Origin of the sequence: Hymenobacter sp. UYCo722, assembly GCF_040547115.1 — a bacterium.
Lineage (GTDB): Bacteria > Bacteroidota > Bacteroidia > Cytophagales > Hymenobacteraceae > Hymenobacter.
This window is the reverse complement of sequence record NZ_JBEPPC010000002.1, coordinates 1-57,671: the sequence shown is the minus strand read 5'-3', so window position 1 is coordinate 57,671 and position 57,671 is coordinate 1. Positions and strand designations below refer to the sequence as shown.

The following is a 57,671-nucleotide window of genomic DNA, read 5'->3' as shown; positions in this document are numbered from 1 at the left end:
GCGGGCCTTTTTGCTTCGTGCGGCACTGTGGCGTCATAGAATCACAGTGCGCAAGAGGCGCTGATAAACCATTTGGCCATAACAATGCTTACGGCCTTATTCTCTAAGCGCACGCTATTAAATTTATGCAGATAGGCATGAGCTCATTCGGTGAAGTTGCCCCCGCCCATGTTGCCGGCCAGGACCACGCCGCCGCCCAGCGCATGCAGGAGCTGCTGGCCATGGGCCAGTTGGCTGATGCCGTAGGACTCGACGTGCTGGCCCTCGGCGAGCATCACCGCTCCGACTTTGTCATTTCGGCTCCCGAAGTTATTCTGGCCGCTGTGGCTGCTACCACCAAGCGCATTCGGCTGAGCAGCGCTGTCACCGTGCTCAGCTCCGTCGACCCGGTGCGCACCTTCCAGAACTTCGCCACCGTTGACCTTATCTCTAATGGCCGGGCCGAGATTATTGCCGGGCGGGGCTCTTTTATTGAGTCGTTCCCGCTCTTTGGGCAGGATTTGCAGGACTATGATTCCCTGTATCTCGAAAAGCTGCAGCTGCTGCTTAAAATCAATGAAAATGAGGTGGTGACGTGGCAGGGGAAGCACCGCGCTGCTATCGAGGCGAGAGGCGTATACCCGCGCCCCGCGCAGCCCAAAATTCCGGTTTGGATTGGCGTAGGCGGCACGCCAGCCTCGGTCATCCGGGCCGGGCAGCTGGGGCTGCCGCTCACCATTGCCATTCTGGGCGGTGCGCCCGCGCAGTACGTACCATTTGCCGAGCTCTACCGCGAATCGGCCCAAAAGGCCGGCCACGATGTGGCCGCACTACAGTTGGCTATCAATTGTCACCTGCACCTGGCCGATACTGCCGAACAGGCCCGCGATGAATTCTTCCCGCCCTACTCGCAGCTCATGAACCGCATCGGCCGCGAGCGCGGCTGGTCGCCGATGGACCGTCGCCACTTCGACTACCTCTGCGGCCCGCAAGGCCCGCTGCTGGTAGGCTCGCCGCAGGATATCATTGCCAAGCTACGCTACCAGCACGAACTGTTCAGCAACACCCGGTTCCTGGCCCAACTCGTTATCGAAGGCATTTCGCATCAGCATGTGCTACGCTCGATTGAGCTGCTGGGCACGCAGGTAGCGCCGGCCGTACGGGCTGCAGTGGCCCAGCCTCAGAATTCGCTTACTATCTTGGAGGCCTGAAAAGAACAAATCTGGCTTATGCTGAATCTGCTGTGGTCTGCGTTGAATCTGCTGCTTTTTGTCAGCCTACTCTACATTCTGTTTCGCGCCGCAAGGCTGGTTCGACAGCACATGGGCTGGGGCTCGCTATTGTTCTTTTTGGTCGCCCTGCTCACCCTGAGCGGCCGGAGCCCTGACACCGCCTCGGCTACGTCCAGAAACCTGCTTTCGCACGAGCCCAAGGAAGCCGGGGCCAATGCCAGCAGCCAACAGGAAATAGCTCTCGGTGGTACTAACAAACTTGTTTTATTGGCCGAGTACCGAATCAATAACGGCATTATTGAGCCGCTCGGTTTGTTCCCGAGCGTATCGGGCATCGTATTGGGGCACACTTGGAAGCCCATTGGTGGCTTCTTACGCCCCACCGGCCCGCAGGTGCAGTACGATGTGGTTGTTCAGCATAAATGGCTTCTGCTGGGTATGGGGGTGTTCGGTCAGATAGAGCAATTCCGCGGCGTCATGCCCTCATCCTTTTAACCCTAAGTCCCCTTTTATCCACAAAAAACGCCTGGCACAATGCCAGGCGTTTTTTTGTGGATAAAAGGAGGCTTGTTTCTAGTAACGGTACAGGTCCGACTTGAACGGACCGTCCACCGTTACCTTAATGTAGTCGGCCTGATGCGTGGTCAATTCGTCCAGCTCCACGCCAATTTTGGCGAGGTGCAGGCGGGCCACTTTCTCATCGAGGTGCTTGGGCAAGGTATACACCTGGTTGGTGTACTGGTCGTTGCGCTCCCACAGCTCGAGCTGGGCCAGCACCTGGTTGGTGAACGAAGCCGACATCACGAACGAGGGGTGGCCGGTGGCGCAACCCAGGTTTACGAGGCGGCCTTCGGCGAGGATAATCACCTCTTTGCCTTCAATTGTATAGATGTCGACCTGCGGCTTCACCGTGTCCTTGGTGTGGCCGTAGTTGCCGTTCAGCCAAGCCATGTCAATCTCATCGTCGAAGTGACCGATGTTGCAGACAATCGCCTTGTCCTTCAGCGAGCGGAAATGCTCTTCGGTAAGGATGTCGCAGTTGCCGGTAGCCGTCACCACGATGTCGGCTTCCTTCACGGCATTGGCCAGTTTTTTCACGGCGTAGCCGTCCATGGCCGCTTGCAGCGCGCAGATAGGGTCAATTTCGGTTACGATAACGCGGGCACCCGCGCCGCTCAACGAGGCAGCGGTACCTTTTCCTACGTCGCCGTAACCGGCCACTACGGCCACTTTGCCGGCCATCATCACGTCGGTTGCCCGGCGGATTGCATCCACGGCCGACTCTTTGCAGCCGTATTTGTTGTCGAATTTCGACTTGGTTACCGAGTCGTTCACGTTGATGGCGGGGAAAGCCAGCGTGCCGTTTTTCACGCGCTCGTACAGGCGCAGCACGCCGGTCGTCGTCTCCTCGCTCACGCCTTTGATGCCGGCGGCCAATTCGGGGTAGCGGTTCAGTACCATGTTGGTGAGGTCACCGCCATCGTCCAGAATCATGTTCAGGGGCTTGCGGTCCTCGCCGAAGAACAGCGTCTGCTCAATGCACCAATCGAACGACTCCTCGTCCATGCCTTTCCAGGCATATACCGGAATGCCGGCGGCGGCAATAGCAGCGGCGGCGTGGTCCTGCGTCGAGAAGATGTTGCACGACGACCACGTTACCTCGGCACCCAGCGCCGTGAGGGTTTCGATGAGTACCGCCGTCTGGATAGTCATGTGCAGGCAACCGGCAATGCGGGCGCCTTTAAAAGGCTGGCTGGCACCGAATTCCTCGCGCAGGCTCATCAGGCCGGGCATTTCGGCTTCGGCGAGGCGGATTTCCTTCCGGCCCCAAGTGGCCAGGTCCATGTCCTTTACTTTGTAAGGAACGTAGGTTTTCGTCGTGGTTTCCAACGTTATGCGGGTTAGTTGATTATATCGCGTTGCAACCACAAAGATACGCGGTTTGTTCGCCTGCGGGCACAAAAAAGCCCACGCGGTCAGGCGTGGGCTTTCGAAACCGGAAAATTGCGTAACTGCGCAGGCAGTGCAGCTTAGTTGTTTGGGATGATAACCGCCTGCGGCTGCTGGGCAATGGGAACGCCGCTACCCGCAATGCCACGAACTACAATGGTATAGGCTTTTCCTTCCAGGTATTTATAGACGCCGGTTCCGGTGCCCGTGCCATCTCCAACGCCTACTACCTGAGGACGAGGGCTTCCGTTGCTCGTAATGCTGAGGTTGAAGACGCCGGCGGTGAGTTTAACAAAGGGGGAAGATGTGCCAAAGGCAACGTCTGGCGTAAGGTCGATGGCCGGCGTGGTGGGCGATGGCGAAGGTGCTGTCAGCCTGATGGGGCTAACGCCTCCGGCAATTAGGTAAACCACTCGTACCTGGGCTTCGCCGGCATTCAAAGGAACCGGAGTATCTGCGACTGAAAGGATACCCAGACTCCCGATGGCAGTTGTGGGCGAATATTCAAACACAGAATAACTCTGGTCTTTGGCGACAGTCAGGGCCTGCGATGGAATCGCCACCTGCGCTCCGTTATTAATGCGAAGCATGGGTGTGCCCGCATTTACCGAAGCGTAGCTGCTACTTTGCCCATAGTTGAGCTGGCTCACCTGTTGGTCATTTATAAATGCCGTGAGGGGGGTGTTGGATGCCGCTGCGGCATGAATGAAGGTAACCCTGCCCATATCGGCTACGGGCGGAGCAGGGGTGTCGGTTTTGCTGCAGGCGGCCAGTGCCAGCACAGAGGCTGCCATTGCAAGGGCCGGGCGACGGAACAAAAAGGAAGTTTTCATGACCAGAATTGGAATGAGGAAAAACAAAGATTGGCCAAAAATAGGCAATAGATAAGGCCTGAACGAGTGGCCAGTACGGTTGGTTGGCCAGAACTGCCAGAATATTCGCTTCAGGGTGGTGGTGGGCCCTCTCGGGGGTAGTTATATTTGTGAATATGCACCACTCCTGTTTGCTGGCTGGCGTGCCGGCTCGAACGCGCGCGACGTTAAGCGCTGCCTTGTTTTTTGCCTCTCTGCTCGGTGCCCGTGCTCAAGAGGCCCCTTCCACCATTCGTCTGCTGCCCGAAGATGCCCAGCGGGGCCTGAACGGCCATCAGCAGAATTTCTATTTCCTGCCGCCCGGCGTAGTGGGCGAAAACTACGTGAACGCTGGTTTCTTTGGTCAGAAGCTGCGCCCACTACTGGCCGGCAACCAGGAAGCCCTCGACCAGCTTGACCTTTATAAGCAGCAGAAAACGAAGTTTCTGATTGACCGCATAGTGGCGGTGGCCTCGTTTGGGGTGTATGGCCAACAAATTTTTGCCCATGGCGACCGGCGATACTTTGACGGTGCCACCCAGCAGGTAGCCATCAGTGTCTTTGCGGCAAGTATTCTCGGTACGCTCTTCATCAATCGTAATACCAACAGCTACTTTCAGCGCGCCGTGGGGGCCTACAACGGTACCAACCACATGGGCCACGGGGCCGTTTGGCCGCGCCTGCGTCCCGCTGGTATCGAAATAGGCCAGGTTAGTACGGGCCAACCTACGCTGGGCCTGCGCTGGGCGGTGCGCTAAGCGCCGCGTTTTTCCGTATACCCTTCGCAATGGACTACCCCTTGCCCGAAGCGGCCCGGCGGTACGTGGCCGCCCACCTGCACGACGACCCCGCCCACCTGGCCCTCCAAGCCCGCCGCCACCCCGGCCTGCCCGTACCTGAGCTCGTGCGCCAGATTCAGGCCCGCCAGAAAGCCCGCGCCAAGCTGCCCGCCTGGGCCGATAACCCCGAGCTTATTTTTCCGCCCGCGCTGTCGGTCGAGCAAGCCTCTTCGGCCCGCACCGCGGCCTTTAAAGCCGCGCTGGTAGGCGGCACACGCCTGGCCGACCTCACCGGCGGCTTCGGGGCCGATTCGGCCGCCTTCGCCGCGTGCGTGGCCCAGGTCGACTATGTGGAGCGCAATGTTGCGCTGGCCGAGGTGGTCCGCTACAATTTCGGCCAGCTCGGTATCGGTAACGTAGCCGTGCATAATGCTGACGCGATGGCTTTTCTGAAGGAAAGCCCGCATCACTACGACTGGTTGTATCTGGACCCCGCCCGCCGCGATACCGCCGCCCGCAAGATTTTTTTGCTGCGCGATTGTGAGCCCGACGTGGTGAAGCTGTTGCCCTTGTTGCTGCACAAGGCCGACAAGGTGCTGCTGAAAACCTCGCCCATGCTCGACATTGAGCATGCCGTGCAGGGCCTGGGTCACGTGCGCCGCCTCTGGGTGGTAGCCGTGGACAACGAAGTGAAGGAGGTTCTTTATGAGTTGGGCCAGGAGCCCGCCGTCGACCCCGAGCGCTACGCCCTGAACCTGCGCCGCGACGGCACCCAGCAGGAATTTCGCCTCAATCGTGCCCGCGAAGCCCGCGCCACCCCGCGCTACGCCGAGGCGCAGCAATTTCTGTATGAGCCCAATGCGGCCGTGCTCAAAGCCGGTGCTTTTCGGAGCATCGGTACCGCTTTCGAGTTGCTAAAATTACATCAGCACAGTCATTTATACACCTCCGTTGTGCTGCGGGAGGATTTTCCGGGGCGCGTCTTCAGAATTCTGGCTGTGGAAAAAGCCGACGGCGCGGCCCTGAAAATTCACCTCGGGCCCGAAGCCCGGGCGCACGTCACTACCCGCAACTTCCCCGATTCGGTGGCCGATTTTCGGCGGCGTACCGGCATCCGCGAGGGGGGCGAGGTGTACCTGTTTGCCACCACCGACCTGCGCGGCCGGCCCGTGGTGCTGGTATGCGAAAAACTAACCCCCTCGGTGCAAACGACCGAATAATTGGTGGCGTGTTCGCACAAATCCAGCTGCCAGCGGTTGAGGCAGGGATGGGCAGGCCTGATACTGGGCGTGCCATTTACCATATTTCATTGCTGTTGATGCGTTTTACCGATAAAATATGCGTTGTTACGGGCGGCACTTCCGGCATTGGCCGGGCCACCTGCGTGCGGCTGGCGGCCGAGGGTGGCACCATCGTCGCCCTGGGGCGCGACCGCGCCGACGGGGCCGAAACCGTACGCCTCATCACGAAAGCGGGCGGCCAGGCGGTGTTCATGGCCTGCGATTTGGTTAAGTCCCGCGCTATTACTGCTACCGTGAATAAGGTGCTGGCCAAATACCAACGCGTCGACGTGCTGGTGTGTGACGCGGCCATGATGACCTTCGACCCGCTCATCGACCTGCCCCTGCCGAAGTGGGATGAGCTGATGCTCGTAAACCTGCGCTCGCTGGTGCAACTCACGCAGCTGTGTCTGCCGCACATGCCCGAAGGCAGCGCCATCGTGGCCATCAGTTCGGTGCACGCATTCCAAACCACCGCCAACGTGGTGCCCTACGCCACCAGCAAAGGCGGCCTCGAAGCCTTTGTGCGCGGCCTCAGCATTGAGCTCGACCGCAAGCAAACCCGCATCAACGCAGTGGCCCCTGGGGCCGTGGACACGCCCATGCTCTGGAGCAATCCCAACGTAGAAAACGGCACCGAGAAAATCGATAAAGCCACCGTGGGCACGCCTGAGGAGCTCGCCGCCGCCATTGCTTTTATGGCCTCGGCCGAAGCTAGCTTCGTGCACGGCACCACGCTGGTCGTAGATGGCGGGCGGCTGGCCCAATTGTAGCGCGGCTGCCAGCAGAACACCCGCTGTGCCGGGCATCTTACCTGGCTACTCCGTTGCGAACGCGGCAATAGCGGTGTTGCCCGACTGCTAATAGCCCGAATTTCCGTAGTTTTGTGCCGCGCCCGCCCGCCGGATTCGGCCCGGCGGGCGCTTGTTTTTTCTATATTCCGCCCTTTTCGCGCTTTTCATGCCCTATCTGTTCACTTCCGAATCGGTTTCGGAAGGCCATCCCGATAAAGTTGCCGACCAGATTTCCGATGCTATCCTCGACGAGTACCTGCGGCAGGACCCCACCAGCAAAGTAGCCTGCGAAACCCTCGTTACCACCGATTTTGCCCTCGTAGCCGGCGAAATCAAGTCCAAGGCCCACGTCGATGCCGAGCCCATCGTGCGCGAAACCATTCGCCGCATCGGCTACGACAAGCCCGAGTACTTGTTCAATGCCGACACCTGCGAGGTGATGAACCGCCTGCACGAGCAGTCGCCCGATATCAACCAGGGAGTAGAGCGCGCCAAGGACGAAGACCAGGGGGCCGGCGACCAGGGCATGATGTTCGGCTACGCCAGCCACGAAACGGCTAACTACATGCCGCTAGCGCTAGACCTCTCGCACCGCTTGTTGCAGGAGCTGGCTGCCATCCGCCGCGAAAAAAGCGACATGCCCTACCTGCGCCCCGATGCGAAAAGCCAGGTAACCATCCGCTACTCCGACGACCACAAGCCGGAGGCTATCGATACCATCGTCATCAGCACCCAGCACGACGAATTTGATGCGTCGGAGAGTGTGATGCTTGACAAAATCAAAGCCGATGTGCTGGCCGTCCTCATCCCGCGCGTGAAAGCTGGCCTGAGCGCCGACGTGCAGGCCCTGTTCACCGACCAGATTACCTACCACATTAACCCTACGGGCAAATTCGTGATTGGTGGCCCGCACGGCGACTCCGGCCTCACCGGCCGCAAAATTATCGTCGACACCTATGGCGGTAAGGGTGCCCACGGGGGCGGTGCCTTCTCTGGCAAAGACTCCTCGAAAGTAGACCGCTCGGCGGCTTACGCGGCCCGCCACATCGCCAAAAACCTAGTGGCCGCCGGCGTGGCCGACCAAGCGTTGGTGCAGGTCGCCTACGCCATCGGCGTGGCCCAGCCCGTAGGCGTGTTCGTGACGACTTATGGCACCATCAAGGCTAAAAATGCCAGCGGTCAGTTGTTGAGCGACGGTGAAGTGGCCGAGAAGGTGAACAAGCTGTTCGACCTGCGCCCCTATGCTATCGTGAAACGCTTCGGCCTGCAAAACCCCATCTTTGCCCAAAGCGCGGCTTACGGCCACATGGGCCGCCAGCCCGGCACCGTGAACGTGGTGATGCCCAACGGCGAAACCAAAACCTTCGAAACCTTTACTTGGGAAAAGCTCGATTACGTGCCCCAGATTAAGGCCGAGTTTGGCTTGAATTAGCAGCTTGCGCTACGTTGCAGGCCGCGAGCATTTTATTGCACGGTGCTAAAAATGAAAGCCCCGGCTGGTATTCCAGTCGGGGCTTTGCTGTTAAGAATGGAGTTAAAAAGAATTGCAGCTTGCAGCTAAGACTAGTGCGTCAGCGCCTTCTCTTTGTGCTTGGTAATCTGGCGGCGTAGGCTTTCGGTGGCGGCGTCGGCGGCGGCTTCGAACGAAGCGGCATCTTCCTGGCTGAAGAGGATGTTGCCAGGTACCAGCAGCTTTATTTCGACGGTTTTGTTCTCGATGCCATCTTTATTGTTGAGACGCATGATGACCTCACCTTCGGTCACCTTGTCGTAAAAAGTTTCCAGCTTATTCAAACGTTGCTGCACAAAATCCAGCAGTTTTTGGTCGGCGTCGAAATGCACCGAATGCATCTGTACTTTCATAAGGTAGGTGATTTTAAGGGTGAACGGTAAATAAAACTCAGGCCCTGGGATGGGCTTGTTTAAATACGGATTTCAGGCGGTCGACGGACAAGTGCGTATACACTTGCGTAGCCGCCAGGCTGGCGTGGCCCAGTAATTCCTTGATGGAATTGAGGTCGGCACCTTTGCCCAGCAGATGGGTAGCAAACGCGTGCCGGAGCGCATGCGGATGCTGCTGCGCCCGCGAAGTGGTAATCTGGCTCAGGTAGCGCTGTACGGTACGGTACACGAATTTCTCGTACATGGCCTCGCCCTTGTCGGTGAGGAGCAGCGGGCCACTCGCGCCAAATTCGCGGGCCCGGCTGGCCTGATATTCTTCAAGCACGCGCAGCAACGTAGGGTTTAGGGGCACGAGGCGCTGCTTGTTCCCCTTGCCGGTAACGCGCACGGTAGCAGCCCCCAGGCTCACATCGTGCGCGTGGATGCCGATGAGTTCCGACAGGCGAATACCGGTGCCGTAAAGCATCTCCAGCACCAGTTGGTCGCGCCGCCCGGCAAAGTCGTCCCCAAAATCAAAGGAATTCAGCAGGCCGTTCAGGGCTTCTTCGGGCACGAACTCGGGCAGTTTCTTGGCCATTTTGGGGGCCGTGATGCGCAGCATGGGATTGGCCGCAATGGCCCCGGTGCGCAACAGAAATTTGTAGTAGGAGCGCAGGCAGGCTACTTTGCGATTCACGGTACGCGGGTCGAGGTTGTCCTGCATTAGCTCGACTACCCAGCCGCGAATGAGTGGGTGCGTCGCCTGCGCGGGGTCGGCCAGCTCGTAGGCCGACTTGAGGTAGGCTGCAAACTGGCCCAGGTCGGTCTGGTACGATACCAGCGTGTGCGGACTGTAGCGCCGCTCAAAGCGCAAAAAATCGAGAAAAGCCTGCATACCGGTCAACAAAATTGCCCGGCGGTTGGGCCGGGCATTCAAGGTAACATTTTTTTAGTTTTCTGCAACCGATTCGCTAGGGTAAGGACGCGAAAAAACCGGCCAGCTAGCTCAGGTGAGCAAGCTGGCCGGTTTTCAGTTCAGAAAACGCGGTGCGAAACCGAAAGGCTATTCGTTATTGTCCTGGCCGTAGGTAGCCAGTTTGTAAACAGCTTTCTGCTTCATCTTACGCTGGGTGATGCTGGGCTTCTGGAAGAAGGTGCGACGACGCAGCTCTTTCAGCACGCCGGTGCGCTCAAATTTCTTCTTGAAACGCTTCAGAGCGCGGTCAACCGATTCGTTGTCTTTGATTTGAACGATAATCATATCAGGGAGTGAGGGAGTTTTCTGAGGAGTGCGGTATAAACCGGGCCGCAAAGATAATCACGGATTCGTCGGATTCAAACAGATTTCACGGATTTTGTAGTCGATTCCCTTTTAGTCCTAATCCGAAAGTATCGCTACGCGGTGTGCAACCCATTGGTGCTCACCTACAAAATCCGTGAAATCTGCTAAAATCCGATAAATCAGTGATTTATTTGAGGAGGGCGCGGGCAATTACCAGTTTTTGAATTTCGCTGGTGCCTTCACCGATGGTGCAAAGCTTGGCATCGCGGTAGTACTTCTCGGCCGGGTAATCCTTGGTGTAGCCGTAGCCGCCGAAGATTTGGACGCCTTCGTTGGCGGTGCGTACGGCAACTTCCGAGGCGTAGAGTTTGGCCATGGCCGACTCCAGGTTTACGTTCTGGCCGCGGTCCTTCATATCGGCGGCGCGGTAGGTGAGCAGGCTGGCAGCTTCCACTTCCGTTGCCATATCGGCCAGCTTGAAGCTGATGCCCTGGAAATTGCTGATGGGCTGGTTGAACTGATAGCGCTCCTTACTGTACTTGGTAGCGGCTTCCAGTGCGCCCATTGCGATGCCCAGGCTGAGGGCTGCGATGCTGATGCGGCCGCCGTCGAGCACTTTCAGGCTCTGGACGAAGCCGTCGCCCACCTTGCCGATAACATTCTCCTTGGGCACTATGCAGTCGGTGAAAATCAGTTCGGTGGTTTCGGAGGCGCGCATGCCCAGCTTGTCTTCCTTGCGGCCGGCTTCGAAGCCCGGCGTGCCACGCTCGACGATGAAAGCTGTCATGCCGTGCGAGTCGCCCACTTCGCCGGTACGCACAATCACCACGGCCACGTTGCCGCTTTTGCCGTGGGTAATGAAATTTTTCGCGCCGTTGATAATGTAGTTCTCGCCGCTCTCATCGAGCACGGCGGTGGTGCGCATGTTGCCGGCATCGGACCCGGTGTTGGGCTCGGTGAGGCCCCAGGCCCCAATCCACTCACCGGAGGCCAGCTTAGGCAGGTATTTCTGCTTCTGCTCCTCTGAAGCGTGCTGGAGAATGTGGCCGGTGCAAAGCGAATTGTGGGCTGCCATGCTCAGGCCAATGCTGCCGTCAATTTTCGAAAGCTCAACAATGGCCGTCACGTACTCGCTGTAGCCGAAGCCGGAGCCGCCGTACTGTACGGGTACTAGCACGCCCATAAGGCCAAGCTCGCCGAGTTTATGAAACACGTCGATGGGAAATTCCTGGCTCTCATCCCATTTCATCATGTTGGGCTTGATGTGCTGGGCACCAAAGTCGCGCACCATCTGCGCAATCATGGTCTGGTTTTCGGTCGCTACGGCTTCCATTTGGGATTTGGGAACAAAGGGTGGGATTTTGATATGACCAACATGCTTACTGCCAAGTAACAGCATTGGGGACACGAAAGTACGATTCCGGCCGTTGGGAACTGGCAAGGGAAAGCGCCATCGGGCGACAATTGTTGAACGGGCGCGGCAAAAGCGTTACTTTTGAGGCTTTTTGGGGGAAATCTGGCCGGTTGCCAACTGAAAGTAGCCGGGGTTTTCATTTGCTACCGTAAATAATAAGGGCTGATGCCGAACTCCTTTTTTCGTTTTTGCCGGGTATTCCTACTGCTGGCACTACCGCTCGGGCTGCTGCTCTCATCGTGCGCTTCCAACCGCTACTACAATCAACGCACGTTGTTCCGGCTCACAGACAGCCAAGGTCGGCAACTCGATAGTACCAAGATGCGAATTGCAGTTAACCGCACGGAGCGTAATTATCGTATTCAACCAAACGACTATCTGGAGGTTCGTGTGAATACCAACAAAGGCGAGCGAATACTCGACCCTAATGGCGAGTTGCAGTTTGGGCAACCAAGTGGTGCGCTGCCCAGCCGCAGCAGCTTACCCAGCACCAGTAGCGGCTCGCAGGGGGGCGGGCGCGGGGCCACAGGAGGCCGGTCGGTGGGGCAGAATGCCGGTAGTGCTACCGCCGGCTCCGAGTTTTTGGTCCAGGCCGATGGCACGGTGGTATTGCCACTCATCAACCGTATAAAGATAAGTGGCTACTCGCTTCTACAGGCCGACAGCGTGCTACAGGTACGCTACGGCGAATATTATAAAGATGCCTTCGTAACTACACGGGTAACGAATAACCGCGTATTTGTGTTGGGGGCGCCGGGCGGGCAGGTAATCACTCTCAACAATGACAATATGAACCTGATTGAGGTGCTGGCCCTAGCGGGTGGGCTCGACGGCGGCGGCGGTGGCCAAGGTGGTGGCGGCGGCGGCGGTTTCTACCGATACGGAGGTAAGGCCAGTAACATCCGCGTCATCCGGGGGGACTTGAAAAACCCTCGCGTGCAACAGGTAGACCTAACTACTCTAGATGGAATGCGGCGAGCCAGCCTGCAGATAGAGCCGAATGATATCATCTATATTGAGCCGGTACACCGCCCGGTACTGGAATCCTTAACGGATGCCGCGCCGATTATCAGCCTTGCCTCACTAACTCTCACGACGACGCTGTTCCTTATTAACCTGTTTAAGTAATAAATGCCGGCTGACGCGATAGTCTTATTCGGTTGCATCGTTCGCCCGGCTTTGGCCGGCACTTTCAATACATATGGCCAACAATGAGAATGCTGAGCTGGAAGAGCTTATCCGAAACGCCACCGGCGGCGTTCCGGGGGGAGGCGTACCTGCGCTAAATCCGGCTGCAACCGAAGGTGATAACGAGGAGGCTAGCTTTGATATTGCGACCCTGGTGCTGGTGGCCCGGCGTAGCTTGCTATGGATACTGCTATTGCTCATATTGGGCGGCACGGCTTCGTGGCTTTACCTGCGCTACACCAAGCCGGTATACAAGTCGTCATCGCTGCTCAAGATTGATGAGCGCAACGAAGGCAGTGCCTTGGGCCTAGCCGGACAAATGGTGCCAGCCGTGGCCGACAAAACGCATAATACCAAGCTGGCTGGGGAAGTTGAGCTTATAAAATCCAATATTATCTACCGTCGCCTGAAGGATTCGTTGGCCCTGGATGTGAACTACTATGTGCAGGGTACAGTATTGGAGTCGGAAATGTATGGAAACTCGCCGTTCAAAATATTATACAAGGTGCGGGACAATAGTGCCTACAACCGGCGGTTCGAGCTAAAATTCGTGGATGCCAAACGGGTAAAGATTGACTATAACGAGCAAAGCCGCCCACAGAGCGTCGAGGTCGCGCTGGGCACCGAAGTAAAGCTTCCGGGCGTTACGCTACAGGTCGTGCCTACAGCGTCTCTCACACCAGAGTCGTTGGAAGATAGCTACCACTTCACCATCCAAGACGATATTTCAGTTAATCGATACTTGAATCAGAATCTGACCGTGGAGATTGTGAATCCGGAGGCCAACACCATCGGTATTTCGTTCAGCGATTTCAACGCGACAAAGGCCCAGGACATCGTGAATAAAATCGACTCGGTGTATTTGGAGGAGAAACTCGCCAGCAAGTCGGAAGCTACCCGGAAGCAACTGCGTTTCCTGGATATGATTTCGGAGGAAAACCGCAACAACCTGCAGAATGCGGAAAATAATTTGCAAAAATTCGTGCAACGCTCGGGCTCTTATGATGTGAAAGCGGAGGTAACGATGCTCGGTACAAAGCTGGAGAAGCTGGAAACCGAACGACTGGAGCTTAATAAGAAGATTGTGTTGCTGGACGAGGTATCGCGCATGGCTAACCAGGACCAGCTCACCCGCGATGAGGGACAGTCGGTGCAGCAGAGCATTCCGGCCTTAGCGACCATTGAGGACCCTTTGCTTGATGGCCAACTGAGCGACCTAAATAACCTGCAGTGGAACCTGCGCCGCTTGAGCCGTTCCTACACTGATAAAACGGAGGCAGTACAAGCCGAGCAGGCCAAGGTGGCATTTGCGCGCAACAGCATTAGGCGCTTGCTAAAGCAAAACCAGCGCCTATTACGCAGCGGCTTGGATGAGTTGAACGCCCAGCAGGCAAAGCTCACCGATGCCATGCAAAAGCTACCGGCCCAAGGAACGGAGCAGGCACGCCTACAGCGTCCGCTGGAGCTGTTTGAAAAGTCTTACCTGATGCTGCTGGATAAAAAGCTGGAATTTAACATCGAAAAGGCCGGAGCCACGCCCGATTTCGATATTCTTTCACCGGCATCGCCGCCATCCGCTCCCATTTCGCCCAACCGGTTGATGGTGTACGCTATTGGCTTGGTCGGAGGCTTGGTACTGGGGCTAGGCCTCGTTGCGGTGCGCTACTTTATGCACAACACCGTGACAAACGTGCGCGAGTTGGAGCGTAGCACCAAAGCATCGGTGCTGGGTATTATCCCGACCTACGACAAGGAAAAGATGGAGGTGTCGCGCCTGGTGGTGGATAAAAACCCGAAGTCGGCCATTTCCGAGTCTATCCGCTCGATTCGAACGAACCTGGATTTTATCAGCTCTTCGAAGAAAAAGCGGTTGATTTCGGTCACGTCGACCATCTCGGGCGAAGGCAAAACGTTCGTGACGGTTAACCTGGGCGGTATCATCGCCCTGTCGGGACAAAAGGTAATTATCCTCGATTTGGACATGCGCAAGCCCAAGGTGAATTTGGCCTTCGGCGCTGAAAATACCAAGGGCATTAGTACCATTCTCATCGAACGGCACGGGGTGCAGGAATGCATCCAGCCGACGAGCATCGATTCGATGCAGTTCATTTCGGCCGGCCCAACGCCGCCTAACCCGTCGGAGCTGATTCTAAGCGCGCAGTTTGATAAGATGATTGAGGAACTGTTTCTGACCTACGACGTGGTTCTGATTGACACGCCACCCGTTGGTCTGGTAACCGATGGTATCCTGATTATGCGCAAGGCGGATATTCCGCTCTACATCGTGCGGGCCGGCTACTCAAACAAATCATTCCTGAAAAACATCAATCGCCTTATCCGGAGTAATAACTTCACCCGGATGTGCACCATTCTCAATGATGCCCAAAGCGGCGGCAGCTACGGCTACGGCTACGGCTACGGCTATGGCTATGGCTACGGGGCTTACGGCCAAGGCTACTACGAAGAGCCGGCGACCAAAACGCTGACGTTTGGCCAAAAAGTGAAAAAGCTCTTTACCTAACGGCTATTCGGATAATGGCTTCGTTTTGGCAACGGCTTTTTGGCGGGGACGCGACTCCGGCCGGCCCGGCGAGTGCACCGGCAGTGCTGGCTATGCTCGGAGCCGACATGCATTCGCACTTGCTGCCCGGCCTTGACGACGGGGCCGAAACCATCGCGCACTCGCTCGACCTGTTGCGGGCACTGCGGGCGCTGGGCTACCGCAAGCTGGTGATGACACCCCATATCATGGGCGACTTCTACAAAAATACACCCGAAGGTATTCGGGCAGCGCTGGCACTGCTGCGCACCGAGGCTACCGAGGCCGGGCTGGGCGATGTGGCGCTTGATTGCGCGGCCGAGTACTACCTCGACGAGTTTCTGGGCCGTAAGCTGGCCGATGGCACCGAAATGCTCACATTCGGCGGTGAGAAGCGCTACCTGCTTTTCGAGACTTCGTACATGAACGAGCCGCTCAACTTCTACGAAATCGTGTTTGAGATGAAGGCCCAGGGCTACCGCCCGGTGCTGGCCCATCCTGAGCGCTATACCTATCTGTACGGGCGCTTTGCCGAGATTGAAAAGATGCGTCGTGAGTATGGTATTCTGCTACAGGTAAACCTGAACTCACTGGCCGGCTACTACTCGCCGGCCGCCAAAAAAATGGCCGAACAGCTGGTCGATAATGGCTTAGTCGATTTCGTGGGCACCGACGCCCACCACCTGCGCCACACCGATACGCTGCTGAAACGCACCTTGCCCCAACCGCACCTGGAAAAGCTGTTGAAGTTGCCGCTGCTGAATAACACGCTTTAAGTAATGGTGAATGGTTGGTGCTAAATGGCCAGGGCAAATCGCATCGGCCATTGACTGCCTTATCAACCATCAACCGTTCATCGTTCATCACTTACTACATGGTTTTCGTTACGGGTGGCACTGGCCTCATTGGTTCTTTTCTGCTGCGGGCGTTGCGGGCCCGGGGGGTGGCCGTGCGGGCGCTGCAACGGGGGGCTATACCGGCCGATGCCGCGCCGGGCGTGGAATGGCTGGCCGGCGACCTGCTTGATACCGAGCAGCTGCGCGTGGCACTCACGTCCGACGTAACGCACGTATTCCACTGTGCGGGGCTGGTGTCGTACGCGCCGCAGGATGAGGACCTGCTGCTGGACGTGAACGTGCAGGGCACTGCCGCCATGGTCGATGCCTGCCTGGAGCGGCCTGGCATCCGGCTGGTGCACGTGTCGTCGGTGGCCGCACTGGGTGGGCCGGCGGCGGGCGTACTGCCCGGTCCCGATGGTCGCACCGCAGTAACGGAAACCGCCACCTGGGACTTAGGGGCCGCGCACCCAGCCTACGCCACTTCCAAATACCTGGGCGAGTTGGAAGTGTGGCGCGGTGTGGCCGAGGGCCTGGATGCCGTGATGGTGAACCCCTCGGTGGTGCTGGGGCCCGGCGACTGGCACCGCAGCAGCACCCGGCTGCTACGCTACGCCTACCAGCAGCACCGTTTTTACACGCGGGGCCTGTTGAATTTTGTGGACGTGCGCGACGTGGTGGCCCAACTGCTGGCGCTGGGCTTCGACCAGCCCGAGTTGCGCGGCGAGCGGTACATTCTCAGCGCGGAAGCGGTACCGCTGGGCGATTTCTTTCGAGCGGCGGCGGTGGCCATGCAGCGGCGCGCACCGTCAATGGCCATACCCGACTGGGCGGCCGAGGCCATCTGGCGGCTCGAGCATGCCCGGGCCGTGCTCACGGGGGCGCGGCCGCTAATTACCCGCGATACAGCCCGGGCCGGCCGGCAACCAGTGGTGTACAGCCACGCCAAAGTGCAAAGCGCTACCGGGCTGGCATTCCGGCCGTTAGCCGATACGCTGGCGTGGTGTGCGGCCGGGTTGGCCGAAAAAGCCCCCGCTTCCGGGGCGGTTGTCGTATCTTAGCTAGAACCGGATTGCACGGTTTTGCCCAATAATTGTTATCATTGATATAAGAGTGAAGCGGAGTACTGCCAGGCGTGAATTCGTCGGGCAACCGCTCGATGCCGAGGCATTGGTTTCATTCTTCGATTACTCCTCTTAACCGCGGAATTATGCGCATGAACGAACATTTTGAGAACCCCCGCGCCGTGCTGGACACCGTACGCCGTTTCGAGCGCATGCTAGCCCAGCAGGAGTCCGTTTTCTTCGACCTTGAAGACTTCGAAAACATCATCGACCATTACGTTACCGGAGCTGAGTTCGATAAGGCCCTGCAGGCCTGCGAAGCGGCTTTGGGCCAGTATCCTTTCTCGACGGAGCTGCTGATTGACCGTGCCCAAGTAATGGCCATGCGTGGCGATTACACCGAAGCTGAGCGCCAGATTGACGCCGTAGCGGCTCTTGACCCCACCAACGCCGATGTGGCCGTGACGCGCGGCATTATCAGCACGCAGCGGGGTGAATTTGCCGAGGCGGTGGCCTTTTTCCGGGCCGGTTTGGAGAAGGAGCCCGAGCGCGAAGACATTCACTTTAACCTGGGCCTGGCTTTCCAGAGCTGGCAAAAGTTCAAGAGCGCGGCGAAGCACTACAAGCAAAGCCTGCGCCTGAACCCTGACAATGAAACCGGCGTGCAGGAGCTACTGCACTGCCTCGATATTACGGCCCGGCTGGAAGAGCACGAAGACTTCTTCAAGCAGTTTACCGACGACGACCCGTACTCGGCCACGGCCTGGTACAACCTAGGCCAGTATTGGTACCGCCGCGAGGATTTTGCGAAGGCCGTGGAGTCCTTCGATTTCGCCGTCACCATTCAGGCCGACTTCTATGATGCTCACCACTGGCTGGCCGATGCCTTCGTCTGCCAGCAGGAGTACCGCAAGGCCATTCCGGAGTTTGAGTTGGCCTATCCCACTGGTGAGCCTACCGATGAGGCCCTGTGCAACATTGGCGAGTGCTACGAAAAGCTGCGCGAGTGGGAACCCGCCCGCAAGTACTATCGCCAGGCCCTGGAGTTGAACCCTAATATGGATGAGGCCTGGTTTGGCCAAGGCGTGCTGTTGCAGGAGCAGGAACGCTGGTTCGAAGCTATTCACTTCTTCCGCAAGGCCACCGAGCTTTATGACCAGAGCGGCGAGTATTGGTCGGCGCTGGGAGCGGCCGAAAACCAGGTGGGCAACGTGGTGAGCGCCCTCGAAGCGTACGAGAAAGCAACCGAAGTAGCTCCCGACGACGTACAGGCCTGGGTTAGCTGGAGCGCCATTCTCTACGACCAGGGCCACTTTGGCGAGGCCGTGGACTTGGTGCGCCACGCGGTGGAATTACACCCGCACGAAGCTCATTTCCACTACATGCTGTGCGCTTATCTGCTTGCCGATGGCCGCATGCGTGAAGCCTATGAAACCCTCGAAACGGCCCTCACGCTCAACTATGAGCAGCATGTGCTGCTGTTCGACTACTTCCCCCAGCTGCGCGAGCAGCCCGGTTTGAAGCGCCTGATTGAGCAGTTTCGGAAGTAACGTATTGGGAAAACCCGCTGCTGTGAGCATGTGAAAATGGATTGTGGGCTTCCTTCTCGAGGTGCCACAGCATGGTAAGCACTACTTTTGTAACCGCCTGCGCCTGCGCAGGCGGTTTTTTTGTGGCCTGGTCAACCCCGCTAAAATCGGAGCTCTCCTTTTCACATTTTTACATCAGCCCACATTTTACAGTACAACCAGATGAATTACGACCTCTCCCAACTGCCCGAACGCACGGCCAAGCCCCGCGAGCAGGGCTACACCATGATGATGGACAAAGGCCTGAGCCTGCGCGAAGTAGAAGACTTCCTGGAAGTGGGCGGTGCCTATACCGATATCGTGAAGCTGGGCTGGGCCACCTCGTACGTCGTGCCCAATCTCAAGCGCAAGCTTGAAATTTATAAGGAGGCAGGTATCCCGGTCTATTTTGGCGGCACGCTGTTCGAAGCCTTCATTATTCGCAACCAGTTCGACGACTACCGCCGCCTGCTGGACCAGTACGGCATGGAATACGCCGAAGTATCCGATGGCAGCATCGACCTCGACCACGACCGTAAGTGCGAGTACATCCGCGAGTTGAGCAAACACGTGCAGGTGCTGAGCGAAGTGGGCTCAAAGGATGCCGAGAAAATCATTCCGCCCTATAAGTGGATTGCGCAAATGGAAACCGAGCTGGCGGCCGGGGCCATTAAAGTTATCGGCGAGGCCCGCGAGGGCGGCAACGTCGGGTTGTTCCGCAGCACCGGCGAGGTACGTTCAGGCCTAGTGGAGGAAATCCTGACCAAGATTCCGGGTGAGAAAATTCTGTGGGAAGCCCCACAAAAAGCTCAGCAGGTATGGTTCATCAAGCTGCTCGGGGCCAACGTGAACCTGGGCAACATTGCTCCCAACGAAGTGGTGAGCCTCGAAACCATTCGCCTGGGCCTGCGCGGCGACACGTTCTCGCACTTCCTTGATATGGATGCCGTGGACCCCATGTTCCAGCCCGCCGCCAAAACCGGCAAGCCCGGAACTTCGATGCCACGCGGCTAGCATATGGCATAGCTATGTGAAGTCTACGAGTGCGTACGTAACAAACATCGTTTCTACCGTGCGTGGACTTGTAGTGTCCTCGCTACAACAAAAAACGCCGGCCTCCTCGCGGAAGCCGGCGTTTTTTGTTGCCCGATGGGCGAAGCAGCTTACTGCTTCACCACCTTCATCGTCTTGATTTCGCCCGAAGGCAAAGTCAGGTTCAAGAGATACATGCCATTCTTTAAACCATTCATGTTGTCTAAGAGCAAGTCGTTGCTACCGATGGTAACCGGCAGAACCTGCTGGCTAACTACGCGGCCAGTCATATCAGTTATGCGAACAAAACCATTGCCGCTCACAGCCGAATTTAAGCCAACACGCAACTCACTTGTGTATGGGTTAGGGTACGCTACGATACCAGCCTCAGTGGCGCGGCCTTCAAACGTGACAGCGCGAGGAGAGAAGAAAGTGGATTTACCATCTGTATCGACCTGCTGTAGGCGATAGTACCGTACACCAACCTTGTTCTTTTCGGTGTCGATGAAGCTGTAGCTTCTGCTGCTAGTGCTGTTTGGTGTTTCGCTGGCAACAAAACCGATGTTGCGGTAATTCTTAGCATCAGTCGATACCTGAACATTAAACCCTTTGTTGTTAATTTCTTGAGCTGTGGCCCAAGTCACTACAGCATCATTGCCAGTTCGCTTGACATCAAATTCCGAAACTGTAACGGGCAAGGGGTTGCGCTCATAGTCAGCCAAAGTAATTGTGTTGATGTTGTTGACACCAAATACCTCAACCGTGCCGCCATTCCCAGGATATGTAGTAGGGTCAGGCTTATTAACACCACCGAGATTCGAAAAAGTCGAGCCCGAAGTAGTACGGTACATATTTAGGAAGCCGTCACGATTGGTATTCAACTCCTCAGCATTGTTGTTGTAGTGAAACACAACATCAGCATTAAAGCCCTGCTGCAATCCACTGAAGCTAACACCAAAGGACCGTTTGATGCTTACGGGACGAGTTGCCCCAGAAAAAACAATAGGGCTAAAAGTAGCGCCCGTTGCACGAGTAATCTGGCCAACACCTGGGGTAGCACTTCCAAGAATAGTGATGTCAACGCCTACTCCACCAAATGTCTCTTTGACACCAGGAGTAACATTGCGTTGCACTTTCAAAATACCTAAAACAAAGGCAGTATTTGTTTCGCCTGTAACAACCCCGGTGTTCTTAAGGTCAACGTTTTCATTTCCACCAGTATCGAGCAACAGGTTGCCATTAATGTCTGATACGGTACAACGTAATATTGCAGAGGTGTTGCTAGCAAATTGTAGGCTACCAGGAACTTCAAGTAAACCAAAAAGAGACTTTGTTGCCTGCACTGGATTAACAGTAATGGCACCGGTGGCTTGGTCGACATTATTGTTCTGAATAATCAAGTTAGCGAAGCGTCCTTGGTCAATTTTCTGGTCGCTACCAGCGAATACAATGATGGCGGAAGCCGATAGAGGGTCAGCCACAGTGCCAGGAGCATCGGTAGTAGCCAAGATGCCATTACCGCCATTAGCCACATCACCGTATATTTTGAGCGTGGCAGTAGTAACCCGCACAATACCACGCGTAGTAAAGGCGTTAGCAGGGTCCTGGATTTGAAGGGTAAGGTTCTTAACTGAGTAATCGGCCAGCTTATCGTTCAGAATAGGCGGGTTCGGACGAGGAGGAGAAGGTATGATAGCACTGGAACGGGCTGAAGGCACGCCATTACTCCAATTCTCAGGGAGAAGCCAATTGTTAGGGCCAGCGGGGGCACCACCAATCCAAGTAGTAGAACTGCCAGGAGGAGCTACAGCAGGCTTAGTTACGTCGAATGTAGCAGTATAAGGATTCCCAACCGCAGTCAGGGTAGTTCCATTTGAGTAATCAACTTCGAAGTTGGCTTCTAAAGTGTAATTGCCTCCGCTTGGCAGATTACTCAATAAATTGACACCAGTGGTCGCATTAAATAAAGTAGAGGAAGGAAAAGTAGGAAAGGGACCGGCATTATTCAAAGCAAGAATACCGGATAAAGTTGTGGTATTAGTCGGAACACCATTGAGGTAGACTCGGTAGCGAAGGCGCGCAGCAATAGGGTTAGCAGGTACGCCACGTACACTGATAGGCTCAGCTACTAACGAACTGCCGCTGAGGGTAAGACTGCTATTGCTACTTGGGTCGGCATCATAAGTGCCTAAAGGAGGCGCAGGGGTTGCGGGAGTAGGACTTGCAGAACCGAGTTTGGTATAACCTGTGTAAGGAGCATCAAGGGCTCCACTGCCAGCGTAATGGACGGTAGTAACCGAGCTTGCAGAAACTGGCCGTTGGCTTAAAATCAGTTCAACATCATCTATTGCAGGACCTTGCGCAAATGCCGACTGCGAAGAGCCCAGCCCGATGAAAAGGGCAAAGAGGGGGAGCAAAAAGCTGAGGAAGCGACGCTGTCGGAGCAGCTTAGGAGTAAAATTTAAGTTTTGCATGGAATGGGGTATTTTTTGTAAAAAGGTTGGAATACGCTGAAGGGGGGAGGCGCGTTCAGGGCGCATATACGCAAGGGTTGGAAAAAAGTCGAAGGGTTAGGAAAAAAAATTAAAATGTGGTAAGACAGTGCAAATGAGGACCTTTTAGAGGTGAAAAAAATCCTGTTTTGAGAAATAATGACGGGTTAGGCTAGCCGACTAGTGAACGATGCTATAAGGCGCGGTAGCCAAAGCCTTTTTCTCCGCTGGCAGTTCCACACCGAGCAAATCATGGACACTTACCCGGATTTTATTGGAGAGTTGGGTGATGGGCAAATCGTTGCTATCGTAGCCGAAAGGATTCTCAATTTCATTGCCAATCATCTCCAGCCCTAGCATGGCGTAGGCCCCAATCATGGTCACGGGCACCATCCACCACCCGCACGAGTCGACGAGTACCAGGGGCATGACCATAATAAAAACCGTGATGTAGCATTTGATAAAAAAGCTGTAGGAGTAAGGGATAGGTGTGGATTTAATACGTTCGCAGGTGCCGCTCACGCTCATCATGGCCAGGTAGTGCTGCTTGATATTGATAAGATAGATGGGGTCAAAAATCTGCACCTGTCGTAGTTGCTCCACGCTTTCCATGAGGACGGCGATGATGGTAGAGGCCACGCTCTCGGCCTTTTGCAGGCGCTCGATAATGTCAGGAGTCGCCTCCATCTTATCAAAACGGACCTTGTTGCGCAGGCTGCCTTCGAGGGCGATAGGGAAGTTGGAGATAAGGGCAGCAAAATAGCGGCGGCTCGATTTAGCCTCGCGTGGTAACAGGGCATTCATTTCCATGGCCAGCCCCCTGCACTGCGATACCAACACTCCCCACACCTTACGGCCTTCGTAGTAGCGGTCGTAGGCGGTGTTGGTGCGAAACACCAGCAGCAAGCTGAGCAGAATGCCCAGGATAGAAAGGTATTCGCGCCCGATGCGAACGTTGAGGGTATGAAAGTCGAGGCTAATAACTGCAATGGCTGAGCCGTAGAGACCTACCAGCGCCACACGCTTCAATAGCAGACGAATAATCGCGGAGGTGTGGAAGTGCCAAAGGGCCCGCCACCAGTCTCCGCCCTGATAGACAATCATCGGGGTTACAAAAACGTATGTAATACAAGAACATGGACGGGTTGCGACCGGGGCAGGCAGTCGATGGGCCGTATACGGAAGGAAAAGTGAGAGGATATAAAACTGGCCTGCAAGCACCTGCCTCGCCAGCTTGTGCGGTGCCAGGGCGCTGATGTTACCCAGTTATCGAAAGAGGGTGGCTATAAAGAGGTAGATTTTGATGGGAAAAACAATGTGCGTTTCCGGGTAAATGCAATTACTACAAAATGGGGTACAAAGATAATGCCGGATTGGGTTAAGCCCCTATATCTTACTGAAAAGACTGATGGCGCAGCTACTTCGGCGGCGGGCCGTTTTCTTTGCAGCTCACTTTTCGTTCGGCATGGAACTCCTTAAGCACTTCTTCGACCTGTTGCTGCACCTCGATAAAACCCTCGTGAACGTGGTGCACGACTATGGCAACCTTACCTACCTCATTCTGTTTCTCATCATTTTCACTGAAACCGGGGTCATTGTGTTTCCCTTTTTGCCCGGCGATTCGCTGCTATTTGTGGCCGGCACGCTGGCGGCCCAGCCCAATCCCGAAACCGGCCACCCGCTGCTCAACATCTGGCTGCTGGTACCGCTGCTAATGGCCGCCGCCTTTATCGGGGATAACCTGAACTACCTGGTGGGCGACTACCTGGGGCCACGGGTGTTTCGGGAAAACTATAAGTTCCTGAACCGCAAGTACCTCGACCAGACCCAGGCTTTCTATGCCAAGCACGGCGGCAAAACCATCATTATGGCGCGCTTCGTGCCCATCGTGCGCACGTTCGCGCCGTTTGTGGCAGGCGTGGGCACGATGACGTACCGCCACTTTGCGTCGTATAGCATTGCGGGGGCGGCGCTGTGGGTGGTGTCGCTTTCGCTGGCGGGCTACTTCTTCGGTAATATTGAATGGGTGCAGAAAAACTTCACCCTGGTCATTTACGCCATCATTCTGGTGTCGGTGCTACCGCCGCTGTTCTCGTTTCTGAAAGACAGGTTCGGGAACAAGGCGGCAGCCTGATAAATTATACAGGCAGGACGTTCTATCGGCTCACAATCAGTCTGCGTTATTATTATGCGTCAATTCGGGCTTATTGGCCGCACCCTGCAACACTCGTTTTCGCAGACCTACTTCACCCAGAAGTTTTACTCGCAGGGGCTGGCCGATGACCACCGCTACGACCTGTTCGAGCTGGCCGACATTCACGAGCTGCCGGCGCTGCTGCGCGCCAACCCCGACCTAGTGGGGCTGAACGTAACGGTACCCTACAAGGAAACGGTGGTGCCCTACCTCGACGAGCTGGCCACGTCGGCCGCCCGCGTGGGAGCCGTGAATGTGATTGAGCGCCGGCCCGATGGTTCGTTGTGCGGGCACAATACCGACGTGGTAGGCTTTCGCGATTCGCTGCGGCAGTTTTTTCCGGGCGGGGCCGGTAGCCGGGCGCTGGTGTTGGGAGCCGGTGGGGCCGCCAAGGCCGTGGTAGTAGCCCTCAACGACTTGGGCATTGCGCACTGGAGCGTGACCCGCAACCCGCTGGGCGCGGGCCTGAACTACAACGAGCTGACCCCGGCGGTGCTGGCGGTGCATTCGCTCATCATCAATGCCACCCCGCTGGGCACCTACCCGCAGGTAGATGCGTGCCCGCCTCTGCCCTACGAGCTGCTGGGGCCGCAGCACTACCTCTACGACCTGGTGTACAACCCCAGCGAAACCTTGTTCATGGCCAAGGGGCAGGCAGCCGGGGCGCACACCAAAAACGGCTTCGAGATGCTGGAGCGGCAGGCTGAGGCCGCCTGGGATATCTGGAGCGGACGGTAGCAGGTATTCAGCGCAAAGAATAAAACCAGCCCGTCATGCCGAGCTGGTCGAAGCATGACGGGCCGGTTTATAGCACTATGGATTGTATGATGCGCTTGCGGCTATTCTACGCGGGGCGCAGTCTGGCGCTGGCCGCCCTGCAGCAGATAGAGCTGGGCAACTTCGCCCTTCTCGTTTTTGCCAAATTCGACCTGGGCCGGTAGACCGCGCAGCGTGAACAGCACCGCCGAAGCGGCATCGGTGGCCAACTCGGACTGCCCGGTGGCCTGCACGAAGAGGTGGTTGTCGCGCTGCCGCACCGTAATGCGAAACGCCGGATTCAGCTCATATACCCCCACATAGGTGTTCAGCACGGCAGCGGCGATGGCTACGGGCGCAGCTGTACTGGCAGCTGCGGCGGCCGGTGGCGCGGCAGCTACGCTGGGCGGCGTGGCCGGCTGGTGGTTGATGAGGCGGAGCAGACCCCGGCGCAGGTCGGCGAGGGCGCGGCTGCTGTGGTTATCGAGCAGTACGATGCACTGCCGGCGCTCCGGCACCCGCACCAGGTAGGACGCGAAGCCATTGACCGCCCCGTTGTGCTCCTGCATCAGCACGGTATCGGGGGCCGCGCCGATGCGGGCCTTAAACACCATCCAGCCATAGGCGTAGTTTTCTTTCACGGGTGTGAAGAGCAGGCGCTGGCTGGCATCCGACAGCACATTGGTGCCCAGCAGCACTTCGTTCCAGCGGTAGAGGTCGGTGACAGTGGAGGTAATGGCCCCGGCCGCGAAGGGTACGCTCAGGTGGATGGGTGGCGCGGGAGCGAGGCCGTTGGGCGTGGTGGTGTAGCCAGCGGCGCGGCGCGCATCGGCGGGTTCGGTGGGGGCGTAGGCGGTGGCGCGCAGGCCGGCGGGGCGGGCAATTTGAGTATCAAATACCTGGGCGTAGGATTTGCCCGTTACCTTTTCGATGATGGCCCCGAGCAGGATGTAGTTTGAGTTGCTGTAGTGGTGCTGACTGCCGGGCGCAAATTCCAGCGGCTGGTTGGCGAAGATGGCCACGAGCTGCGAGGGCGTTTGGGGCGTGGTGGAAATGGCCGCTAAAGCGGGCAAGGCCAGGTACTCGGGCAAGCCGGTGGTGTGGCTCAGGAGCTGGTGTAGGGTTAGGGCGCGGCCGGCAGCCGTGGGGTAATCGGGCAGGTAGTCGCCCACCCGGCCGTCGAGTTTCAGCTTGCCCTGCTCCACGAGCCGCAACACCAGCGCGGCGGTGAACTGCTTGGTGAGCGAACCAATGCGGAATTTGGTATCGGGCGTGTTGGGCGTACTGGTGGCGCGGTCGGCCAGGCCGTAGCCCTTTTGCAGCACGATGCGGCCCTGGTCGGCCACCATCACGCTGCCATTAAATAAGCCGGCCTGCTCGTACAGCTTCACGTAGTCGTCGAGCTGCTGGGACAGCGAAACGGTGGGTTTGGTGGCGGCAGTTGTAGTGGCAGCGGGCGCGGTGGCCGCCAGCAGCCCCAGCAGGGCAACGCGGAACAAGGAAGGGGCGGGCAGCAGGAGGTTTTTCATGGCGGCAAGCAGGAAAAGGTGAGAAGGCAAGTGGGTGGCTCTCTGAGTTGGAAGCCGAGGCAAACCTAGGCAGACTCAAATAGCCTTTTTCAAGTATTCAACCAACCGGGTTTTTCCGGCCAGCAACGCCACGTTTCGACTGACAAACGCCTCTGCTGGCGGTGCCGCCGCCCGCCTGGCCGCCGCCTGGGGCGTTGGGGGCCGCCGGGCGGGCGTTGGCGGCGGGCAACGAGGAGTTGGTTGAAAACGTGGGCTAGCCGGGCAGCCAGCGGCTACCTTTCGGCGTGGAAAACCTGCTGATTTCGCCCCCCGCCCCTGCTTCCTCTGTTCCGGCCACCGCGTCGGGAGCCGCGTCGCGGCCGGCCGGCTGGTGGGCGGCGCGCCCGCGCTGGTGGCCCCGCCCGGCCGACCACACGCCCGTGCCGTGGTGGGTGCACCTGGTGCTGATGCTGGTGCTGCTGAGCATCGACGACATGCTCTACTACGCCATTCGCATCACGCCGAAGTCGCCGGTGCGCCTTGATAAGGTGTGGTTTGTCCGCAACGCCGTGCTCGATGCCCTCACGGCGGCCATGTTCTACTGGAACTGGGCGGGGCTGTTCCCGCGCACGCTGGCATTGGGGCGCGTGCGGGGCTACCTGGCGGGCGTGCTGGGGTCGGCGGTAGGCTTCACGCTGCTGCGATTGGCCACCTCAAACTTGGTGTACCACTTGATGCAGGGCTTCGACCCCGATTTGCGGGAGAAGTTTTGGGAGCTGTTTGCGGGCCTGCTGCTGGCCGGGGTGGCCACTATGCTGGCCAGCTCGGGCGTGCGCATCACGCTCGACTACCTGCGGGGGCAGCGCACCCGCCACGAGCTCGAGCGCCAGCACTTGCTCACGGAATTGGCCATGCTCAAAACCCAAATCAACCCGCACTTTCTGTTTAATACGCTCAACAACATTTATTCGCTCACAAGCCGTAAGTCGGACCGCGCCCCCGAAGCCGTGCTGCGCCTGGCCGAAAGCATGCGCTACCTGCTCTACGACAGCAGCGCCGACACCGTGCCGCTGAGCCAGGAGCTGGCCCACTTGCGCAGCTTTCTGGACCTGCAGCGCCTGCGCCTGCCCGAAGCGGAGGCCGCCACTGCCATCGTGCTGCACGTCGATGGCCCGGTGGCCCCGGAGGCTTTCCCCATCGCGCCGCTGCTGCTGCTGCCGCTGGTCGAAAACGCCTTCAAACACGGCGACCTGGCTGCCCGGCCCGAAGCCATTCGCATCGAAATCGAGCTGCCCGATGCCGCCACGCTGCACGTGACGGTGCACAACTACGTGGTGGCCCGCGATGCCGCGCTGCCCGCCCAGCCCGGCGGCCTGGGCCTGCACAACCTGCGCCGCCGGCTGCAACTGCTGTACCCTGGCCGCCACGCCCTCACGGTGCGCACGCTGCCGGGGGAGTACGCCGTGACGCTGGAATTGGGGAATGAGGTGATGGGGGAATGAGGTGATGGGGGAATGAGGTGATGGGGGAATGAGGTGATGGGGTAATGGGGTAATGGGGTAAAAAGGCGGTCATGCTGAGCTTGTCGAAGCATCTCTACCGCTTCGCAAGGGCCTTGCAACGAAGCAGTAGAGATGCTTCGACAAGCTCAGCATGACCGCCTTTTTTGCTGCGGTTATTTTTGCGCGACTACTTATTGCTGCGGTAGAGATGCTTCGACAAGCTCAGCATGACGTTCTACTTATCCGCTGTTCCCACTCCTAACCCCAACGGCTAACTTGCCGGGCCTTTCCTTCTTTCTTGCCCGCTATGCACCGCCTTACCTGCGCTATTCTCGACGACGAACCCCTGGCCCTCGACCTGCTGGCCGACTACTGCGCCCAGGTGCCGTTTCTGGAGTTGCGGGGGCGGTTTCATGATGCGCTGGCCGGTCTGGCATTTTTGCAGGATAACCCGGTCGATATCGTATTTCTCGATATCAACATGCCGCGCCTCACGGGCCTGCAGCTGGTACAGCTGCTGCCCGCGCCCGCGCCGCGCGTCATCTTCACCACGGCCTTCGACCAGTACGCCGTGCAGAGCTACACGCTGAACGCGGCCGATTACCTGCTTAAACCCATTGCCTTCGACCGGTTTTTGCAGGCCGTGGGCAAGGTGCGGCCACTGGCTGGGGCCGCTGCTCCGGTAAGTAGCGCAGCCGCCAGCGCCCAGCCAGTAGCAGTCGAAACCACGGCCGTTCCGGTACCGCCCGCTACCCCCGCCGATGCCATGTTCGTGAAGAACGAGCACCGCCTGCAACGAGTGGCCTTTGATGATATTCTGTACGTGGAAGGCATGAAGGAATACCTGATGCTGCACACCACGGCCGGCAATATTCTCACCCTGCAATCCTTCCGGCGGGTAGAGGAAGTGCTGCCGGCCGAGCGGTTTGCCCGCATCCATAAGTCGTTTCTGGTGGCCCTCAGCCGCATCGAGCACGTCGAGCGGGGCAAGGTGCAGGTAGCGGGCCGCCTGCTGCCGGTGGGCGACACCTACCGCGACGCCTTCGCCGAGCTGATTCGGGCCCACCAGCAGCTATAAAAATGCCCCACCTCTTCACAGAAGCGGGGCATTTTATTACAGGGCAACGGACTCCTCAAATGCCGGAAAACCTTATTTCGCCGCCAGTTTCTGGGCAATTTCGGCGGTGTGCCGGCCTTGGAACCGGGCACCCTCGAGCTCGTTGGCGCTGGGCTGGCGCTCGCCCTTGCCGCCGGCCACGGTGCTGGCCCCGTAGGGCGTGCCGCCGGTTACTTCCTCGTGCCCCATCTGGCCCTGCCAGGCATAGGGCAGGCCCACCAAAATGAAGCCGTGGTGCAGCAGCGCAGTATGAACCGCGCGAATGGTGGTTTCCTGGCCGCCGTGCTGGGTGGCGGTGCTCACGAAAGCGCCGCCTACTTTGCCCACCAGCGCGCCCTTGGCCCACAGGCCCCCGGTGCTGTCGAGGTAGGCCTGCATTTGGCCGCACATATTGCCGTAGCGCGTGGGCGTGCCGAAAATGATGGCGTCGTATTGAGTCAGCTCGTCGGGGGTGGCTACGGGTACGTGGGCAAAGGCCTGCTGCGCGCCGGTGGCCCCCGTTTGGTCGAGAACGGCCTGGGGCAGCGTTTCGGGCACCCGCTTCACCACCACTTCGTTGCCGGCTACCTCGCGGGCCCCTTCGGCAATGGCCTCGGCCATTTTCCAGATGTGGCCATAAGTCGAATAAAAGAGCACAAGCGTCTTCATGGGAAAGAGGAAAAAGGTTGAAATGAAAAAATGAACAGTGTTGGGGAAACCGGTAATACGCAGGTAGCCGCAAAAAGCTCGGCTGCCTGCTACCGAATGCGGTGCGGAATCCGGGCGCGTCAGCAGCGATAGCCGGGCGGGTTATCTTGCAGGATGAAGGAGGCTTGGGAAGAGTTTCGGCGCGGGCTGGCCACGATTGTGGCCGGGGCTTGCAACCCTTTGGCGCGGGTGGGCATCCCCCTTCCGTCGGCGGTCCACGCGCCGGCGATTTGTGCTACCAACCTGCCTTCTTATGCTGCAAAACTCGACTCTCTCAACTGCTTCCCTGGCCGGCACGGGTACCGCCCGCCGGGCGTGAGCGCGGCCACCTGGTTTGCGTTTGGGGCTGATGACGTACTACCTGACCAATCGGCCGTGGCCCCGCGCCTGACTGCCAGCCGCTCGTCGGCCATTGCCAGCCCGCCCACCGAGGCCGAACTGATTGACGGTTGCCTGCGCGGCCGTCAGCTGGCTCAGAAGCTGCTTTACGACAAGTACGCCGGCAAGATGATGGCCGTGTGCCTGCGCTACGCCCAAACCACGTTCGAGGCCGAGGACGTGCTGCAGGAAGGTTTCGTGACGGTGTTTCGCACGCTGGGCAGCTTTCGGCGCGAGTGCCCGCTGGAATTCTGGATTCGCCGTATCATGATTAACGCGGCCCTGCGCCAGCATCGGCGCAACGCCTCGCTAGTGGCGGTGAGCGACGGCGACTACCCCGAAACCCTATCCAGTGAAGAGTTTACGCTCAGCAACTTCAACTTTCAAGAGCTGCTGGCAATGGTGCAGGAGCTGGCTCCGCGCTACCGCATGGTGTTCAACCTCTACGCCATCGAAGGCTATACGCATAAAGAAATCGGCGAATTACTAACTATCAGCGAGGGTACCAGCAAGTCGCAGTACTCCCGCGCCCGTGTTATCCTCCAAACCAAACTGGAGCGCCTCAACGCCCCAACCCGTCATGTCCGCTAATCCTATCGAAAATAACACTACGCCTAAAAATACCGGCAGCCTGGAGGAATTATTCCGCCACCACCTGGGCGAGGAGGCTGCCGTGCCCCCGCGCCCCGTGCTGTGGGACCAGATTGACAACTCGCTGCTGATTCGGCAGAATGAGCAGTACCGCCGTCGCCTCGTGGCCACGCGCTGGGTGGCGGCGGCCAGCCTGCTGCTGGCCACGCTGGCCGGTACCGGCTGGTGGGCCGGTCGCACCGGCTTGGTGGGCAGACCCGAAATGGCTACCACCACGCCGGGCCGCCCGCCGGCAGGCACCACCACTCGCCCTGGCTTCGGTCCGGCGGCCAGCTCGGTAGATGCGGCTGCCGCCGTGAGGGGCGCAGTGGCCTCTGCTGCCGCAGTGCAGGGGGCGGATAACGAGCTAATAAATGACAAAAGCCGCCGCGCAGCGGCTGGCCGCGATGGGCTGGGCAACTCGTCAGCCGCTTTGCAGGGCTTGGCTTCAACGCGGCCGGCCAGCCCGCGTAGCGAACTGAGTAGCGCCAACGGAACGGTGCCGGCCACTTATAGCCGCTCGGCGGCAGCTGGCTACGACGCCAGCACGCTAGCGACTGGTAACGGGTCTGCAACCATTGCCGCAAATGCTGCCAACGAAGCTGCCGTAACGAATGCGGCGGCTGCAATGCAGGCCGGTTTGGTGGCTGCACAAAGCACCCAGGCACCCGGCTCTACTTCGGGGGAGGCGAATAATTCGACCGTAGCTACCAGCGCGGTTGCTGTTGGCAGCACGACTACGGCCGCTGGTGCCGGGGCCACGCTGGCTACGGGCAGCACGGGCGCGGTTGCCACGGCGGTTCCGGCCACCGCTTCGGTATCGGCGGCGTCGTTGTTGGCAGCGGTTGCAATAGCCCCGACTGCCACGCTGGGTGCTGAAGAAGCTGGCCTGCTGGCCAGCCGCACGGTCGCGCTAGGTGTCGTTGAGGCCCCCGCCCCGGCGCTGCCCGCTGCCCTGGCCGCCGGCCCCGCGCCGACGGAGCTGGCCCTGGGTATGCACCGCTGGCAGTATGGTGCGAGCTACACGGCCAGCGCCTTCAACCCAAACATCAATTTTTCGCGCGAGGGCGTCGAGCCCGAATTCGGCTATAACCCCGTGCTCGGCCCAGCCGAGTTGAGCGAGCAGGCCGCCTTGGAATACCGCCAGAACCTGCGCGCCGGTCTCAGCCAGCGCCTGGCCCTCACGGTGGCCCGCCACCTGCGCGGGCACTGGTCGGTGGGCACCGGCGTCGAGCTCACCAAAGCCAACGCCCGCTCGGCCAGCACGGTCGCCTTCGTGGGCGAGCAGGTTGCCGACGGCGGCCAGACCGTGGGCAGCGGCCAGCGCCGCACCACCGATTTCAGCTACACGCTGGCCAGCCTGCCGCTAGAGCTGCGCTACAGCAATCCCGCCAAACGTGGCTGGAGCCTCTACGGCCGCTTCGGTGGCGTGGTGAGTGCCCTGCTGGGTAGCCGCAGCGAAGTGGCCGGCCGCCCGGAGGTAACACAAACGTATAGCTTCACCTCGGCCAGCACGCCCTACCGCCGCATTACCAGCAGCTTGCGTGGCGCGGCGGGAGCTCGGTTTAGCCCGGGCGCGGGCCGCTGGGCCTTCAGCATGGGCCCGGTGGCCGAGCTGGGCCTGGTATCGCTGAATGCCCACCCGGTACAGAGCTACTTCGCCCAAAGCCACCCCTACAGCGTGGGTTTGGAAGCGGCGGTGGAATTTGGGCGGTAGGTTTTGAGCGGTAAGGAATAATAGAAATTAACAGAACGTCATGCTGAGCTTGTCGAAGCATCGCTACCGCGCGGCTAATTAATTTTAGTATTGCGGTAGTGATGCTTCGACAAGCTCAGCATGACGTTCTGTTTTAAGGCAAGCCTTACACTCTTTTCTGATTCCCGCGAAACCCATTGCGGGCCGTTTGGGTTAAGGTAGGCTGACCAATTCGGCCTACCTTTCGCGTTGCATGGAGTACAAACTAACCTCTGAATTCAAGCCCACCGGCGACCAGCCCACCGCCATCGCCAAGCTCGTGGAGGGCGTGAACAACGGCGAGCACGCCCAGGTGCTGCTCGGGGCCACCGGCACCGGCAAAACCTTCACCATGGCCAACGTGATTGCCGAAACCGGCAAACCGGCCCTGGTGCTGTGCCACAACAAAACGCTGGCCGCCCAGCTCTACGGCGAGTTTAAGGCGTTTTTTCCGCAGAATGCGGTCGAGTACTACATCAGCTACTACGACTACTACCAGCCGGAGGCTTACATCGCCAGCACCGATGTGTTTATCGAGAAAGACCTGGCCATCAACGCTGAAATCGAGAAGCTGCGGCTGCATACCACCTCCACGCTGCTAAGCGGGCGGCGCGACGTGATTGTGATTGCCTCGGTGTCATGCATCTACGGCATCGGCAACCCCGAGGAATTTGCCAAAAACGTCATATTCCTCAAGCCGGGCATGAAATATACCCGCAATAACCTGCTCTATCAGTTCGTGCAGATTCTGTACTCGCGCACCGAGGTGGAATTCACGCGGGGCTCGTTCCGGGTGAAGGGTGATACCGTGGACGTATTTCCGGCCTACGCCGACTACGCCATCCGCCTCTATTTTTTCGGCGATGAGATTGAGTCGGTGCACAAGATTGACCCGGTGAGCGGCAAGAAGCTAAGCGACGAGCCCAGCGGGCTGGCTTTGTACCCGGCCAACCTGTTCGTGACCGGCAAGGAAACCCTGAACTCGGCCATCAAGCAGATTCAGGATGATATGGTGCAGCAGCACGCCTACTTCGAGAAGGAAGGCCGTGACTCCGAAGCCAAGCGCATTATGGAGCGCACCGAGTTCGATTTGGAGATGATTCGGGAGCTGGGCTACTGCTCGGGCATCGAGAACTACTCGCGCTACTTCGACGGCCGCTCGCCGGGCTCGCGCCCCTTCTGCCTGCTCGACTACTTCCCCGACGACTACCTGCTGGTAGTGGACGAAAGCCACGCTACCATGCCCCAGATTCGGGCCATGTGGGGCGGCGACCGCAGCCGCAAAACCGCCCTCATCGAGTACGGCTTTCGTTTGCCCTCGGCCCTGGACAACCGGCCGCTGACCTTCAACGAGTTTGAGAGCATGTACCGGCAGGCGGTGTTCGTGTCGGCCACACCTTCGGACTACGAGCTGGCCCAGGCCGACGGTGTGGTGGTGGAGCAGATTATCCGCCCCACCGGCCTGCTCGACCCCGAAATCGACATCCGCCCCAGCATCAACCAGATTGACGACCTGCTGGACGAGGTGGACAACCGCGTGAAAATGGGCGACCGCGTGCTCGTCACCACCCTCACCAAACGAATGGCCGAAGAGCTGAGCAAGTACATGGACCGCCTTGGCATCAAGGTCGAATACGTGCACTCCGACGTGAAAACCCTCGACCGGGTGGAGATTCTGCGCAAGCTGCGCCTGGGTGACATCGACGTGCTGATTGGTGTGAACCTGCTGCGCGAAGGACTCGACTTACCCGAGGTGAGCCTGGTGGCTATTCTGGATGCCGACAAGGAGGGCTTCCTGCGCGACCAGCGCAGCCTGATTCAGACCATGGGCCGGGCCGCCCGAAACGACAAAGGCAAGGTGATTATGTACGCCGACCGCATCACCGGCTCCATGCAGCGCGCCATCGACGAGACCAACCGCCGCCGCGCCACCCAGGCCGCCTACAACGAGACCCACGGCATTACACCGCGCACGGTGCGTAAGAGCCACGCCGAAATCATGGGCCAGACCGACCTAGCCGACTACCGCACCATCGAAGCCGCCGGCTACGGGAACCTCGAAGCCGATGGCGTAGCCCTGGCCATGGCCGCTGAGCCCGTGGTAGCCATGATGAACAAAGTTGAGTTGGAAAAGCTCATCAAAACTACCGAAAAGCAAATGGAGGCCGCCGCCAAGGACCTCGACTTCCTGACCGCCGCCCGGCTACGCGACGAGTTGGCCGCCCTGAAAGGCATGCTGAAGAACAAGCGGGAGTAGATAAGTACTCCTCTGGCGCATCCGTCATGCTGAACGCAGTGAAGCACCCTGTCACCGCAAAACGATTCGTTCCGGAGTGACGGGAGGTTTCACTGCATTCAGTATGACGGATAAAAGCAGTGACGAGCTTTTTATAATTGCCGTTCTACGGCTGCCGGTAGAGCACGCCGCCCTTCATCACCAGCCGGATTTGGCGTACGGCGGCCACATCCTGCGTGGGGTCGCCGGCCACGGCCACGATGTCGGCCAGCAGGCCGGGGGCTAAGCGGCCCCGGTCGGCGAGGTGGAAGATGCGGGCGTTGCCGCTGGTGGCCTGGCGCAACACTACCAGCGGCGTGAGGCCGTAGTCGCGCACCAGCTGCTCCATTTCGCGGGCGTTGTCGCCGTGGGTAAAAACCCCCACGTCGCCGCCCATGGCCAGCGTTACGCCGGCCTTCACGGCGGCGGCCATGCTCACGTGCTTCTGCGCGATGCGGGCCGGCATGGGGTCGGTGCCCTTGCGCCAGCCCTTGTACTGGGCCGTAGCGTCGCCGGCAGCTACGGTGGGGCACAGCGCCACGCCACGCTTGCGCATCAACTCGAAGACTTCGGGGGTGCCGCCGTCGCCGTGCTCAATGGTTTCGACACCGGCCAGCGTGGCGCGGCGCATGCCCTCGGGCGTGCTGGCGTGGGCCACCACGCCGCGCCCGGCCGAGCGGGCAGTCTGCACAATCAGGTTCAGCTCGTCCTGCGAAAACGTGGTTTGGGTCGTGCCGTTGGGGCCCCAGCGGTAGTCGGCGTACACTTTGATGAGGTCGGCTCCCTTGCCCATCTGCTCGCGCACGGCCCGGATAATGCCGTCGACACCGTCGGCTTCCTGCGCGCCCTGGGGCACATTCTCATCTACCGAGAGCTTGGGGCCGTAGCTGCCCGTGGCCACCAGCGCCCGGGTGGCCACCAGCAGGCGCGGCCCAGGAATAATGCCCTGGTCGATGGCCTCTTTCAGGCCCACGTCGGCGTAGCCCGCGCCTTCGGTACCAAGGTCGCGGCTGGTGGTGAAACCGGCCAGCAGGGTGCGCTGGGCATGGGCCGTGGCGCGGGCCACCCGCAGGGCCAGGCTTTCGAGGAGCACCTGGTCGTTCCAGCTGGTTTCGTTGTAAGGGTGCAGCAGCAGGTGCGAATGGCCTTCAATCAGGCCGGGCAGCAAGGTGAGGCCGGGTAGGTCGAGGGTGCGCGCGCCGGCCGGCGCGGTTACCTGCGCGGCCGGGCCGACGGCCGTGATTTTATCGTTCTCAACCAGCACGGCCCAGCCCTCGTGGCGGTCCTGGCCGTCGAACACGGCGGCGGGGCGCAGCAGGGTGGCGGTGGGGGCGGGCGCGGTTGACTGCGCGTGGCTCGCCAGAATACTGGCTCCTACCAGCAGCATGCTGCCCAACGTGCGGCGCAGGATGGACCGACAAGCCAGCGGGTGGGGTAGCGAAGAGAGTTTTTTCATAAACAGAAAGCGCCATCGGTGAGTCGTTTGCCTGGCGACGCCCGAAGCTACTACGCCGGCGCAGTACTGGCGAGCTGCGCGGGTGCTCGTGGGCTACTCGGCCAGCCATTGCGAAGCACGGTACTCGCCCGGTCCGAAGAACAGGCGCAACAGGTCGTCGGTCATTTTGGCGCCATTGGCGCTGTTGGTGAGGAAAACCAGGCTTTCCTGGCGGCCGGGCAGCGTCATGTAAAAGCCTTTGAAATTGCCGTTGTCGCCCCACTGCCACTGGGCCAGGCCGCGGCTGGTGGTGGCCAGCCCCACACCGCAGGCCCAGGCAATGAACGGGTCGGCGGTCGTGGCCGGCTGGCCGTAGCGCCGAGCTTCGTTGGCGGGGGTGAGCAGCAATTGCGCGGTGGCCGGTTTTAGCCCCCGGCCCGTCATCACCGCCTGCAAAATCCGGCTGTAGTCGGCGGCGTTACTAAACAGGCTATAAGCCCCGTAACCAGTGGGGTAGTGCGCGATGGGCATGGGCTTGCTTTGCTCATCGTGGCCCGCGGCGGCATTGGCGGCGAATTGCTTCTGCCACACAAAGCTGCTGTGCACCATCCCGAGCGGCTTGAAGACTTCCTCCCGGGCCAGCACTTCGAAGGACTTGCCAGTGAGGTGCTCCAGGGTTTTTTGCAAAAACACGTAGCCTTCGCCCGAGTAGTTCCAGCAACTGTCGGGCGCGTATTTCAGACGCAGCGGGGTGGTGGCCCACTCCGGAGTGGTCGGGTTGACCGCCCAGTTGGGTAAGCCGGAGGTGTGGCCCAGCACCATGCGGGCCGTGATTTTGTCGGCATGCGGGGTGCCCTGCAAGCGCGGGTAGGGATAGTAAGTCAGCAGCGGCTTGTCGAGCGTCAGCACGCCCCGGTCGACCAAGCGCAGCGCTAAATAGGCCAGCACCGCCTTGCCCAGCGAGGCGGCTTCGAAGGTCGTAGTGGCATTCACGGGGGCCGGCTGGCCGGCGGTGCGCTGGCCCAGCGCATAGGTCTGCACCCGGCCGCCATGGGTATACACCAGCTGCATGCCGGGTACGCCAGCCTTCTGCATCAGCGCGGTAAGTGCGGCGGCGGGGGGGACGGTTTGTGCGTAGCTGGCCGGACCGGAAACCAGCGTTAGAAACAGCAGAAACAAATTTTTCATGGCGAACAAGGGGAAGCGGCCAGCCAGCAGCGGCCTCCGCATCACCGTTGCCACAGATGCGCGCAATGCCATTGCGGTTGCCCCGCCGGAAGCAACTGGCTTACTCCCAGGCGTGCAGCAGACGGCGCAACAGAATGATTTCGCCGGTGTGGTACGCGGCGTGGTCTGCAATCAGGAACGCCTCGCGCAGAATGGTTTGGCCGGTACCATGCGGAATGGGGGCCAGCAGGTCGGTGCCAGGCGCGTGCAGCAGATGCAAAAACCGCTGTCGGGTTTGCCGAATCTGGTCCAGGGCTTCCTGCCACTGCTCTTCGTCGGCGGTGGCATCGGGGGCCGGCCAGTAGCCCGCTGGGAATTCTGGCGATTGGTGTTCGGCGTCGATGGAGAATTCCACAATATCCCACTGCGCGATGCGGATATGCTCGACCAGCTGCCAGATGGTGTAGGGCGCGTTCGGCACGCGCTGGTTCCAGGTTTTAGGCGTGAGGTCGGCGGTCGCTTCTTCGAAGGTGGCGTGGGCGTTGCCTTTGGTGAGCAGGCTGGTTAGTTCCGCCAGCAGGGCTTTCTGATTAGGTCTGTCCATTGAATGCCAGGGGCTATTGCTGCTTCTTCAATACCTGCAATGCCCCCGTCGAGTACAGCGCCGCGCCCATCAGCACGGGCTGGAAGAACAGCCTCCCCAGCCGCTTGGCATCGGTATCGAGGCCAAAGGCGGAAAGGTGATGCGTGTACTGGTGGATATTGCCGGGAAATACGGCCGCGTAAAATGCCGCCAGCCCCAGGCCCAGCCGCACCCGGTTTTTGCCCTTGAGCAGCAGCAGCGCCAGCCCTAACCCAATTTCCACTACGCCCGACAGCAGCACTACCGTGTCCTTATTCAGCGGCAAGAAATCGGGCACCTGCGCCTGGAAATCCTGCCGTGCGAAAGTGAGGTGGCCCGTGCCAGCCACGACCATAAAAGTGCCCAATAGCCCGCGGGCGATGTTTTGCAGGGTGGTGGTGTGGGGTTGCTGGGGCATGATTGGCTTTTGGATTGGTTGATTGCCTGGCTATACGTCCCGTCCGGTGCTTGGGGTATTCAGGCTAATGCGCCTGCAGCCAGTTCTTGCCCGAGCCCACCTCCACTTCCAGCGGCACGCCGCGGGGCAGCAACAGCGCCGTGGTCATCAGCTCCTTGATTTTGGGCGTGATGTAAGCCACTTCCTCCGCTACGGCGTCGAAGACGAGTTCGTCGTGCACCTGCAGTATCATTTTGGTGCCCAGCTTCTCCTCGCGCAGCCAGTGGTGGATGTTAATCATGGCCATTTTGATGATGTCGGCGGCCGTACCCTGGATGGGGGCGTTGATGGCGTTGCGCTCGGTATAGCCGCGCAGCGTGGCGTTGCGCGAATTGATGTCGCGCAGGTAGCGGCGGCGCTTGAGCAGGGTTTCGGCGTATTCCAGCTCGCGGGCGCGGTTGATGCTGTCGTCCATAAACGCCTTCACAGAGGGGAATTCCTGGAAATAGGTCTCAATAATCTCGGTGGCTTCTTTGCGGCTGATGCCGATGCGCTGGGCCAGCCCAAACGCGGAAATGCCGTAGATGATGCCGAAGTTGACCGTTTTGGCCTTGCGGCGCATCTCTGAATCCACGGCTTCGATGGGCACGTGGAAGACTTTGCTGGCCGTGCTGGCGTGCACATCGATGCCCAGGCGGAAGGCCTCAATCATGGTGGCGTCGCCCGAGAAGTCGGCCATGATGCGCAGTTCCACCTGCGAGTAGTCGGCCGCCAGCAGCACGTGCTGGTCGTCGCGCGGCACGAAGGCTTTGCGGATTTCGCGCCCCCGCTCGGTGCGAATGGGGATGTTCTGCAGGTTCGGGTTGGTGCTGGAAAGCCGGCCGGTGGCGGCCACGGCCTGGTTGAAGCTGGTGTGCACGCGGCCATCCACCACGCTCACCAGCTGGGGTAGGGCTTCCACGTAGGTGCTGCGCAGCTTGGTGAGCTGGCGGTATTCGAGGATGAGGGCGGCGATGGGGTTTTCGGCGGCTAGCTGGCTCAGGATTTCCTCGCCGGTGGCGTACTGGCCGGTTTTGGTCTTCTTGACTTTGCCCTTGCCGATGTCCATTTTATCGAACAGCACCTCGCCCAATTGCTTCGGCGAGCCGATGTTGAACTCCTGCCCGGCCTCCCGGAAAATCTGGGTTTCCAGCTCCGTGATGTAGCCCTGCAGCTCGGCCGAATACTCGTTCATGGCCCCGGAATCAATCCGAATGCCCTCGTACTCGATGTCGGCCAGCACGGGCACCAGCGGGTTTTCCACGTCATTCAGCAGGCCCAGCAGGCCCAACTCTTCCAGCATGGGCTCGAAGACGTGCTTGAGCTGCAGGGTCACGTCGGCATCCTCGCAGGCGTAATCTTTAACGGCGGCGGGCTCCAGGTCGGCCATCGTAATCTGCTTCTTGCCCTTGGGGCCGATGAGGTCCGTGATGGGTACCGGCGAATAGTGCAGATAGGTTTCGGCCAGCACGTCCATGTTGTGGCGCATGTCGGGCTCGATGAGGTAGTGGGCCAGCATCGTATCAAACAGCGGCCCCGAAATCTGCACGTTGTAGTGCTTCAGAATGGTGAGGTCGTACTTGATGTTCTGGCCGATTTTCACAATCGTTTTCGACTCGAAAAACGGGCAGAACTCGTCCACAATGGCTTGGGTAGCTTCTTGGTCGTCGGTCGGCACGGGCACGTAGTAGGCCTCGCCCGGCAGCCAGGCAAAGCTCATGCCCACCAGCCGCGCCGTCATGGTATCAAGCCCGGTGGTTTCGGTATCGAAGCTGACCTCGGCCTGCTGCAACAGGAAGCTGAGCAGCGACTGGCGCAGCTCCGGCGTGTCCATCAAGTGGTACTGGTAGGGCACGTCCTCCATCCGCTTGCGCGGGCCGCCGGGCGCGCCGAAGCCGCCGGTTTCGCCTTCTTCCGCGCCAATGGCCACGGCCGCGTCCTCGCTGCTGCCGAACAGTGATGCCTGGCCGCCGGGCACCAGCTTGGGCCGGCGCACGGGCTTGCTGCCCGGCGCGGCCACCCCGGCCGGCGCACGCTCGGGACCACCGCCCAGGATGCGGGCCGCCAGCTGCCGGAACTCCAGCTCCTCAAACAGCCCGCGCAACGTGGTTTCGTCGGGCGCGTCAAGCACTAGCTTGTCGGCCTCGAAATCGAGCGGGACATTCACGTGGATGGTGGCCAGCTCCTTGCTCATCAGGCCCTGCTCGGCGAAGTTGCGCACGTTCTCCTGCTGCTTGCCCTTGAGCTCGTCCACGTTGGCCAGCAGGTTTTCGACCGAGCCGTACTTCTGAATGAGCGTCTTGGCCGTTTTCTCGCCGATGCCGGGGATGCCGGGAATATTGTCGCTGGCATCGCCCTGCAGGCCCAGAATGTCAATGACCTGCTCCACGCGCTCAATCTCGAAGCGAGCCAGCACGTGGGCCACGTCCAGAATCTCGGCCGCGTTGCCCATGAAGGCGGGGCGGTAGATTTTGATGTTCTCCGTCACCAGCTGGCAGTAGTCCTTATCGGGCGTCATCATAAACACCTCGAAACCTTCCTTTTCAGCTTTCTGGGCCAGCGTGCCAATCACGTCATCAGCCTCAAAGCCGTCCATCATCAAGATGGGAATGTGGAAGCCCGCGATGATTTTCTTGATGTAGGGCAGCGCAATGCCGATGTCCTCGGGCATGGCCTGGCGCTGGGCCTTGTACTCCGGAAACTGCTCGTGCCGGAACGTCTTCTTCGGCCCGTCGAAGCACACGCCGATGTGGGTGGGCTTTTCCTTTTGCAGCACTTCCACCAGCGTGTTGGTGAAGCCGAGCACGGCCCCCGTGTTCATGCCCTTGGAGTTGATGCGCGGGTTTTTGCTGAACGCGAAGTGCGAGCGGTAGATGAGGGCAAAGGCGTCGAGCAGGAAGAGCTTTTTGGCGGGAGCGGCGGTGGTGTCGGACATGGGGCGAAGGTACGGCCGGGGCGGAAAGCGGCGTGCCCGGTGGCGTTCATTAGCCCTTTTCCGTACATGCAGCCCATGCGCTACGTTTCCCTCGACCTCGAAACTTCCGGCTCGAACCCGGCCCGCCACCAGATATTAGAGTTAGCCGCCGTTATCGAAGACAGCCGCCACCCGCTGCCGCTGGCCGAATTGCCGGCCTTTCGCCGCGTGGTGCGCCACCCCGAGTACGCGGGCACGGCCGGGGCCATTGCCCTCAATGCCCGCCTGTTTGCCGAGCTGGCCCGCAAGGAGCCCAACCCCGAGCTATGCACGCCCGCCGAGCTGCTGCCCCAGCTGCGCGCGTTTCTGCTGGCCCACGGCTGCAAAACCGACAAGCACGACTGCGTGGCCGTGACCATGGCCGGCAAGAATATCGCCGTATTCGACCTCGGCTTCCTGAAAGAGTTGCCCGGCTACGGCACCCTCGTGCGCGCCGAGCCCGCCATGCTCGACCCGGCCGCGTTCTACCTCAACTGGCACAAAGACTCGCGCCTGCCCAGCATGAGCATCTGCAAGGCCCGCGCCGGGCTGGGGCGCGACGTGGCGCACGAGGCCCTGGCCGATGCCCTCGACGTGGTGCAGCTATTGCGCCCGTTCTACGAGCTACCATTTTATAAGCAAGTGGAGCCTGCCCTTCCGGCCGACCAAGCCTGAGAAGCTATTTGAATTAATAAAAACGGTCATGCTGAGCTTGTCGAAGCATCCCTACCGCTTCGTTTAGGCGGTTCAACGAAGCGGTAGAGATGCTTCGACAAGCTCAGCATGACCGTTTCAGAATGCTTTTTGGCTAACCCAAACAGCTTCCAAGCGTTTACAGCGCCGGTTTGACCTCCAGCACAAAGCGGTAGCTGCCCGCCAGCCCGTTGGCTGCCAGGCCCTGCACCACCACGAGGTAGCGTCCGGCCTGGTCGCCGGTGTAGAACTCGAGCGGGGCGGGGCCGGCGGCCGTGGTGCGAATTGCGGGGTTCCAGTACAGCAGGTTGCGCAGGTCGGGCAGGCGGCTTTGGGTGGCTTGGGGCGTGTCGTAGCGCGGCGCGTAAAATTCGCGCTGGCGCTGCACGCCCTCATACTGCTGCACCAGCACCCGCGGGTCGAGCTCGAACCCTTCGAGGTCGTTCTTGTAGGTGGTCAGGTTCACGATGCCGTCGTACATGGCGCTGCCGTGGAAATAGCGACTGTCGACCACTTCCAGCTTACGAATTTTGAGCGGATTCATGGCCATGATTTTATTCATGTTGAACACCGGCACTCCATCGAGCAGCACCAACGGGTTGTTTTCGAGCACGGTCTTGTTGACCTTATCGATTACCAGCAGGTGAAAACCGTCTTTGCGAATACGCACCACCACGCCCGGCACGTACTCCCGCAGCACTTCCTCCATCGTTTTGAAGCGGGTGTATTTGTCGAGCAGGTACGATTCGCTGGGCCGCCCGAAAAAGGGCACGCTATCCACGGGCTCAACGGCGAAGCGGCTCCGGTACCGGCCCGAGAAAGCCTGTTGCACCTGGGCTTGCAGGTGGCGGCGGGCGTAGTCGCGCTCGAAGCGCGGCAGCACGCCCACGGCCGGGCCCGCCGTGCTAGCGTAGCGCGCCGAGAACGGGTCGAGCAGCGTCAGGCGGCTGGTGCTGTCCTGCGCGGGGTCGGCTTGCAGCACCAAGTCGCGCGGGCCGCTAAAGTCGCTGAGTTCGAATTGCACCAGGCCTTCGGCATTGCTCTCCGCATTGCTCAGCCGGGTGAGGCGGCTGGGCGAAGCCAGGAAGGTGGTTACGTTGGCGTGGGGTTTACCATTGGGCTGCATCAGCTGGGCGCGGGCCACCAGGCCATGCGGCTCGGGCCGAAACTCCGGGGGCTTGGCGGCCAATACATCTTCCCAGCGGAAACGGCTCCAGCCCTGCGTCAGCAGCAGGTTGTCGGTGGCTTCGCGGGCTGTGGGCCCGGCGGCGGTAAAGTAATAATCGGGGTCCTCGACCGCGCCCGCCAGCTCCGAAGTCAGCCAGAGCGAGCGGTCGATGCCCGGCTGGGGTGTCGTATTCAGCGAGTCGAGCCGGTACACGGCCATCGACAGGTTGGCGGCCAGTGGGGTTTGCTGGTCGGCGGCGCTCAGCTGCACCTGCACTTTTTCGCGGGCCGCGTACTGCGGCTTATCGGCCCGGGCTGCGATGGCCAGCGTGCGCGGTGGGGCGCGGAAGTACAGCCGCTCGCACACCGGCTGCGGCGCCCCGTTGAAAAGCGTGAAGTGCGACACGCCATCGAGCAGGGTAGTGGCATCGACAGTGAGCACACCCTGCCCGTTCACCAGGGGCAGGCGGGTAGCCAGCGCCACCTGCTGGCGCGAGTGGCCCAGCAGGTACACCGTTTCGGTGCGGGCCGGGATGGCCGTTACCGTAAGGGTCAGATGGGCGGCATCGGGTTGCTCCAGGTGTAGCACGTAGCCCTGGTCGAAGGCCCGGGGCAGGGGCCGCGTCAGGGGTTGGCCGTTGGGCAGCGTTACCACGGCCGTGTACGAGTCGGTGCCCGGGGCCGGGGTGAAGGCAAACGAGCCCATGCCCCGGTGCAGGGTCTGGAACGTGGCCACTACGGTGCCGCTCTGGTTCAGGACCTTGCCCGTGGCTGCCACGCCGCGCCCGGCCTTATCGGTTACGTTGAAGGCCACCCTGCTGCGCAGGCCGCGCACGAGGTTGCCGCCTTCGGGGAAAAACTGCACGTCGGCCGTGGCCGAATCCTTAGCCGCCGTGCCCGAGGCCGTGAAGGTGTTAATAACCGTGACGGAAGTATGAAAATACGTGTCAGGGCTGAAATTGCGCATCCAGCTGGTGTAGCCCCGCACCGTGTAGCGCCCGGCCGGCAGCGATGCCGGCAGCACAAACGACCCCTGCCCGGTGGCTTCCCGCAACGCCACTTTGCCCTGGAGCACGGGCTGTTTTCGGGCATCCAGCACCTCCACGTAGGCCACGCTGCTCAGGGGCAGGGGCCGGGCGGTGGTGCCATCGGCGGCATACACGCTGAACCACATGGTTTCGCCGCTCAGGTAAACGGGGCGGTCGAGGTGCAGGAAGAGCTTTTCGTGGGGGTCGCGCTGTTCGTGCCGCCGTAGCTGGCGGCCCAGGCGGTCGAGCGAGTCGGCGGCCGGGGCTTGGGCGGCGGCGGGCCCAGCCAGGCCCAGCCAACCTGATACCAGGAGCAGTCCGATGCGGCCAGTTGACTTGGCGAGAGCAGTGCGAAAGAAGGTTAAGTGCAGCATGGAAGGAAAGGAATTAGGGCCAGAAACTCGGCTTAACGGCCGTGCCGCGGGTGCGGCAATCAATGCAGTCGCGCGATTTAGCGGTGTAGCCGACGTCATTTTTGATGGAAACCTGCTCAATCGGCACATTGCTGCCGTTGCCAAAGTATGACTGCACCGATGAGAGCGGATTCTTCGGTTCAAGCCAAAGTGTATCGGGTGGGTAGCAGGCCTCGTAGCCGCTGGGCGCGGGCCAGGTGCGGGGCAGTTCGCGCCGGGCCACAAACAGGCGCTTTTCGGTCACGGAGTGCGCCCCCACAAAGCCCAGTACCGGCTCGGTCGGTGCGCTCAGGCAGTGCACGTTGCCGGTGAGCTGCACCGGCTGCGGGTCGAAGAGTGAGCCAATGCTTTCCGTATTCTTGCGTTGCAAATCCCAGTACTCAAATTCCTCCTTGGTTAGGGCCTGCTGCTGGGCCAGCAGGCTGTAGCCGTTGTGCAGGCGCTCGGAAGTGGGCGGTACCTGGTGCAGTAGCCGGTCGGCCACCACATCCTGTCCCAGCGGGGTGGTATTGCTCAGCACCACGGTGGTGGACAGGGCCGTACCCCAGCACTTGGTCGGGAACAGCACGGTGATTAGGGGCAGGGGCAGCGTGTTGGGTCGGTACTCGACCTGGGGCCGGTATATCGGGTCAATTTGCCAGGTTTCGACATAGTCCCAACGATAGAAGTGGGTGGCGTTGGCCGGGTCGTGGGTGCTGAGGCGAATGCGCAGCCCGGTGGTGTCGACCTGCCAACTGAGTTTGTCGATGGGCGGCGTGATTTTGACGGGTACGAAGTCTGACGCGTACTCTTTGCCGCCGAGCGCGGTCAGGTGCAGGCGGTAGCGATGGGCCGCGTTGAGCGTGAGCACGGGGGAGGAATAGGTACCGGCGGCGGCTTCGCGCAACTGTGTGGCCGGGCCGCCCTCCTCCTCCAAGTACACGCGGGCGCGCGCTTCAACGGGTGGGGTTGTTTTGGACCCGACGGCGTAAGTGCGCGAGAGCTTAATGGTGCTGATGCCTTGCGCGTTCAGGAAGCCATCGACTACCAGGTAGCCGGGTGGCGACTGCAATGCCTCGGGTAGGTAAGGGTCGGTGCAGGCGGTGGCGGCCAGCAGCAGCCCGCCCAGTAGCCCAGCGTTCCAGCGAAATAAAGGATAGGTCAACATAGGCTGATAAGGTTAGGGCCAGAAGCTGGGCTTCACGGCCGAGCCCCGTTTACGGCAGTCGATGCAGTCCGGCGTTTGTCCAGTATAGCCCTCGATTCCTCCGTTATAGATAGTAGCAATGGGGATGAGGACGCCGGTAGGACCAAAATAAGACGCTAAGGCCTGTAACGGAAACTTGAGTGGAGGCTTGGTAATCCACACTGTATCGGGCGGGTAGCAGGCCTCATAGCCAGTGGGCGTAGGCCAGGCTTGGGGTAGGTCGCGTCGGTCCACAAACAGGCGCTTCTCGACCACCGAGTGCGCGCCCACAAAGCCCAGGGCCAGCTCGGCCGGTGCGTTCAGGCAATGCACGTTGCCGGTGAGCTGCACCGGCTGCGCGTCGAAAAGTGAGCCGATGCTTTCCGTGTTCTTGCGCAGCAGCTCCCAGTAGGCAAACTCCTCCTTGGTCAGGGCATATTGCTGTATCAGCATGCTGTAGCGGGTGTTGATGCGGTCGGAAGTAGGCGGCAGCACCCGCAGCACGCGGTCGGCCACCACATCCTGGCTCAGCGGGGTGGTGTTGGTCAGCAGCACGGTAGTAGAGGGCGCGTTGCCCCAGCACTTATTGGGAAACGGCACCTTGAGGTCGGGAAAGTCAAGGGTGCCGGCCTTGTACTCGACCTGGGGCCTGTATATCGGGTTTATCTCCCAGGTTTCGACGTAGTCCCAGCGGTAGAAGCGGGTGGCATTGGCCGGGTCGTGGGTGCTGAGGCGAATATTAACGCCACTGTCTTCGGCACGCCAGCCGAAGTCATCGATGGGCGGGGTGTTCTTCACCGGCACAAAATCGGAGGCATATTCCTGGCCGGACAGCGTGTTGAGATGTAGGCGGTAGCGCTTGGCCGGGTTCAGGGGCAGGGCCGTGGGCGAGGTATAGGTGCCGGTAGGGGCCTCGCGCAGCAGCGTGCGGGGTCCGGCTTCTTCTTCGATGTACACCGTGGCCCGGGGCTCTACTGGCGGCGCAGTTCTGGACCCCACGGCGTAGGTGCGCGAAAGCCGGATGGTGGTGACCCCCTTGCTATTGATAAAGCCATCAACGACCAGGTAGCTGGGCGGAGACTGGATGGCCTCCGGCAAATAAGGGTCGGTGCAGGCTGGCAGCAGCAGTAGCAGGCCCCAGCGCAGCCGGTGTGCCCATAACAGAAGCGAATTCATCAGCTAGAAATTAGAAAAGGAGGAGGGTGTCAGATGGGAAAACGCGCAGCCCACCGCCAGGGGCCGGGTGCAGGAGCTCGGCGGCACTAAGGCCAATAGCTAGGCCTAATCGCGCTTCCCCGCCTGCGGCAGTCGATGCAATCGGCGGTCGCCGCCAGAATGCCCACCAGGCCGCCGTTTTTATAGGTAGCGTAGATGGGTAGGTAATTAGTCCCAAAAGCATAGGTTTCCGCACCGGGCCGCACGGTGTCGGGCGGCATGCAGCTTTCGTAACCAGTGAGGGGGCGCCAGGCGGCGGGCAGCTGCCGCCGGGCAATAAAAATGCGTTTTTCGCTAAGCGAATGCGCGCCAACGTACCCCAGGGCGATGGCCCCGGCATTGCTGCCCAGGCCCTGCACGTTGCCAGTGAGCTGCACGGGCTGCGGGTCGAAGAGCGAGCCGATGGTTTCGGTGTTTTTGCGCAGCAGCTCCCAATACTGGTACTCGTCTTTGGTCAGGGCGTGCTGCTGCACCAGTAGGCTGTACTGGCGCAGCAGCTGGGGTGCCGTGCTGGGCAGCTGCCGCAAGGGGTAGGATGCTACCACATCCTGCGTAAGCGTGGTGGTGTTAGCCAGCTGCACGGTAGTGCCGCGAACGGTGCGCCAGCACAAAGCCGGGAAGGGGACACTAAGGGGGCGCAGGCGGCCACCCAAAAACTCCAGGCTCGGGATGTAAGGCGAGACAATCTCCCAGGTTTCGGCGTACTCAAAGCGGTAGTATTGCGTGGCGTTAGCCGGGTCATGGGCGCTCATGGTAATATCCACCCCGGTACCCGTAGCGCGCCAGGCAACGGTGTCGATGGGCGGCGTGGTCTTGACGGGCACATAAGTCGAGGCGTACTCTTTGCCCGCGGCCGTGGTCAGGTGCAGGCGGTAGGTATCGGCCGGGGGCAGGGCCAGCGGGTCCGAAACGTAGGTGCCCTTCACCGCGCTTTCGCGCAGGGAGTACCGGCGGCCGCTTTGTGCCTCTATAAAAACGCTGGCACTGGTTTCGGTGGGCGGGCTCGCGGCCAAGGCAATGGCGTAGGTGCGCGAAAGGCTAATGGTGCTGATGCCCCGGCTATTGATAAAGCCATCGACGACCAGGTAGCTCGGCGGCGAGCTTATCGAGGGCGGCGTGAACGGGTCGATGCAGGATGACAGCAGCAGCACCAGGCTCCAGCCCAGTATCTGAGTCGAGGTGGAAAAGTGGCGCATCGGGCTAGAACTTGAAGTTGTAGGTGACCGTCGGAATCGGATTGCCGAAGATGGACAGCTGGTAGCCCTTTATCTGCCCGTTCACCGACTTGAAGTAGATGGAATAGGGGTTGCGGCGGCCCGTGAGGTTGTACACGCCCACCGTCCAGGAGCTATGGGCCAGCTTTTTCACCTTGTGCCCGCCTTCAATGTTCAGGGCCAGGTCGAGGCGCAGGTAGTCGGGCACGCGGTAGGCATTGCGGTCCGAGTAGAACACGCGCAGCGAGTTGTTCAGGTAGTACTTTGAAATGGGCAGCGTAATGGGCCGGCCGGTGCTGTAGGTGAAGTTGACCGAGGTGCTGAAACGGTGGCTGAAGCGGTAGTTGCCCACCAGGGTAAAGTCGTGGGGCTTGTCGAAGTTGCTGGGGTAGTAGCTGCCGCCGTTTATCATGTCGGCGGTAGTCGCGCCGTTCACCTGCACCAGCGAGCGCGAGTAGGTGTAGCCCACCCAGCCGTTCAGCTTGCCGGTGAGCTTTTTCACGAACACCTCCACACCGTAGGCCTTGCCCCGGGCGTTGATGATGTCGGTTTCGATGTGTGGGTTGAGCACCAGCGTGGCTCCGCTCTTGTAGTCCACGAAATCGTGCAGCGTTTTGTAGTACGTCTCCACCGACGTCTCAATGGTGTTGTTTTTGAAATTGCGGTAGTAGCCCACCGAAAACTGGTCGCCCACCTGCGGCCGGATGCTGGCGTCGCTGAGCTTCCACACGTCGGTGGGCGACACCGAGGCCGTGTTCGTGAGCTGGTGAATGTACTGGCGGGTGCGGGTGTAGCTCGCCTTCACCGACGAGTTATCGGTGAGCGAGTACCGCGTCGAGAGGCGGTATTCCGGGCCCTGGTAGTGGGCCAGTATCTTGTTGTTGGCGAAGTGCACCGTGTCGGTAATGCTGGCTTCGGTGCGCGACTCGCCCGGGGCGTACTCGTACACGTCGCGCGGGCCAAGGGCCTGAAAAAACGAATAGCGCAGCCCCACCGACACCGAAAAGCGTGGCGTGATATCAAACTTGTCCGACGCGTACAGCGCGCTTTCCACGGCCCGCTCGCGGCCCAGCAGTACCGGCTTCACCAGCGAAGCCTCGTTGCCCGGCATGTAGCTGCCGGGCGAGATGTTATAGACCAGTGTGCTGCCGCCGAAGTCGATGCTGTGGCGCGAGTTGGGGTAATAGCTGAAATCGGCCCGCAGCCCCGACTGGTTGATGGCATACTTGAGCACCGACGCCGTAACCGGGTTTTTGCTGCTCGTGACGTCGTAGTTGTAGCTGCTGTAGGTGCCCGTGAGCACGCTGAACAGCTGGTTGGTGAAGTTGTGCCGCCACTTGATGCTGGCCGCCTGGTTGGTGTAGTGGTAGGTGGTGTCGCTGGCCAGCCGAAACCGGTCGGTGCTGAAATAGCCCGTGGCATACAGCGCGTTCTTCTCGCTAAACTCGTGGCTGAGGTGGCCCGTCACGTCATAAAACGAAGCCGCGCTCTGCGAAAAGTTCTTGTCCGACAGCGACTTCAGCAGCCAGTCGGAGTAGCTGGCCCGCCCACTCAGAATGAACGAGCTTTTGTCCTTGATTATCGGCCCTTCCAGCGTGAGGCGGCTGGTGAGCGGCCCAATGCCGCCCGAGCCGCCAAATTTCTTCTTGTTGCCCTCGCGGGTCGTGATATCGAGCACCGACGACAGGCGACCCCCGTACTTGGCCGGAATAGCGCTTTTATACAGTTCCACGCCCTGCAGCACGTCGGGGTTGAAGGCCGAGAAAAAGCCGAATAAATGCGACGGATTGTAGATGGTGGCGTCGTTGAACAAAATCAGGTTCTGGTCGGTGGCCCCGCCGCGCACGTTCAGGCCGGTGCTGCTTTCGCCCACCGATTTCACGCCCGGCAGCGTCAGAATCACGCGCAGAATGTCGGTTTCGCCGAACACCGTGGGCACCTGCTTCATGGTCTTGATGTCGAGCTTCTCCAGGCCCATCTGCATGCCGGCCACGTTCTTGTCCTTCTCGGCCTCCACAATCACCTCCCGCAACGTCACCACGTCTTCCTCCACCTCAATGTCGAGCTTGCCATCGTTGCGCAGCACCACCTGGCGGCGGGTATTCTTGATGCCCACGCCGCGAATCTTCAGCTCGTGGGCTCCCACCGGAAGCGTTAGCGAGTAAGCGCCGAACTGGTCGGTGCTGGCCCCGATTTTGGTCGATTCCGAGTAAATCGAAGCCCCAACCACCGGCTCGCCCGACTTGTGGTCGCGGATGCGCCCGGCCAGCGTGGCCCGCGCCCCGGTGCTGCCGCTCGCCCCAATGGTGTACACCCGCGCTTCCGACACACTCACCAGATGCGAGCGGGCGGCGGGCGTGGCGGCCGTTTCCTCCTCGGCCAGGGCATCGGCCGCCGTAGCCGCCCGGAAGAAGTTGCCCGGCAGCGTGGTCGACAGCACAGGCCCGCTCGTCACAATCACCCGGTTCGCATCATCCACGACGTAGTGAAAGGAGGTGTTGGCCAGTGCCCGCTCCAGCACCACCGCCACCGGCTGGGCTTGCACCTGCAGCGTCACAAACAGGCTGTCGACGGCCTTGGGGTCGAAGTAGAAGTGCACCGGCGTCTGGGCTTCCACCTGGCGGGCAAATTCCGCGAACGGAAGGTGCGTGAATGTGCCGCTAACGGGCTGGTCGGCCCCTTGCTGGCAATGGGCAGTCAGGCTGAACAGCAACCAGCCGCTCAGCAGGAAAAGCGAATACGCGTGCTTCATAAAAGGAAGACCGGAGAAAGCGCGAAAAGGAAGGAGGTAACAAAAAAATCGGGAGCAGAAATGGCCGCGCTACTTATTTGGCGAGCCCATTGTAGTAGCGGGTCAGCTCCACCAAAGAGTTCTCGCGGTCATCTTTGCCGAAACGCAGGTGGTGCTCTTTTAAGTACTGCTGCATTTCCTGGCTGTGGTCGGCCAGTAAGCGCAGGGCCTTGCCCTTGCTGCCCACGGCGTAGTAGCGCCCGGCCTTCTGCATGTACAAGCGGTTGGTTTCCGTGAACGACACGTCGACGTAGGGCTTGTTGAGGTGCTCGTACATGGTTTTGGTGCGTTTGGCCAGCACCTGCACCGGGCCATCGGCCAGCAGTTCGTAGTAGCCGGTCCGGATGATGTCGGCACTGGTGCTATCGGCCACGAGGCGCACGAACTGGTGGCCGTCTATCGAAAACGTGCGCACTTTGTCATCAATAAAACGCAGGGTCAGCGGGTTGCCCGGCTGGGAAATTATTACCTGGTCGAGCACGATATCGTACTGCAGGCGCACATTGGCAAATTCCCGGTCGTTGTAGTTCGCTGCGCCGGGCAGCACGTCGGGCAGCAGGTAAAACTGGTGGCCCGTACGAATGTGGTATTTGCGGGTGTAGTCGGCGTACTCCGGCCCGTTGTAGAGGTACGGATAGTTGACCGATGCCGTGGCGTATTCCTGGCGCAGTGCTTCGGCCGCTGTGGGCAGCCGGGCTTCGGGGCCGGATGCCTGGGCATGGGCCGGCCGCCCCGCCAGCAGCGCCGCCAGCGTCAGGAGCAGGAAGGTGCTCGTTTGCTTCATTTGGGTAAAAATGAGGGTGCGGACAATACTGCACCGCTGCTAAGGTAATGCCCGGGAAAAGAATCGCACTAGGCAAATATTAAAAAGTTACCAGCCGCCGGTGTTTAGGCTCAAAGCAATGGCAGTACTTTCGTCCCAGTCCTTCCTTTTGCTAATGCTCTCCCCCCGGAATCTACTCCTGGCGCTCCTCGCCCTGGCCCTGTGCCCCGCCCTGCACGCCCAAACCACCACCGTTTCCAGCCTGGCCGATTACACCGGCCCGCGCTACCCCGGTGGTCCCGACTCGCTCCGGGCACTGGTTTGCCGCAGCACCCGGCAGGCCGGGCCCACGCCCGCCGGCCACGCGCTGGTGCAGTTCGAACTCACAGCCGATGGCCAACCGACCAGATACACCCTGATAACCCCGCCCGGCCGTGCCACCGACCCACTAGCCGAAGCCGCAACCAATGCGCTGCGCTACCTCGAAGTGCACATGCCCGCGTGGCAGCCCGGCACTACTACTCCCGAGGCAACGCCCGGCGATAAGTTCTCACGGATAAACGTAGTACTTGATTTTGCCGCACCGACTGTTGAGCAAGCCTATACATACGCCGAGCAGCAACCTGTCTTCGGCACCTTAGCGCAGTTGGTGCCTAGTCGCCACGGGCGGTACATGGACGATATTCTGAATGACCCCATCAAACGGGCGCAATTCCAGTCATCGGCCCGAGGGTTGGTAACCTTCTGCCAGCTGCAGGTGCGATACCCGCCGGAAGCTCTCCGAGCTCATCAACAGGGCACGGTGTACGCCAGCTTCGAAGTAAGTGAAAGCGGAGCAATTGAGCGTTCTGAAATCTTGGGCAGCGTCGGTCGAAGCCTCGATGTCGAAGTTTTGCGCGTCTTGGCCACCCTCCCGGCTGCCACTGCGCCGGCCCAACTGCGCGGCCAGCCCGTGCGGGTGCGCTATGTCTTGCCGCTCACTTTCCGGATTCAGTAGCCCCTATCGCCCAAACACGGCTGCGGCCAGCGCCAGCACAGCCCGCCGCGTGGGCTCGGGCTGCTCCAGATACGCCAGGTGCCCGCTGCCTTCCAGAAATAGCGCCGACCCCACCGGTGGCAGCGCGGCCTGCCGCACCGCCTCGTCGAAATGCACCGCCACGTCGTGCTTGCCGGCCACCAGCAGTACCGGAAAAGCCGCTTTAGCTAGTACCGCCGTGCGGTCGGGCCGGGCCGCCATCCCGCGCAGCGCGCCGGCAATGGTCGTTTCCGGCGTGGCTTTGCCAATTTCCTCCAGTAGCCCGCGCGCCTCGGTGAGGCGGTCGCGGTTGACGGGGGCGAACAGCGGCCGCACGAACGACTCCATGAACTTGCCCACCCCGTGCTTCTCGACGAAGGTGATGTTCTTTTCGCGGTTCTGGCGCTTCTCGTCGGTATCGGCCAGGGCCGAGGAGTTGATGAAGGCTAGGCCGGCCACGCGCTGGGGCCAGCGCTCGGCTAACGCCAGTGCAACGTAGCCGCCCATGCTGTGGCAGACCAGCAGCACCGGCTCGGGACACCCTTTTTGGTTGAGGTAATCGATGACGTAGCGGGCCTGCGCCTCCATCGAAAAGTCGGGCACGGGCGCCAGGTTGGTGCCGTGGCCGGGCAGGTTGGGGGCTAGCAGCCGGTAGCCGTCGGGGAAGGCGCGGGTGAAGTCGGTCCAGACCTCGCGGCTCTCGGCAAAGCCATGCAGGAAGACGATGGTGGGCGGCGTAGTGGTGGGCGTCATGCGAGCAAAAGTAGCGCGACTGGTTTAAGCAGGGAAGAAGGAAAGAACGCCACGCCGAGCATTCTGCGCATCAAGCAGAGACCGAAGCGTCTTGCTCGTATCGACTTCACGACTGGATTACTACATGCACGCGAGATGCCGCGGCTACGCTCGGCATGACGTTCTGTTTTGACCCTGTCCGCCCGAACCCCCAATATTTCGCGTACACCCATTGAAAACAACGCCCATCTTTCCGGACCTTTGGGCCCTCTGAACCAATTGCGACTCCATGAACCCTCTCGTTGACATCCGCCAGTTCGACCAAAGCCTGTGGCTGGACTTTATCAGCCGTCCCATCATCATCGACGGTAAGCTCCAGCACCGCATCTCCGACGAAGCCCTGCGCGGCGTGACATCGAACCCGGCCATCTTTGCCAAGTCCATCGGCGACACCACCGACTACGATTCGGCCATCAAGGCGCTGGCTTTGCAGGGTAAAACCACCGACGAAATCTACACCAATCTGGCCGTGTCCGACGTGCAGGCGGCCACCGACTTGTTTCGCCCCCTCTACGACGGCCCCGACCACGGCTCCGACGGCTACGTGAGCCTCGAAGTGTCGCCCGAGCTGGTGAACGACACCGAAGGCACCATCGCTGAGGCCCTGGCCCTCTGGAAAGCCGTGGACCGTCCCAACGTGATGATAAAAGTGCCGGCGACCCTCGAAGGCCTGCCCGCCATCCGCCGTCTCATCTCGGAAGGTGTGAACGTGAACGTGACCCTGATTTTTGGCCTGGAGCGCTATCGCCTGGTGGCCGAAGCCTTCATCGCCGGCCTAGAAGACCGCGCTAAAGCCGGCGAGCCGCTGGCCCGCATCGACTCAGTAGCCAGCTTCTTCCTGAGCCGCATCGACGTGCTGATTGACCCCATGCTGGAGAAAATCGCGGCCGCAGGTGGTGAGAAAGGCGAGTTGGCCCAAAGCCTCGTGGGCGAGGTGGCCTTAGCCAGCGCCAAGCAGGCGTACCAGATTTATAAGGAGATTTTTAGTGGCCCGCGCTGGGAGGCATTGGCTGAAAAAGGTGCCCCCACGCAGCGCCTATTGTGGGCCAGCACCGGCAACAAAAATCCCAAATACGATAACCTGCGCTACGTCGACGGCCTCATTGGCCCGCACACCGTGAACACCGTGCCGGTGGAAACGCTGGACCTGTTCGGCAAAAGCGGCAAAGTCGCCGTGACCATCGAAGATAACTTAGCGCACGCCAAAGAAGTGCTGGCCCGCCTGCCCGAACTGGGCCTCAAGTTGGAGGAGTTAACTCAGCACCTCGAAGAAGACGGCGCGACCAAATTCAAGGAGCCCTTCGCCAAGCTCATGCAGTCCATCGAAAAAAAGCGCGCCCTAGCCGTGCAGGACACCGTGGATGACTCTAAAATGGAGTTGGGCCAGTATCAGTCCGCTGTCGATGCGCAGATTTCCAAGTTCAAGGCCGACAATTTCGTGGCCGGTTTCTGGGATAAGAAGGCCGACCTGTGGACGGCCGACGAAGCCGGCCAGCACAGCATCCGCAGCTACATGGGCTGGCTGCGCGTGGCCGAAACGATGGTGGGCCGCGTAACCGAAATCGAACAGTTCGTGCACGAGGTGCGGGCCGCCGGCTTCCAGCACGTCGTGGTGATGGGCATGGGCGGCAGCACCATGGCCCCCATCGTATTCAAATCCGCGTTTGAGAAAGGCGAAAACGGCCTGCCGATGTCGGTACTCGACACCACCGACCCCGGCGCGGTGCGTGCCATCGAAGCCTCGATTCCGCTGGCCGACACGCTGTTTATCGTGGCCAGCAAATCGGGTACTACGGCCGAGCCGCTGGCTTTCGGCGACTATTTCTACGCCAAAGTTAAAGAAATCAAGGGCGACAAAGCCGGCGAAAACTTCGTGGCCATCACCGACCCGGGCTCCAAGTTCGTGACCGACGCCACGGCCGCCAGTTACCGCCATATCTTCCTCAACTTCCCCGAGGTGGGCGGCCGATTCTCGGCCCTCACCTACTTCGGCCTGGTGCCGGCGGCCCTTTACGGCCTGCCCATCGGCGAAATCCTGGAACGCGCCATCCTGATGATGCGCGCCTGCGGTGCCTACGGCCCAACCGATAAAAACCCCGGTCTGGAATTCGGAGCCGCTCTCGGCGTGCTGGCCCAGCAGGGCCGCGACAAGCTCACCATCGTCGTGCCCGATGCCCTGCACGACCTCGGCCTGTGGCTGGAGCAGCTCATCGCCGAAAGCACCGGCAAGGAAGGCAAAGGCATCCTGCCCGTGGCCGGCGAGCCGCTGGGCGAGCCCGGCAGCTACGGCACCGACCGGGTATTCGTGTACGTAGGCTACAAGGGCCAGGCCGATGAGGCCAACACCGCGAAGCTACAGGCCCTCGCCGCCGCCGGCCACCCCGTCATCACCCTGCTGATGGCAGACGCCTTCGACCTCGGCCAGGAATTTTACCGCTGGGAAGTGGCCACGGCCGTAGCCAGTGCCGTGTTCCAGATTAATCCCTTCGACCAGCCCAACGTGCAGGCCGCCAAAACGGCCACCGACAAGCTGATGAAGGCCGTGGAAGCCGACGGTAAGTTGCCCGAAACCGAAGCCCCCGCCGCCAGCGAGAATGGCGTGGACTATTACACCACCGCCCACGGCGACGGTGCCGCTGGCGTACTCAAAGCCTTCTTTGCGCAGGCCAAGCCCGGCGATTTCATGTGTCTGCAAGCCTACCTCACCGAAACGCCCGCCGTGAGTGCCAGCCTGCTAGCCCTGCGCCAACGCGTGATGCAAGAGTTGCATTTGGCCACCACTTCAGGCTACGGTCCGCGCTTCCTGCACAGCACCGGTCAGTACCATAAGGGCGGCCCCAACACCGGACTATTCATCCAGTTCACCGACGATAACCCCCAAGACCTGGCTTTGCCCGGCCGTTCCTACACTTTTGGCACCTTCAAGAATGCCCAGGCTCTCGGCGACCTGCAGGCCCTGCTCGACAACGGCCGCCGCACCCTGCGCGTGAATCTGGGAAATGATGCCGAAGCTGGTTTGAAAACGTTACTCGCGGCCCTGCCGCAACTCAAATAGCATAGTAGCTTGAATTCAAATGCTCCGACACTGCGGTCTTGCCGCATTGTCGGAGCATTTTTATGTGCTGCCTCTAGCAAATGCCTCGCGGTTGGTTCGTCACTATCCAACTTTATACCCATTTCATGAGATACCAGCCCCATTTGATGATTAGCTTGGAAAAGCTTATCCGCACACTAAGCACTACTCACTAGGTATCTCCTGATTCATTCCCAACCCCGTGCGTCGCAGTGCTTATGCATTGAGACATTTTATTTCCAGCTGATTTGTTGTGGTAACCAACGGAGCAGGCATGTGCACACTATATATAATAGGAGCGTGGTAATACCGTGGTATGACTCAAGCACTGGCGATATACCTACTGTCAGTAAAAATGCAAAACGATGTATTAACGACGTATCAACACTGTTATTCCCGAAAATCACCAGTGATTGAGCATTGCCATTTCTTGTCAAATTGGTCAAATATGCCCACGTAGGCAGTCATAAACGGTCAAATAGAACACGTGCAGAAATTCTAACCGCCTCAAGATGTGTATTCAAGTGTTCACGCTCTTTTAATTTCAAGTTCTACCCCTTGTAACCCGAGAAAGTCCCGTTACTTTTGCAGTCCCAAAACGTCAACCGGACGACGGGTTCTGCCAGGGCGACTGCTCCAGCAGCAAATTGAAAAAGCAAGGCACTGCCCGGCCGCCCTTCCAGGATGGCGTCCCGAGCCAGCTTCCCAAAGTCCTCCAAAATTAACTTTCGAGCGGGCTTGGGAAAGTTGAAAAAAGCACCTTACCTTTGCACCCCGCTTCGATAG

Annotated in this window: 44 protein-coding genes; 22 read left to right on the top strand and 22 right to left on the bottom strand. The window is 60.0% G+C overall.

Annotated elements, in window-relative coordinates; translation table 11 throughout:
- The first annotated feature begins 137 nt into the window (after positions 1-137).
- Positions 138-1,190: an LLM class flavin-dependent oxidoreductase gene (locus ABIB44_RS06060; protein WP_354583739.1), complete on the top strand. Its 1,053-nt coding sequence runs from the start codon at positions 138-140 to the stop codon at positions 1,188-1,190.
- Positions 1,191-1,208: 18 nt separating this feature from the next.
- On the top strand, positions 1,209-1,706 hold the full coding sequence (locus ABIB44_RS06055) for a hypothetical protein (RefSeq protein ID WP_354583738.1): 498 nt from the start codon (positions 1,209-1,211) through the stop codon (positions 1,704-1,706).
- Between the two features lie 78 nt (positions 1,707-1,784).
- Here the strand turns inward: ABIB44_RS06055 and ahcY are convergent, their stop codons facing one another.
- Positions 1,785-3,101, bottom strand: coding sequence for an adenosylhomocysteinase (gene ahcY / locus ABIB44_RS06050; protein ID WP_354583737.1), 1,317 nt, complete (start codon positions 3,099-3,101; stop codon positions 1,785-1,787).
- A 140-nt stretch (positions 3,102-3,241) separates the two neighbouring features.
- Positions 3,242-3,994, bottom strand: coding sequence for a DUF4397 domain-containing protein (locus ABIB44_RS06045; RefSeq protein WP_354583736.1), 753 nt, complete (start codon positions 3,992-3,994; stop codon positions 3,242-3,244).
- 218 nt (positions 3,995-4,212) lie between these two features.
- Here ABIB44_RS06045 and ABIB44_RS06040 point away from each other — a divergent pair, with 218 nt between their 5' ends.
- The 4 genes from ABIB44_RS06040 (at position 4,213) to metK (ending at position 8,297) form a co-directional block, all read left to right on the top strand.
- Entirely contained in the window at positions 4,213-4,770 is a 558-nt protein-coding gene (locus tag ABIB44_RS06040) for a hypothetical protein (protein WP_354583735.1), read from the top strand.
- A 29-nt stretch (positions 4,771-4,799) separates the two neighbouring features.
- Positions 4,800-6,011, top strand: a complete 1,212-nt coding sequence (locus ABIB44_RS06035) for a class I SAM-dependent methyltransferase (RefSeq protein ID WP_354583734.1) — start codon at positions 4,800-4,802, stop codon at positions 6,009-6,011.
- Positions 6,012-6,109: 98 nt separating this feature from the next.
- On the top strand, positions 6,110-6,844 hold the full coding sequence (locus ABIB44_RS06030) for an SDR family NAD(P)-dependent oxidoreductase (protein ID WP_354584426.1): 735 nt from the start codon (positions 6,110-6,112) through the stop codon (positions 6,842-6,844).
- A gap of 187 nt (positions 6,845-7,031) precedes the next feature.
- Complete coding sequence (metK, locus tag ABIB44_RS06025; protein ID WP_354583733.1) at positions 7,032-8,297, top strand: methionine adenosyltransferase; 1,266 nt, start codon at positions 7,032-7,034, stop codon at positions 8,295-8,297.
- Positions 8,298-8,428: 131 nt separating this feature from the next.
- Here the strand turns inward: metK and hpf are convergent, their stop codons facing one another.
- From hpf to ABIB44_RS06005, 4 genes are all read right to left on the bottom strand, one after another.
- Positions 8,429-8,728 carry a ribosome hibernation-promoting factor, HPF/YfiA family gene (gene hpf, locus ABIB44_RS06020; RefSeq protein ID WP_354583732.1) on the bottom strand — a complete coding sequence of 100 codons (300 nt, stop codon included), beginning with the start codon at positions 8,726-8,728 and terminating at the stop codon, positions 8,429-8,431.
- Positions 8,729-8,765: 37 nt separating this feature from the next.
- On the bottom strand, positions 8,766-9,641 hold the full coding sequence (locus tag ABIB44_RS06015) for a tyrosine-type recombinase/integrase (protein WP_354583731.1): 876 nt from the start codon (positions 9,639-9,641) through the stop codon (positions 8,766-8,768).
- A gap of 168 nt (positions 9,642-9,809) precedes the next feature.
- Positions 9,810-10,007 (bottom strand): 30S ribosomal protein S21, encoded by a 198-nt coding sequence (rpsU, locus tag ABIB44_RS06010; protein WP_241936782.1) that lies wholly within the window; start codon positions 10,005-10,007, stop codon positions 9,810-9,812.
- Positions 10,008-10,215: 208 nt separating this feature from the next.
- Positions 10,216-11,361: an acyl-CoA dehydrogenase family protein gene (locus ABIB44_RS06005; protein ID WP_354583730.1), complete on the bottom strand. Its 1,146-nt coding sequence runs from the start codon at positions 11,359-11,361 to the stop codon at positions 10,216-10,218.
- Between the two features lie 246 nt (positions 11,362-11,607).
- Between ABIB44_RS06005 and ABIB44_RS06000 the strand changes: the two genes are divergently transcribed.
- The 6 genes from ABIB44_RS06000 to ABIB44_RS05975 all read left to right on the top strand — a co-directional run bounded on the left by ABIB44_RS06000 (position 11,608) and on the right by ABIB44_RS05975 (position 19,651).
- A complete protein-coding gene (locus tag ABIB44_RS06000) occupies positions 11,608-12,570 on the top strand; it encodes a polysaccharide biosynthesis/export family protein (protein ID WP_354583729.1) in 963 nt (320 codons plus the stop codon).
- A gap of 73 nt (positions 12,571-12,643) precedes the next feature.
- Positions 12,644-15,151, top strand: a complete 2,508-nt coding sequence (locus ABIB44_RS05995; protein WP_354583728.1) for a polysaccharide biosynthesis tyrosine autokinase — start codon at positions 12,644-12,646, stop codon at positions 15,149-15,151.
- Between the two features lie 107 nt (positions 15,152-15,258).
- On the top strand, positions 15,259-15,945 hold the full coding sequence (locus ABIB44_RS05990) for a tyrosine-protein phosphatase (RefSeq protein WP_354583727.1): 687 nt from the start codon (positions 15,259-15,261) through the stop codon (positions 15,943-15,945).
- Positions 15,946-15,995: 50 nt separating this feature from the next.
- A complete protein-coding gene (locus ABIB44_RS05985) occupies positions 15,996-17,066 on the top strand; it encodes an NAD-dependent epimerase/dehydratase family protein (protein ID WP_354583726.1) in 1,071 nt (356 codons plus the stop codon).
- 155 nt (positions 17,067-17,221) lie between these two features.
- Positions 17,222-18,619, top strand: a complete 1,398-nt coding sequence (locus ABIB44_RS05980) for a tetratricopeptide repeat protein (RefSeq protein ID WP_354583725.1) — start codon at positions 17,222-17,224, stop codon at positions 18,617-18,619.
- Positions 18,620-18,820: 201 nt separating this feature from the next.
- Positions 18,821-19,651, top strand: a complete 831-nt coding sequence (locus ABIB44_RS05975) for a phosphosulfolactate synthase (RefSeq protein WP_354583724.1) — start codon at positions 18,821-18,823, stop codon at positions 19,649-19,651.
- Between the two features lie 149 nt (positions 19,652-19,800).
- On the opposite strand, the gene ABIB44_RS05970 is transcribed toward ABIB44_RS05975, so the two are convergent.
- Both ABIB44_RS05970 and ABIB44_RS05965 read right to left on the bottom strand, forming a co-directional pair.
- Positions 19,801-22,209 carry a T9SS type A sorting domain-containing protein gene (locus ABIB44_RS05970; RefSeq protein WP_354583723.1) on the bottom strand — a complete coding sequence of 803 codons (2,409 nt, stop codon included), beginning with the start codon at positions 22,207-22,209 and terminating at the stop codon, positions 19,801-19,803.
- 132 nt (positions 22,210-22,341) lie between these two features.
- On the bottom strand, positions 22,342-23,265 hold the full coding sequence (locus ABIB44_RS05965) for a bestrophin family protein (RefSeq protein WP_354583722.1): 924 nt from the start codon (positions 23,263-23,265) through the stop codon (positions 22,342-22,344).
- A gap of 361 nt (positions 23,266-23,626) precedes the next feature.
- On the opposite strand from ABIB44_RS05965, the gene ABIB44_RS05960 reads away from it, so the two are divergent.
- Both ABIB44_RS05960 and ABIB44_RS05955 read left to right on the top strand, forming a co-directional pair.
- Positions 23,627-24,295, top strand: a complete 669-nt coding sequence (locus tag ABIB44_RS05960; protein WP_354583721.1) for a DedA family protein — start codon at positions 23,627-23,629, stop codon at positions 24,293-24,295.
- A 54-nt stretch (positions 24,296-24,349) separates the two neighbouring features.
- A complete protein-coding gene (locus tag ABIB44_RS05955; RefSeq protein WP_354583720.1) occupies positions 24,350-25,093 on the top strand; it encodes a shikimate dehydrogenase family protein in 744 nt (247 codons plus the stop codon).
- 101 nt (positions 25,094-25,194) lie between these two features.
- Here ABIB44_RS05955 and ABIB44_RS05950 read toward each other — a convergent pair whose 3' ends face one another.
- Positions 25,195-26,640, bottom strand: coding sequence for a serine hydrolase domain-containing protein (locus tag ABIB44_RS05950; protein ID WP_354583719.1), 1,446 nt, complete (start codon positions 26,638-26,640; stop codon positions 25,195-25,197).
- A 284-nt stretch (positions 26,641-26,924) separates the two neighbouring features.
- Here ABIB44_RS05950 and ABIB44_RS05945 point away from each other — a divergent pair, with 284 nt between their 5' ends.
- Both ABIB44_RS05945 and ABIB44_RS05940 read left to right on the top strand, forming a co-directional pair.
- Positions 26,925-28,121, top strand: a complete 1,197-nt coding sequence (locus tag ABIB44_RS05945; protein ID WP_354583718.1) for a sensor histidine kinase — start codon at positions 26,925-26,927, stop codon at positions 28,119-28,121.
- A gap of 307 nt (positions 28,122-28,428) precedes the next feature.
- Entirely contained in the window at positions 28,429-29,199 is a 771-nt protein-coding gene (locus ABIB44_RS05940) for a LytR/AlgR family response regulator transcription factor (RefSeq protein ID WP_354583717.1), read from the top strand.
- 72 nt (positions 29,200-29,271) lie between these two features.
- Here the strand turns inward: ABIB44_RS05940 and wrbA are convergent, their stop codons facing one another.
- A complete protein-coding gene (gene wrbA / locus ABIB44_RS05935; protein WP_354583716.1) occupies positions 29,272-29,886 on the bottom strand; it encodes an NAD(P)H:quinone oxidoreductase in 615 nt (204 codons plus the stop codon).
- A 153-nt stretch (positions 29,887-30,039) separates the two neighbouring features.
- On the opposite strand from wrbA, the gene ABIB44_RS05930 reads away from it, so the two are divergent.
- The 3 genes from ABIB44_RS05930 to uvrB all read left to right on the top strand — a co-directional run bounded on the left by ABIB44_RS05930 (position 30,040) and on the right by uvrB (position 34,925).
- Complete coding sequence (locus ABIB44_RS05930; RefSeq protein WP_354583715.1) at positions 30,040-30,894, top strand: RNA polymerase sigma factor; 855 nt, start codon at positions 30,040-30,042, stop codon at positions 30,892-30,894.
- Complete coding sequence (locus tag ABIB44_RS05925) at positions 30,884-32,650, top strand: hypothetical protein (protein ID WP_354583714.1); 1,767 nt, start codon at positions 30,884-30,886, stop codon at positions 32,648-32,650. The genes ABIB44_RS05930 and ABIB44_RS05925 overlap by 11 nt, the downstream gene beginning before the upstream one ends.
- Positions 32,651-32,882: 232 nt before the next feature.
- Positions 32,883-34,925 carry an excinuclease ABC subunit UvrB gene (gene uvrB, locus ABIB44_RS05920; protein WP_354583713.1) on the top strand — a complete coding sequence of 681 codons (2,043 nt, stop codon included), beginning with the start codon at positions 32,883-32,885 and terminating at the stop codon, positions 34,923-34,925.
- Positions 34,926-35,070: 145 nt separating this feature from the next.
- Here uvrB and ABIB44_RS05915 read toward each other — a convergent pair whose 3' ends face one another.
- The 5 genes from ABIB44_RS05915 to polA form a co-directional block, all read right to left on the bottom strand.
- Positions 35,071-36,330: a metal-dependent hydrolase family protein gene (locus ABIB44_RS05915; RefSeq protein ID WP_502916489.1), complete on the bottom strand. Its 1,260-nt coding sequence runs from the start codon at positions 36,328-36,330 to the stop codon at positions 35,071-35,073.
- Between the two features lie 162 nt (positions 36,331-36,492).
- A complete protein-coding gene (locus ABIB44_RS05910; RefSeq protein ID WP_354583711.1) occupies positions 36,493-37,566 on the bottom strand; it encodes a serine hydrolase domain-containing protein in 1,074 nt (357 codons plus the stop codon).
- Between the two features lie 100 nt (positions 37,567-37,666).
- Entirely contained in the window at positions 37,667-38,149 is a 483-nt protein-coding gene (locus ABIB44_RS05905; RefSeq protein ID WP_354583710.1) for a DinB family protein, read from the bottom strand.
- A gap of 13 nt (positions 38,150-38,162) precedes the next feature.
- A complete protein-coding gene (locus ABIB44_RS05900; protein WP_354583709.1) occupies positions 38,163-38,585 on the bottom strand; it encodes a DoxX family protein in 423 nt (140 codons plus the stop codon).
- Positions 38,586-38,649: 64 nt separating this feature from the next.
- Positions 38,650-41,538: a DNA polymerase I gene (polA, locus tag ABIB44_RS05895; protein WP_354583708.1), complete on the bottom strand. Its 2,889-nt coding sequence runs from the start codon at positions 41,536-41,538 to the stop codon at positions 38,650-38,652.
- A gap of 75 nt (positions 41,539-41,613) precedes the next feature.
- Here polA and ABIB44_RS05890 point away from each other — a divergent pair, with 75 nt between their 5' ends.
- Entirely contained in the window at positions 41,614-42,231 is a 618-nt protein-coding gene (locus tag ABIB44_RS05890; RefSeq protein WP_354583707.1) for a 3'-5' exonuclease, read from the top strand.
- A gap of 157 nt (positions 42,232-42,388) precedes the next feature.
- Here the strand turns inward: ABIB44_RS05890 and ABIB44_RS05885 are convergent, their stop codons facing one another.
- From ABIB44_RS05885 to ABIB44_RS05860, 6 genes are all read right to left on the bottom strand, one after another.
- On the bottom strand, positions 42,389-44,818 hold the full coding sequence (locus ABIB44_RS05885) for a hypothetical protein (protein WP_354583706.1): 2,430 nt from the start codon (positions 44,816-44,818) through the stop codon (positions 42,389-42,391).
- Between the two features lie 13 nt (positions 44,819-44,831).
- On the bottom strand, positions 44,832-46,004 hold the full coding sequence (locus ABIB44_RS05880) for a DUF4249 domain-containing protein (RefSeq protein WP_354583705.1): 1,173 nt from the start codon (positions 46,002-46,004) through the stop codon (positions 44,832-44,834).
- Between the two features lie 12 nt (positions 46,005-46,016).
- A complete protein-coding gene (locus ABIB44_RS05875; protein ID WP_354583704.1) occupies positions 46,017-47,198 on the bottom strand; it encodes a DUF4249 domain-containing protein in 1,182 nt (393 codons plus the stop codon).
- 86 nt (positions 47,199-47,284) lie between these two features.
- Entirely contained in the window at positions 47,285-48,433 is a 1,149-nt protein-coding gene (locus ABIB44_RS05870; protein WP_354583703.1) for a DUF4249 domain-containing protein, read from the bottom strand.
- 4 nt (positions 48,434-48,437) lie between these two features.
- Entirely contained in the window at positions 48,438-51,203 is a 2,766-nt protein-coding gene (locus ABIB44_RS05865; RefSeq protein ID WP_354583702.1) for a TonB-dependent receptor, read from the bottom strand.
- 73 nt (positions 51,204-51,276) lie between these two features.
- Positions 51,277-52,026, bottom strand: coding sequence for a hypothetical protein (locus tag ABIB44_RS05860; RefSeq protein ID WP_354583701.1), 750 nt, complete (start codon positions 52,024-52,026; stop codon positions 51,277-51,279).
- Positions 52,027-52,180: 154 nt separating this feature from the next.
- Here ABIB44_RS05860 and ABIB44_RS05855 point away from each other — a divergent pair, with 154 nt between their 5' ends.
- Entirely contained in the window at positions 52,181-53,002 is an 822-nt protein-coding gene (locus tag ABIB44_RS05855; RefSeq protein WP_354583700.1) for a TonB family protein, read from the top strand.
- Between the two features lie 3 nt (positions 53,003-53,005).
- Here ABIB44_RS05855 and ABIB44_RS05850 read toward each other — a convergent pair whose 3' ends face one another.
- The gene (locus tag ABIB44_RS05850) at positions 53,006-53,773 is read right to left on the bottom strand and encodes an alpha/beta fold hydrolase (RefSeq protein WP_354583699.1); all 768 of its coding nucleotides are present in this window, start codon (positions 53,771-53,773) and stop codon (positions 53,006-53,008) included.
- Positions 53,774-54,041: 268 nt separating this feature from the next.
- Between ABIB44_RS05850 and ABIB44_RS05845 the strand changes: the two genes are divergently transcribed.
- Positions 54,042-56,867 (top strand): bifunctional transaldolase/phosoglucose isomerase, encoded by a 2,826-nt coding sequence (locus ABIB44_RS05845; RefSeq protein WP_354583698.1) that lies wholly within the window; start codon positions 54,042-54,044, stop codon positions 56,865-56,867.
- Positions 56,868-57,671 lie beyond the last annotated feature (804 nt).

Excerpts from the sequence above, each read along its gene's own strand:
- metK (WP_354583733.1), top strand. The coding sequence starts at position 7,032 with ATGCCCTATCTGTTCACTTCCGAATCGGTTTCGGAAGGCCATCCCGAT.
- ABIB44_RS05990 (WP_354583727.1), top strand. The coding sequence starts at position 15,259 with ATGCATTCGCACTTGCTGCCCGGCCTTGACGACGGGGCCGAAACCATC.
- ABIB44_RS06045 (WP_354583736.1), bottom strand. The coding sequence starts at position 3,994 with ATGAAAACTTCCTTTTTGTTCCGTCGCCCGGCCCTTGCAATGGCAGCC.
- ABIB44_RS05890 (WP_354583707.1), top strand. The coding sequence starts at position 41,614 with ATGCGCTACGTTTCCCTCGACCTCGAAACTTCCGGCTCGAACCCGGCC.
- ABIB44_RS05910 (WP_354583711.1), bottom strand. The coding sequence starts at position 37,566 with ATGAAAAATTTGTTTCTGCTGTTTCTAACGCTGGTTTCCGGTCCGGCC.
- ABIB44_RS05900 (WP_354583709.1), bottom strand. The coding sequence starts at position 38,585 with ATGCCCCAGCAACCCCACACCACCACCCTGCAAAACATCGCCCGCGGG.
- ABIB44_RS06030 (WP_354584426.1), top strand. The coding sequence starts at position 6,110 with ATGCGTTTTACCGATAAAATATGCGTTGTTACGGGCGGCACTTCCGGC.
- ABIB44_RS06005 (WP_354583730.1), bottom strand. The coding sequence starts at position 11,361 with ATGGAAGCCGTAGCGACCGAAAACCAGACCATGATTGCGCAGATGGTG.
- ABIB44_RS05980 (WP_354583725.1), top strand. The coding sequence starts at position 17,222 with ATGAACGAACATTTTGAGAACCCCCGCGCCGTGCTGGACACCGTACGC.
- ABIB44_RS05850 (WP_354583699.1), bottom strand. The coding sequence starts at position 53,773 with ATGACGCCCACCACTACGCCGCCCACCATCGTCTTCCTGCATGGCTTT.
- ABIB44_RS05940 (WP_354583717.1), top strand. The coding sequence starts at position 28,429 with ATGCACCGCCTTACCTGCGCTATTCTCGACGACGAACCCCTGGCCCTC.
- ABIB44_RS05970 (WP_354583723.1), bottom strand. The coding sequence starts at position 22,209 with ATGCGCCCTGAACGCGCCTCCCCCCTTCAGCGTATTCCAACCTTTTTA.
- wrbA (WP_354583716.1), bottom strand. The coding sequence starts at position 29,886 with ATGAAGACGCTTGTGCTCTTTTATTCGACTTATGGCCACATCTGGAAA.
- ABIB44_RS05950 (WP_354583719.1), bottom strand. The coding sequence starts at position 26,640 with ATGAAAAACCTCCTGCTGCCCGCCCCTTCCTTGTTCCGCGTTGCCCTG.
- uvrB (WP_354583713.1), top strand. The coding sequence starts at position 32,883 with ATGGAGTACAAACTAACCTCTGAATTCAAGCCCACCGGCGACCAGCCC.
- ABIB44_RS05965 (WP_354583722.1), bottom strand. The coding sequence starts at position 23,265 with ATGATTGTCTATCAGGGCGGAGACTGGTGGCGGGCCCTTTGGCACTTC.
- ABIB44_RS05865 (WP_354583702.1), bottom strand. The coding sequence starts at position 51,203 with ATGAAGCACGCGTATTCGCTTTTCCTGCTGAGCGGCTGGTTGCTGTTC.
- ABIB44_RS05955 (WP_354583720.1), top strand. The coding sequence starts at position 24,350 with ATGCGTCAATTCGGGCTTATTGGCCGCACCCTGCAACACTCGTTTTCG.
- ABIB44_RS05875 (WP_354583704.1), bottom strand. The coding sequence starts at position 47,198 with ATGAATTCGCTTCTGTTATGGGCACACCGGCTGCGCTGGGGCCTGCTA.
- ABIB44_RS05960 (WP_354583721.1), top strand. The coding sequence starts at position 23,627 with ATGGAACTCCTTAAGCACTTCTTCGACCTGTTGCTGCACCTCGATAAA.
- ABIB44_RS05995 (WP_354583728.1), top strand. The coding sequence starts at position 12,644 with ATGGCCAACAATGAGAATGCTGAGCTGGAAGAGCTTATCCGAAACGCC.
- ABIB44_RS05860 (WP_354583701.1), bottom strand. The coding sequence starts at position 52,026 with ATGAAGCAAACGAGCACCTTCCTGCTCCTGACGCTGGCGGCGCTGCTG.
- ABIB44_RS05880 (WP_354583705.1), bottom strand. The coding sequence starts at position 46,004 with ATGTTGACCTATCCTTTATTTCGCTGGAACGCTGGGCTACTGGGCGGG.
- ABIB44_RS06000 (WP_354583729.1), top strand. The coding sequence starts at position 11,608 with ATGCCGAACTCCTTTTTTCGTTTTTGCCGGGTATTCCTACTGCTGGCA.
- ABIB44_RS05915 (WP_502916489.1), bottom strand. The coding sequence starts at position 36,330 with ATGCTGCTGGTAGGAGCCAGTATTCTGGCGAGCCACGCGCAGTCAACC.
- ABIB44_RS06060 (WP_354583739.1), top strand. The coding sequence starts at position 138 with ATGAGCTCATTCGGTGAAGTTGCCCCCGCCCATGTTGCCGGCCAGGAC.
- ABIB44_RS06015 (WP_354583731.1), bottom strand. The coding sequence starts at position 9,641 with ATGCAGGCTTTTCTCGATTTTTTGCGCTTTGAGCGGCGCTACAGTCCG.
- ABIB44_RS05925 (WP_354583714.1), top strand. The coding sequence starts at position 30,884 with ATGTCCGCTAATCCTATCGAAAATAACACTACGCCTAAAAATACCGGC.
- ABIB44_RS05905 (WP_354583710.1), bottom strand. The coding sequence starts at position 38,149 with ATGGACAGACCTAATCAGAAAGCCCTGCTGGCGGAACTAACCAGCCTG.
- rpsU (WP_241936782.1), bottom strand. The coding sequence starts at position 10,007 with ATGATTATCGTTCAAATCAAAGACAACGAATCGGTTGACCGCGCTCTG.
- polA (WP_354583708.1), bottom strand. The coding sequence starts at position 41,538 with ATGTCCGACACCACCGCCGCTCCCGCCAAAAAGCTCTTCCTGCTCGAC.
- ABIB44_RS05845 (WP_354583698.1), top strand. The coding sequence starts at position 54,042 with ATGAACCCTCTCGTTGACATCCGCCAGTTCGACCAAAGCCTGTGGCTG.
- ABIB44_RS05855 (WP_354583700.1), top strand. The coding sequence starts at position 52,181 with ATGCTCTCCCCCCGGAATCTACTCCTGGCGCTCCTCGCCCTGGCCCTG.
- ABIB44_RS05975 (WP_354583724.1), top strand. The coding sequence starts at position 18,821 with ATGAATTACGACCTCTCCCAACTGCCCGAACGCACGGCCAAGCCCCGC.
- ABIB44_RS06055 (WP_354583738.1), top strand. The coding sequence starts at position 1,209 with ATGCTGAATCTGCTGTGGTCTGCGTTGAATCTGCTGCTTTTTGTCAGC.
- ABIB44_RS05885 (WP_354583706.1), bottom strand. The coding sequence starts at position 44,818 with ATGCTGCACTTAACCTTCTTTCGCACTGCTCTCGCCAAGTCAACTGGC.
- ABIB44_RS05870 (WP_354583703.1), bottom strand. The coding sequence starts at position 48,433 with ATGCGCCACTTTTCCACCTCGACTCAGATACTGGGCTGGAGCCTGGTG.
- ABIB44_RS05930 (WP_354583715.1), top strand. The coding sequence starts at position 30,040 with ATGAAGGAGGCTTGGGAAGAGTTTCGGCGCGGGCTGGCCACGATTGTG.
- hpf (WP_354583732.1), bottom strand. The coding sequence starts at position 8,728 with ATGAAAGTACAGATGCATTCGGTGCATTTCGACGCCGACCAAAAACTG.
- ABIB44_RS06035 (WP_354583734.1), top strand. The coding sequence starts at position 4,800 with ATGGACTACCCCTTGCCCGAAGCGGCCCGGCGGTACGTGGCCGCCCAC.